Source organism: Erysipelothrix aquatica (assembly GCF_009828775.2).
GTDB classification, from domain to species: Bacteria; Bacillota_I; Bacilli_A; order Erysipelotrichales; family Erysipelotrichaceae; genus Erysipelothrix; species Erysipelothrix aquatica.
The window spans coordinates 1-57,671 of the sequence record NZ_WTSY02000001.1; the positions used below are offsets into that span (position 1 = coordinate 1).

Consider the following 57,671-nt stretch of genomic DNA (forward strand, 5'->3'; position numbering starts at 1 on the left):
GTGTAATACAATAGATAGTGCAGATTTCACTAATAAACAAAGGAAATTATGCATTTTCAAAAACTTGAACACATAATTTATCAATGATATAATTATGCTAGTTTTGCCAAAATAGAGAAAGGGATATAAAGATGACAATCAGTGTAATTGTACCCGTATACAACGTCGAAAAATATCTTGCAAAGTGCCTTGATTCACTTGTGAATCAAACACATAAAGAATTCGAAATCATACTTATTAACGATGGATCAACAGACAGCAGTCAATCAATTATTGAATCGTATCAAGCGCAATACCCACAACGAATAATACTTATTAACCAGGAAAATGCAGGTCAAAGTGCCGCACGTAACCGTGGAATTCAAGAAGCAAAAGGGAAATACATCTACTTCTTGGATAGTGATGACTACATTAAGCCAGATACATTAGCTATTATGTATAAAACAGCAGAAATGAATAAATTGGATTATGTTATTGATGGCTTTGAACAGGTCGACGAAGATGGCATTAAACTTAGTACCTATTCAATACCAACAATTCCGCATAATGTCGTATTTGACCCACGAACTAATGATGAATTGTTCTTGATTCATAATTCTGTATGGAATCGACTATACGTTCGAGATTTAATTATAGATAACGATCTTCATTTCATGTCAGGTGTTTGGTACGAAGATCTTCTCTTTGGACATCAATACCTCATTTATGCAAAAAGAGCTATGGTTATTAACCAACAATTCTACTACTATGTTCAACGTCCTGGTTCAATCATGTCCTCAATGACGTCTGAAAAAAACCTCGATATTAAGATAGTATTTGACGAGCTCATTAAGTACTATAAGGAAAAACGTGTGTACGGACAATATAAAGAGCTTATCGAATTTATGGCAATTAATGAATTCTATATTGCAACCATGGTACGGTTAATTCGAACCAATACGATGGACTTAGCACATCAAGTACGCGATGCTTTCGAAGCATCTTTCCCAAATTACCAAAAGAACCCACGTATCGCAAGTTTCCCTATGAAACGAAAACTTGTGTACAAACTTTTAAACATGAAAATGTATCGAATACTCGCAAAATTATTTAAGTAAGGAACCGTATATGAATATTTATGAAGACAAACCACAGCTAATATCAACACGAACAGTTATGATTTCCTTTGCTGTTGTTATGATTATCCAGCCTTTATTTGACATTATGTCATACTTCACCAACCAAATAGGAATTACGTCAATATCAACACTTGTACGATTTGGTTTGCTTGGACTTGTAACACTCTTTGGATTTATTATTTCTAAGCGCAAAGGTCGATATTTTATTTGTGCAGGTGTGCTTGCCGCATTTTTTGCATTGCACTTTATGGCCAATTATCTGGCCGGTTACTTGTCAATTGGATCAGACATTGCCATGTATGCACGTGTTATCCAATTGCCACTCTTTTTTCTTGCGTTCTTAGATGTCTTTGACGTCATGAAAAGAGAATACTCAACTGAAGAAATCAATCATTATGTCAACAAACTCGTTGTTGGAATTTTGCTCACAATCACAGCATCCATTGCCTTATCATACGCAATCGGTATGCCTGAATACACCTATAACAATGGACTCGCAGGACCACATGGTATCAAAGGATGGTTCTTAAACGGAAATTCACAGAGTGTGATTTTGTGTGTCGTTGTCTCAATTACTTTAATGACCGCTGTTCAATCTAAAAACTGGTTCATTACGATCGGACTCTTTGCAATCGGTTATGGTTCCTTGTTCTTCTTTGGAACAAAATTATCCTTCTATGCAATGTATTTAATTTCAGCAGCATTAATTGTGATCATTCTTCTTTCAAAAGAAAAACAATGGTTGAAAATCTTACTCGTTATCGTTGCAATTGTTTCTGTCTATGCATTTAGAACACAATCGCCAATGTATGTGAATACTTACTACACTGATCAATCATTTGCGGAATGGCAGCATCAAATTGAGGATATCGAAAAAGAAGATCCTACAAAACCAACGAATCCAATTTCAGTAAAAACCGATAAAGCATACTTCGAGCAAAATCGTGAGCTTTATATTAAGACATATAGCTTGAACTCTAAATCTCTCGTCGATGTTTTTGGAATTGATCGTGTTGCTGAAAAATACGATTATACTTTAGATGCTACAATTCTCATCAATAATCGTAATATTAAACTCGTTGCTGCATCCTTAGTTTATGATGATGCATCAACTTTACAACATGTATTTGGATTCGAACAGCAACGTTACTATGTTGGTGGCGAGAATTTTGATTTAGAAAATGACCTTCATGGTATATTCTATTCATATGGTTATGTCGGCTTTGCAATGTACCTCGGATTCATTCTTTATGTGCTACTACGTGGTATTTACAGTTACTTCTTTAGTAAGGAATTCCGATTCAACCAAAATTTAGCAATTTATCTTGTCGCATTAGGTTTAATTATGGGTGCTTCACAGTTCTCTGGACATGTGCTTAAAAGACCGAATGTTGTCTTCTACATTTCGCTTGTAATGGCCCTTGTAACCATTAATTCGGAAACAATTCTAAAACGATTTAGATCAAAAAAATAGATGCTTCGAGGGGTCAGTGGTTTTTCCATTGACCCCATGATATTGAAGCGGTTCATACTAAATGGTAAAATAAGACTATGAAATTAAGAGGGATTCTATGATAAAAATAAGTATCATCATACCAGTATATAATACTGAAGAATATATTGGAGAATGCTTGGATTCATTAATTAACCAAACATATCCCAATATGGAAATAATTGCCATTGATGATGGATCAACGGATGGAACATTAGACATTATGAAATCATATGAGGCGCAGTATCCGGATAAATTAAAAGTGTTAACTCAAGCGAATCAAGGTCAAGCAGTTGCGCGAAACCATGGTTTAGAATTTGCTACTGGTGATTACCTGGGATTTGTCGATAGTGATGATTGGGTGGATAAAGATATGTATGAAAAAATGATCAATCAAGCAATTGCAACATCCGCAGATATTGTCATTGTTGATATGGTAGATCATTTTCCAAATCGAACAATCTACCATCATGCATCCGTATTTGATAATAAATTCAAAGTTACACCATCTGCGTGTAACAAGTTATTTAAACGAGATTTTGTAGGGAATGTCCGTTTTCCAAAAGGGTTATGGTATGAAGATTTTTGTTTTACAACAAAACTACTCTTCACAACAGATGCAATTGCAACGATTCATGAAGGACTTTATCATTGTCATGCCCGAGAAGTTTCAACAATGTTTAACAATAACTCTGAGAAAAATCTAGATATGATTGTAATTTTGGATGAATTAAAAGACTATCTACACAAACAAAATTTATGGGATAGCAATAAATACGTATTCAATTACTTGATTGTTGACCACGTGCTTATTACGACGATCAATCGTGTCTCGACACAAAAAAACGAAGCTAAAAATAGCGTCATTAAGGAACTTCGCCGGTATGCAACTAGCAACGATGTATCCATTTCAGACGCTCAGAATAATTTCAATATACCAAGCAAACGCGCATTGATTGCGAAATTAAATCTAAAGGGAATGCACGCTGTTTCTAGGACAATATTAAACATGACTGCAAAGATTAAGCGAGGATAAATATGAAAAATATACTAATACCAACCGGTTACATGAGTTCCGGATCATCCGCCATAACAAACATAGTTTCTGAGTTTGACGGCTATTTTGCTGACTATGGTACTCATGAGTACGTATTCTTACACTGTCCTAACGGGTTGTTTGATTTAGAAGATAAATTACTTGTAGGTAATAACGCAATTCGTAGTGATGAAGCAATGCATTCATTTCACAATACGATGAAAATGCTCTATAACAAAAAGTATTGGTGGGTCGGCCATTATAACGAAACATTTGGCAAAGACTTTTTGAAATATACTGAAGAATTTATGGAGTCTATAACAACGCTTAAAACAACACAGTATTGGTACTATCAAGAGAATACAAACTTTAGAATGGCGATTCGTTTAACGTGGAACCGTATTCTAAAACTCGTTACAATGAATAAAGTAAAAGGGAAGAAGCCACTTCTTTACCCTGAAATGTGGTTGGCAATACCAACTGCAGAAGAATTTTATGATGCTTCTAAGGTCTACTTGGATAAACTATTCCATATGATTGGTAATGACAAGAGAGCACTCATTTTAGACCAATTTTTATTACCGTTTAACCTCCACAGATATGAAAACTATTTTAACGATCATATTAAAGTAGTGGTAGTCGAACGAGATCCGCGTGATGTCTTCTTATTAAACAAATACGTTCATATTGCATCAGGAGAATCTGTTCCATATCCAACTGATGTCGTTCACTTCTGCAAGTACTACAAACGGATGCGTGAAAGCGAAAAACTTTTCGATAATCCAAATATTCTGCGCATAAATTTCGAATCATTGGTTTATGACTATGATGCATCTATACAAAAAATTATGAACTTACTTGAATTGGATGCGTCTGCTCATGTTCGTAAATTTGAAAGCTTCAATCCGGATATTTCAATCAATAATACCCAAGTCTTTACTAATCGAGTGGAATATGAAGCTGAAGTAAAGGTCATTGAACAAGAATTAAGCGAGTACTTGTTTGATTTTCCATATGAACGCGAAGCAAATCAGAAGGTCACATTCTAATGAATAGCTCGCGAAATATCTATATTACAAGTCTTCATATGCAGCATGGAGGTGTTGAAAAAGTTATAGCGTCTCTAGCAAATATGTTTGTGGAATTTGATTACAATGTCGAAATTTTATGTACTTATAATTTAGGTCCCATGGCATATCCTTTAGATAGTGCAGTTAAAATCACTTATCTGACAGAAAACGCGCCAAATCGTGATGCCTTCAAAGCTGCTCTCAAATCAAAAAATCCATTCAAAGTTTTAAGTGAGGGGTACAAAGCATTTAATACCTTACGCCTCAAAAAGCAATCGATGATTCATGCGATTAAAAACATAGAATCTGGAACGATAATTTCGACCCGCAACGAACATTCTGTTTTACTATCAAAATATGGTCATAAGAATGTCCATAAAATTGCACAACTTCACCACGACCATAACTTTGATGAAGCACTGATCAAAGACTTTAAATATAATTATCAAAATATCGACGATTTCCTACTTCTAACACCTGGACTAACTGAAGAGGTGCAAGAAATAATGATGTCCACGAATAAACATACACATTGTTTAACGATGCCCAACTTTATTGATGTAGCATCGCCAAATCAAATGGCATTGAAACAAAAGCAAGTTATAGCTGCCGGACGTTTGCATACAGATAAAGGCTTTGATCGTCTCCTTGATATTTGGGCACTTTTTGTAGAAAAACATCCAGATTATCAATTGAAAATATATGGAGATGGTCCACTACGTAAAGACCTAACCGATAAAGCATCGAAGCTTCAAATTACATCGACTGTATCGTTTCCAGGGAACATTGATAATACCGATTTAATTACAGAAATGGGATCGTCAGTTGCTTATGCTCTTACTTCCATTTCAGAAGGTTTTGGTTTAGTGCTTATTGAAGCCATGAGCCAATATACCCCAGTTATTGCATATGATGTTCGTGCATCACCCTCAGCAATCATTACTGATGGTGTTGACGGGTATTTGATCAAAGAAAATGATGCTCAAAATTTTGCAGATAAATTGGCATTACTTGCAACAGACGACAAGTTGCGTGACACAATGTCTCACAATGCTCAAAAAACGTCACAAAAATACACTAAGGAATATATACAAAATAGCTGGTTGGATCTTATCGAAAACCATTCAGTCAAAAAGGAGTTAAGATGAAACGTATTACCATTTTAATGATGTTATTGTCCATCCTATCGAAACTGTTTGGTTTCGCTCGAGAAATAACATTATCAACAACCTATGGCGCAGGCGCCATATCAGATTCATTTATATTTGCTTACAACCTTCAATCAACATTGTTTTCAGTCTTCGTTGCGGCCTTCGTAACCGGATTTATTCCAATGTTTACACGGATTGAACGTGAAGATGGTGAAGAACGGGCGATTGAATTTACGAATAATGTACAGAATGTCATGCTCGTCATTGCTATTATCGTCAGTGCTCTTGTATTCATATTTACAGAGCAATTCATATCAATTCTTGTACCATTAGCCACTCCAGAAGCACTTTCTTATATGATTCCATTTACGAAAGTAGCCATCTTTACGGTTATGTTTACCTGTGTTATTCAAATACTAACTGGGTTCTTACAAATCCGTAAAAGTTTCTTATTCCCAGTAGCACTTGCATTCCCAATGAATATCATCCTGATTGGAACAATCATTTTATCTAAATCTACATCGGTTAATATTCTTCCGTATGGAATATTATTCGCATATGGAACCCAAGCGCTTCTCATTATGCTTTATGCTCGAAGAAAAGGATTCAAGTTTAAGTTTCACCTCGATCTGCACGACAAGCACTTACATACTATGCTTATCCTTGCGATTCCACTCATTATCGGTTCAGCAACCTCAACAATCGGAGGATTGGTTAACCAAGGTCTCGCATCGGGGATTAATGGTGGTATATCACATGTCAACTACGCAACAAAAATTGGAGGTATGGTTGAGGGAATCTTCGGTATGGCAATCGTGTCAGTCATGTATCCAACGCTATCCGCAGCTGTTGCCAACCGAGAAATGGATAAAGCTGAACACGAGTTTCAACATTCGCTAAGCTCATTACTCATTTTCATCATTCCATGTGCATTAGGAATGGTACTATTGGCACAACCAATCGTTGAATTTGTATATATGCGTGGTGAATTCAGTATGGATGAGGTACTCGTTCTTGCTCCTGTATTTAAAATGTACAGCTTAGGACTCGTTAGTTATTCAGTTTATGGCTTACTTGCTCGTGTATTTTATTCATTCCAAAACACACGTACACCAATGCTTGTTTCTATTATGAATATTTCAATCCAAATTGGACTAGGCCTCTTATTAGCAAATATGATTGGCTTACACGGAATCACTTTAGCAATGGCTATTGCATCAACTATCGGAATGATTACACTTTTATCGCTAGCTATGCGATTGTTTGATAATTTCAATTATCGTTCATTCTTTAAAGAGTTGGGTAAAGTTGTTGTCGCAGCTATCATAATGGGAGTTGTTGTCAAATTTGGTCATAACATGTTTGTGGGTATGATGTCAGATAAAATTGCTCTAATTGTAACAATTGCGGTCGCAGGTGTATCCTATCTCATAGCTCTACTAATTCTTAAAGTCGATGTCATTAATGATTTAGTAATCTCATTCAAACAACGCTAGTATTTAGAATCCAACCTAAGCACTGATTGAAACACTAATCAGTGCTTTTTATTTGTTTATAAAACTAACATTATCATTTTATTAATCGAAATAGAGCTCAGAGATGGCTTTTGTTCAATGAAGTGTGTAAAATATAAGGAAATGAACGAATGGAGTTTTAACGAATGAATATAGACTTATTAAGAGCACTGAGGCTCATCAGTGAAACTTCTTTGACGAATCAACGTCAATTAAGTATGCAGTTGAACATCTCACTGGGGAAAATAAATCGTATCGTAACGGAACTACAAGATCAAAAATTAATTGAAGCGCAAGTTGTCCCATATCGCATTACTGCTCAAGGAATGGAATTACTCAAAGAATATCGTGTTGATAGCGCGATTATTTTAGCTGCTGGGACCGGAGAACGTATTGTTCCTTTATCATTTGATAAGCCAAAAGCTTTACTTCGCGTTAAAGGAGAACGTCTTATTGAACGTCTCATCGAACAATTGCATGAACGTGAAATTTACGATGTCACAGTTGTTATTGGGTACATGAAAGAAAAAATGGAGTACTTGAGTGATAAGTATGGCGTAAAACTTATTTACAACCCTCAGTTTGATGCAACAAATAGTGTAACTTCGCTTTCATTAGCTTCGAGCCAAATAAGAAATACCTATGTCATTCCTTCAGATGTATATTTTACGGAGAACATTTTTAATAAATATGAATTTCAATCATGGATTGGTGCAGTAAATGATCCCAACAAACCAACGTATTGGTCAATTGAAACTGGAACAAACAAACGTGTTACAGCAATTATAGGTGATTCCGAGGCAACAACTGTTAACACAATTTATGGACCATCCTATATTGCCAAAGAGCAAGCTCGGGCATTATCCCATTATGTGCAAAATGATAGTCGGTTGAGTTTTAAATCAGGTTTCTTCTGGGAGAATTCGATTGCAGATCATTTAAAAGACTTTCCAATCTATGCGAATATTTTCGAAAATTCAATCATTTATGAATTTGACACTTTTGAACAACTTCGAGAATTCGATGCAGCGTACCAAGATGATTCTCAAAGCCGAATCATTAGTATTATTTGTGATGTCTATAATATTACTCCGCTTGAAATAAGCGATATTCAAACACTAAAAAAAGGGATGACAAACGATTCTTTCCTTTTTACAGTTCGAAACAAACGCTTTGTATTCAGAATGCCTGGGCGCGGTACAGACGCCCTCATTAACCGTAAGGAAGAGGGGGATGTCTATACTCAAATCGACACGCTTCGTATCGCAGATAGCCTGTATTACTTCAATCCAGATACTGGGTATAAAATTTCGCGCTTCTATGATGGTGCAAAACCAATAACATACGATGATTACTCAACAGCCTTCGGAATCTTACGCAACTTACATACAAGTAATCTTCATGTTGATCATGAATTTGTATTAAGTGAGCGCATTAAATTCTATAAGTCGCTTTGCGATGATGCTGATGCTACGTACTTTGAAGATTTTGCTGAAGTATCTAGTATTGTCGAAGAGGTCGTTACAATTATTGAAGGCATGAATCGACCTAAAGTTCTTGCACATATCGATCCAGTTATCGATAACTTTATTAAAATCCAAAATGGAACGATTAAACTAATAGACTGGGAATATGCAGCAATGGCGGATCCATATCTTGATCTTGCTATGCATGCAATTTATAGTGGATTCAATCAAACGCAAATTGATGATATAACTGCGATTTATTTAGAGGAACAACCAACCGACACCCAACAACATCTCGTTTATGGTTATGTCGCACTCGGTGGATTTCTGTGGGCGCTCTGGACTTTATTCAAGGAAGCAAAAGGTGAAAACTTTGGAACATACGGCCTTGAACAATATCAGTATGCACGAACTTATGGACGAAAATTCTTAGAATTTAATAGGAGTGAACATGAAGCGTAATGGCACATTAATCGGTCTTGGATCAGGTCTTTTTTGGGGACTTGATACCGTTTTACTTGGAATTGCGACATCGTCCGCATTATTTCTTACAACACTTGTAGAATCATCACCTTTAATTACAACGTTTCTCCATGATGGTGCATCGTTTGCCTTTTTGATGATCATTATTCTGGTTCTTGGGAAGCATAAACAATTTCTATCAACTTTACGTTCTAAAGCGGGGCTCATAATTATTGGGGCAGCACTTCTCGGTGGACCAATAGGAATGACAGGTTATATTTTGTCAATTAGAAATTTAGGACCTTCAATATCAGCAAGTATATCAGCGATTTATCCAGCCTTTGGTCTTATTCTAGGATACATCATTCTAAAAGAAAAATTGAAACCGCGAGCCATTGTAGGGATAATCTTATCCATCGCCGCAATCGTTTTTATGGGATTAAGTACAATTGGAGATATTCCAGATATGATGGCGGGATTGTTCTTTGCCTTAATGTGTGTCATAGGGTGGGGTAGTGAAGCTGTCATCATTGGCGCCGCATTAAAAGATGATGTTCCAGCAGAAATTGCTCTAGCAATTCGACAAATGGTAAGCTTTTTAACATACGGCCTGATCATTATTCCAATAATTGGTTACGATAAAATATCATTAATCGGACTCACAAATCCAAGCCTGTGGTTGATTCTTTTTACAGGTGTTATTGGATCCATTTCATACTTGTTCTACTACAAGGCAATTGCGCTAATTGGGCCTGGAAAAGCAATGGGGTTAAATATCACATATCCGGCTTGGGCATTCTTGTTTAGCTATATATTTATGGGAGATTTCGACTTCAAAACGCTTATATTTGTAATCATAATCTTTATTGGTGCCATCATGAGCATGGATGATCCGACTGAACTCATTCCATTTCTAAAAACTTCACAAGTTGAAGTACAAGAAAACAGTTAAAAAGACACTACGGTGTCTTTTTTATGTTAGAATTATCACAGTGAGGTTACAAAATGCATATTAATAATTACATGACAAACAATGATATTGAAGTAGTCGATTCAGGGATTGATTTCGCAACAACTCGAGTCGAATTTAGTGAAAAATTAACAAACTATTATGGTTATTTTCATGGAGGCTTATACTTTTCAATGGCAGATTCAGCTGCAGGAATTGCGGCTCGTAGCAATGGATCGAATTATGTGACGCTTAATGCAAACATCAACTTTATGGTTGCTGTTAAATCAGGTCATATTTACGCAAAAGCGCGAGTCATTTCGAGAACATCGAAAATATGTCTCGTGGAAGTTAATATCTTTGACGATCACGACCGCTTGGTTAATTCCGGAACATATACGATGTATCGGGTTCAATAATATCTTCGTGATTAAAATCTTGATATAATGAATTATAGGAGGTTTATCGTATGAAAACAGTATTTCACGTAAATGATGCACGGAATTTAGATACTGCAGTGGCTAATATCGAAAACTTACTTGTATTTGAACCCATTGAACAAATTATTCTTGTAATCAATGGTCCAGCTATTAAAGTAGTTAAAGACAGTCCACAGATTGTTAAATTGGTTGCAATGGAAAAAGTTACTGTGTATGCATGTAACAATGCAATGAAGGCACATAGTATTGATTATGTCCTTGAGGGCGTAAAAGTTGTACCAGCGGGTGTTTATTCATTAACTCAATTGCAACTTACAGGTTTTGCATATATTAAACCTTAAACAGTCGGTTAATTCAGACTGTTTTTCTCTTTGATTAGTTACTTCGCATAATGTATATTATGTAACTTACATATATCCAAAGTTGACGCACTCCGAAGCAATACGATCAATTGTTAAGATGAATAATAAAAAACCGCGAGAGCGGCTTTAAATTATTTGAGTAATGAAAGTACAGAGTGGCCATTTGCCGTTGGTTCTGCGCCGAAGTTGTCGGCTACTGTTGCACCAAGATCCGCAAACGTTTCATTTTTTGGAAGCATTCCACTACCCTCAAATGATGGTGAGTAGTAAAGTACTGGAACTTCTTCACGTGTATGATCGGTTCCATGATGAATTGGGTCGTTACCATGATCAGCAGTGATGATGAGTAAATCATCTTCTTTAATCAATGGTAACAATTGACCAAGTTCCTTATCGAACGTTTCGAGTGCTTCACCGTATCCAATTGGATTACGACGGTGTCCGTACAATGCATCGAAATCTACTAAGTTAACAAATAAGAATCCGTTAAAATCAACATCTTTAACAATACGAATGGTTTCTTCCATTCCATGAGAATTGCTCTTAGTGCGGAATGACTCTGTAATACCTTCATTATCGAAAATATCCACAATTTTTCCAACACTGATTACATCTTTTCCAATTGCTTTCAAGGAATCCAGTGCTGTCTTTCCAAATGGTTTTAGCGCATAATCATGGCGGTTGGATGTACGTGCGAATTCACCTTTACGAGGTCCAACAAATGGTCTTGCGATGACACGCCCTACTTTCCATTCGTCTTTCATGGTTAATTCACGAGCAATCTCGCATACACGATACAACTCATCAAGTCCAAAAATTTCTTCGTGAGCAGCAATTTGGAGTACGGAATCTGCTGAAGTATAAACAATCATTTTTTTTGTAGCCATGTGTTCTTCACCGAGTTCATCGAGAATCTCTGTTCCACTTGCTGACTTATTACCAATGATTCCATAACCAGTACGTGCTTCAAGTTCATCCAATAGTTCTTTAGGAAAACCAGTTTCGGTAAATGTAATGAATGGATTTTGAATATTGAGTCCCATCATTTCCCAGTGACCGGTCATTGTATCTTTCCCGTTTGAAGCTTCAATCATTTTTGTATAGTAAGCTGCAGGACGATCAACAGGGTTTACACCTTGAATTTTATGTAAATTTCCTAGGCCTAGTTTTTCCATATTTGGCATGTTAAGGCCATTCATACGCTCAGCGATATGACCAAGTGTATCGGAACCTAAGTCACCAAATTTTTCAGCATCATGAGCAGCACCTGCTCCGACTGAATCCATAACTATGGTAATTATACGATTATATTTCTTCATCTGTATTGCCTCCTTTATTAGCAAATGTACCTACCAAAAACTGATCATACTCTTTCTTGAGTGCATCTTTTGATACGTGCGTATAAATTTGAGTTGTGCGGATATCCTGGTGTCCCAAAAGTTCTTGAATCACCCGTAAATCTACACCAACATCAAGAATGCTTGTAGCAAATGCATGCCTTAAAGTATGGGCGGAAATAGCAGTACTTAAATTCATTTCCTTACTTCTTAATTTTATCATATTGTGAATGTATTGTCGTGTAACTTGGTTACCTTTTGAACCAACAAATATATATTCACTAGAGCTTACAAGCCACACTGGCCTAACTAACTGAATATAAGTATCCAATGCTTCTTGCACATCACGAGTTATCGGAATAACACGTTGCTTGTTCCCCTTACCTACGATTCTTAGAAGTTTTTCTTGTGGATAGTAATTGCTAAAGGTTAAGTTGGTACACTCACTGACTCGAAGACCACAGCGATACATGATTATAAGTAATGCATAGTCAAATGTATCTTTTGGTGTCTTTCGGGCAAAGGATAACAACGTCACAATTGCCTCATTCTCGGCGATGTATGGTAGCCTTTGGCCCTGGTTTTTTAGGTTCATATATTGTGTGGGGTCATGTTGTGTCACATTCGTTTTAACAAGATACTGATGAAATTGGCGAATGCTTACTACTTTGTGCTGAAGCGTTGATGGTGCGTAACGAGACTGGATGGATGCCATATAGGATGTTATATGTCTATATTCAATCATTTCTGGTGTTTGAATGTCTTGGGTCTCAAGAAATTCTATATAATCACGTACATCGGTGAGATACGATTTAACGGTTAATTCGGATTTGGGATCAATAAATTGAATGAAATGATTGAAGTCATTGAGATATTTTTTCATATCATCCCCTCCTCTTTTATTTTTTTATAAGTGTGCTGGTTCGTTTAAATGCATCAATGTTTAGTTCTTTGTTCAAGCGGGAAATAATATCATTAATTGTTGGTTCTTTCAAATCATCAAAGAGATTTAGTTGTTCTATCTTGTCTTCAAGCGTTACGAGGTTTGACATCGATACGGATATGAAAGTAACACCATCCATGCTATCAAACTCTTCATACAGATCCATCACACGTTCATAAATTAAATGCCTGTCATCTGTATAGTTCTCAAGGGTTAAAGATCGTGCAGCAGTCTTGTAATCAGCCATCCGAATTGCAAATGTTAGTGTTTTCCCTACTAAATCATAGCTTTTCATGCGAAGTGTCATTTGTTCAATTTCATGACGAATCGCATGTTGAATTTCATCCAAGTCAACCATTGGTGTTGTAAAGGTTTTTGATTGTCCGACTGACTTTGCAGAGGTATCAGTTTCGATATTCGAATTATCACGACCATTTGCCTTTTCCACGAAGCTTTGAGCATTATTCCCGAGAATGTGGCGAATCGAATTTGGATCTGTTTGCGCCAAATCCTTGATGGTATGAATTCCATAAGCAATTAACTTCGGTACAGTTTTCTTTCCTATTCCATGCATCTCATTGATTGGCAATGGCCACAAGAACTTATCAATTTCACGAATTCGCAGCACTGTAATACCGTTGGGTTTCTGCATATCACTAGCCATTTTCGCTAAAAATTTATTTGGAGCAACCCCAATAGAAATCGGTAGTTTGAGTTCTTTCAAAACACGTTGCTGAATTTCGACCGCAAGATCCAGTGGTTTGGGATAATTCCTAATGACATCCGTAACATCAACGTAACACTCATCAATACTTGCTTGTTGTAATTTTGTTGAATAACTTCGTATTATATCCATAAAACGTCGTGACAGGTCATTATACAAGTCAAAATCAATCTCCACGACCACTAAGTCTTGGCATAAACGCTTTGCGTGACTTAATGGCATTGCAGATTGAATTCCGAATTGTCGTGCTTCATAGGAAGCAGTTGTAATTACGGATCCACGGTGGTTTGAACAAACCACCACAGGTTTTCCAATCAAGGATGGATCGGTAATAACATGTGCACTAGCAAAAAATGCATTGATATCAATATGAAAAATTACATTGGCCATTAAAACGATTGTCCTTCTTTTAATAATTCTTGGGCTGCAAGCAGTGAAGCGTTGGATATGGTTCCACTCATGATTAACGAAAGTTGTTCCACTTGCTCTTCAGGCGTTAGCTGATCAATGGATGTCATAGTAGCCTCATCTTCTTGCGATTTGGATATTTTGTAATGTTGGTGCGCATGCGCAGCCACTGAGCTCAAGTGTGTAATTGTCAAAACTTGTGCGTCTTTTGAAAGGTCCTTCATTTTTTGTCCGATTCGCATTCCAACACGCCCTGAAACTCCAGTATCAATTTCATCAAAAACGATTGTATCAATATGTTGAACACGACTGAAAATGACTTTAAGACCGAGCATCAGGCGTGACAACTCCCCGCCACTCGCGACTTTGTCGAGTGGGGCTAAATCCTCACCTTTATTCATGCTGACATAGAATTGTACACTATCATGGCCACTTTGATTTAATTTTACACTCGAAAATTTAACTTCAAAACGTGCATGTTCGAGCATCAGGTCATGCAATTGAACTTCCACAGCCTTCTCCAACTCAACTGCAGCAGCGCGACGTTTTACACTTAATGACTCGGCCGCTGCAGTCGCTGCTTCGAGTGCAACATCACGAATATTCTGAAAGTCTTCACGTATTTCATCAAAGTGTTTTGCGCGATGAATCAATGCGTCATAGGTTTCCATGATCGCTAAAATACCCTCAACATCGCCAAATTTACGGAAGTATTGTTGATACTGGTACATGCGTGATTGATATGCATCAAATTCATATGCATCGAATTGCATTTCATGACTGAGCGCTTGTACGGTATCTCTGACATCTTCGAGCAAAAAATATGCTTCGCGATATTTTTCACCTAGCGTCTCGTTATTAAGTTTTTCATATAGCGATAGACCATCATAAAAACGCGCAAGTACATCATTTTGTTTGAATATCTCCAGCATATCACTATAAATAGTTTGGTATTGTTCGAAATTTGACATCGTTTCAAGGTTCTCAGACAAACTTGTATAGTCGTCGACACTTGGTTTGAATTGCTCCAGTTCACGTAACATTGCTTCTGCACGCTCAATTTCATCTGGAGAAATATCACTGGATTCAAACGTTTCCAAATCACGTTGAGCTTCTTTATACGTTCGATACAGATGATTATATGTTTCAAGAGACTCTTGCATTGAAGCAAATCGATCAAGTAAGTTTAAGTGTTGTTTACTGTTAAGCAAACTTTGAGTTTCATGTTGAGAGTGAATATCAATGAGATATCCTGCTAATTCACGTAATAGTGAAGCTGTTACAATTCGATGATTGATACGAGCATTACTCTTCCCGTCACGATTCATATCACGGGAAATGATTATTGGATCACTCGGATCGACATCAAATCCTATTTCCTCAAGATAAGGAATTACTGGATGATTATCAGCGACCGCAAAAATCACTTCTACACGAGAAACATTATCATACTTTCCAACAATACTTGCACTGCTTCGCTGCCCAAATGCAAAATTTAAAGCATCGACAAGCATGGATTTCCCTGATCCAGTTTCACCCGTAAACACGTTGAAATTATCAGATAAGTCTACTGAGATATCTTGAATGAGGATATAATTTTTAATAGCAAGATGTTGGAGCATAGTTATTTCCCTTCTATTAGTAATCGAATAGCATCATCAATGTGTAAGTGATGTGCACGTTTGAGTTCTTTAGATCCAGTTGTTAGCTCGAGACCTCTTAAATCAACACACTGAATCTCTAAATCCAGTTTTTGTTCATAGCAATAACGTAAAATATGATGATATAACTCGTTGTGAATATCTTCTATATTATAAATAAGAATTTTGTGATGAAACTCCGCAATCTTTTGAAGCAATTCGGAATCAACACTTGATAAATTTCGTGTATTGACGACACCAATATTTAGCGAGTTTGCTTCTATTTTTTTGATAAAATCTTGGATTGAGGTTCCAAATGTTAAGATGACCCCTTCGCTAGAAGCATCAAATGGGTGTGCTACTTCCCAAATGGCATCCAAATCAAGTAATTGAGGCATGTGTTTTTCTGCATCGTTTTGATATCGAATAGCATTAATTCCAGGTTTTTGTAAGATTTTGTTCAATAAACCACTGGCCTCGTTAAGGTCTTTAGGCATATAAACGTTTGCGAGGTGTTCTAAAGCCCCAATATCGTAAACGCCTTGTTCAAAACGGTTACCTGTAGAATTTAGTCCCGTACCTCGAATAAGGAGAGTCAACGATAATTCAGAAAGTTTGAATTGATTGTTGATGTGACTTTGTACCTCTAACACACGTTGTGAGGATAGTGCCACTACGACACGATATCCCATCCGCACATATCCAGCAGCCAATGTAACCAATGATTCAGTACTACCAGATGTTACAACATAATTATTTGGGTATGCTTCTGCGAACTCACTAAAGTAGTCTCCAAAATTAAGTGCGTCTACAAGTAACATCAATTTAGGATCACGAATCCCTACAAGTGTAGAGTCAAAAATCTCATGATAGGTTTTATAATTGTCAGGTGTTGCATCATCCAGTTTAAAATTGGGGAATTCCAACTTACGACGTTGTTTTTTACGAAGACGCGTTTGAACATGAATTAGATTTGGGCCCTTCATTGTTTTCGCCATCTCAAAAACACGAACTAAATCACTGATGTTTTGGCCATCAATTGGACCCTGATAATCAATCCCAAATTGCGTAAAGATTGTAGGTTCAAGGACTGTCTCTTTCAAAGCATCTCGTACACGTACCAACGTGTTTAAAATAGGACGTGAAATTGGATTAGAATCCAAAACAGTCTTCATATCTTTTTTAAAACCGGTATATGTTTTACTAATTCGAATACTTTTTACAAATGTATTCATTGACGTATAGTGACGCAGTAACGATTGTTGTTCATCAATCATCACAATAATGATATTCGGTTTTTCTTTGCTGATTTGAACCAACGTTTCATAGGTTAGACCATAATTTAGCGCATGGTCATCGATTACAACGATTGTATGGTTTTGCGGAGCATCCAGTGCATACGCAAGTCCGACACCAAGCCCCTCTCCAATATCACCGCCTGTATACGCATCAAAAGGATTGGTAGCGTCCAAAGTTAATGGAATATTGGTACGTAATGCAAGATCCTGTGCACGACCCGTCAAAATTTTGTGGGTCATGACTTGTTGACCGCCATCAAAAACAACACGGTCTTTGGTCAGGTCAAACACCTTATGCAAAGCAAGTGTTGTCTCGAGGACATTAATATTTTTTATGATTGTTTCGACATCAAATCGTGTCTCTTGAGCTAAAAATGTTGCGATTTCATCAGTTAGTGCATCAAGCTCTGCTGGTTTAAGATCACGAATTGCATTCGAATTCTTAAATTGATTAAACAAGACTATCTCCTAAAGATCGCGTGCGATCATTTCTTCAATGAGTTTCTGTAGTTCGGTGCCGTTTAAATCAAGACGATCTAGCAGCACTTTAATTTCTTTAAAGAGTCCTTCAGTTGCATTTTGAGCACGTTTTAAGCCCAATAACGTTACGATAGTACTCTTTTCACGCTCGCCATCACTAAGATGGCTCTTGCCAATTTCATCACTAGTCTTCGTTACTTCTAAAATATCATCTTGATATTGGAATGCAACGCCAAGTTTTAAGCCCAGTGTCCGTGCAGTATCTTGTAAGTCATCTTTTCCTGCAATAACAGCAGCCATTTCTAATGCCGCAGCAAACAAACATCCTGTTTTCATTTCATAGCATTGGATAAGTGCTTCGACTGAATCAATGTTATCAACAATATCGAGCTCTTGTCCTAGTATCATGCCGTGTGCACCCGCATTACGCGCTAAAATTTCAACGGTTTTCATTTGAACCATCGCACTCACCGTGTCAGCTTTCGCAAGCGTGGTGAAAGCTGCAGTAAGTAAGCCATCTCCAGCTAAAATCGCCATCCCCTCACCATACACTTTATGATTCGTGGGTTTGAAACGGCGGAAATCGTCGTTATCCATGGCAGGTAGATCATCATGAACCAACGAATACGTATGAACCATTTCAAGAGCACACGCCTGATTTAATCCGTGATCTAAATCGATACCATAATCAGCAAGTAGACTCAACAGAAGGCGTGGTCGAACGCGCTTACCCCCACTCAACAATGAGTAGGACATTGCATCTTGAACTGTCGTATTCCCATATTCTTGGACTAGCTCTCGTAAACGACTTTCGATCATTAAATTCATGTTATTCTCCTTGATGCTTCTGAACAAGCTCTTTTACTGTTGTTTCATATTGGGTTAAACGGTTTTGGCACTGTTTTGATAATTTTAACCCCTCATCAAACAATGCTATTGCATTGTCTAATGACAAATCGTCCTTTTCAAGCAAAGTTGCGATCTCTGCCAATCGTTTCATTGCTGCTTCAAAATTAAACGTATCACTCATAATGGGTCCTTTCCACTCACTGTAGCCTGAATTATGCCATCTTTTACTGCGATAGTTAACGCATCGCCTTCAGCCACATTTCCTATGGACGTAATGGGCTCAGAATTCATGCTTACACGAGCAAATCCTTTTGCATAAACTGCTTCTAGTTTCGCAACCGGATTATTGTTGCTTATTGTTTTAATTATATCGCCAAACTGACTGGCTTTCAAGTTGATTAATCGGTCAATACGGCGTTTTAAAGCCACATCAGTGTCTTCTATAAATGTGTAAAATTGTGGTATTTTTCGTTGGATTCCGCCAATCGAAAACATTAAACTTTGCTCAAAGTGTTTTCGTTGGACATCTTCTTGACGGATGTGTTGTTCGACGTTGTAGTAGAATTCATTTTCAAAATTCTTGAGTTGCCCTTTGTTTTCTTGAAATTTATGATTCAACGCTTTTTCATAACCGTGAATTTGTTGTTGGAGTGTTTTTTTAATCGTGTCAAACCGATAAATTTGATGTGTCACTTTGTTCTGATGATAATCCAGATATTGTTGTTTCGTTTCAATATAACGTAAAGGATCTTGCAAATAGCGTTGTGACATAATCGTTTGATAAACTTGCTGATTTTGTCTTAGTTTGTTGCGAACTGACTTATAGTATGCATTTTTATAATCTCTTAAATTTTCGAGTAAATCCTTGGTGTTGGGTGTAGCATGAACTGCAGCAGCTGTCGGTGTCGCAGCCCGATAATCTGAAACATAATCTACCAAGGTGACATCACTTTCATGCCCTACTCCTGAAATAATCGGTGTTTTTGAGTTATAAACTGCTTCCACCACTTTAGGTTCATTAAATGACCACAAATCTTCAATTGAACCACCACCACGAGCAAGAATTATAGTGTCAAGATTTAATGTGTTTGCATAATCAATCTGCTTAACGATACTATCCACCGCATATTCCCCTTGAACAAACGCATAGAGTACATGAACCTGAGCAACAGGCCATCGTTCGTGTAGTGTTCGCGCAATATCCGCGGCAGCAGCACTTCCTTCACCAACGATAACCGCAAGATTATGCGGATACTTCGGTATCGGTTTTTTATGCTCCACAGCAAAATATCCCTTCTCTAAGAATTCTTTCTTTAACGCTTCAAATTGAATAAATAAATCACCCAACCCATCCAAGTTCATGCGTTCAACATAGATTTGGACTGATCCTGTCGATTCAAAGACATCAATTGATCCATGAATGACTACTTTATCGCCATCTTTAGGTTTAAATTTAACCATACTAGATTTGCTACGAAACATAACACACGAAACTCTACTTTTGGCGTCCTTCAAAGAAAAATAAAAATGCCCACTGTGGTGAGCTTTAAAGTTTGAAAGCTCTCCTACCAATGCGACATTCTTAAAAGACGGATGTTTCTGAATAACACCTTTGAGTTCATTAACAAATTCTGAAACCGTAATGACCTTCTCTTTTGGCATCATATTGCGTCTAATACTCCGTTTATAAATTTGTATGAGTCTTGGTCCGCAAATTCTTTCGCTAAACGCACAGCCTCATCTAAGACAACAACTTTTGCTTGAATCCCGAGTTCTAACTCAGCTGCAGCAATAAGCATAATCGCTTGTTCGATATAACCAAGACGATCAAACTTCCAGTTATTTAAGTATTGATTTAAAGCTAAGCCATAAATCTCTTTTCGCGCAACAGCACGATGAATGACTTCAAGCATTTCTTCACCAAACTCAAATTTGGGAATAAAGTCACTTACATTTGAAATAAAGGCGTTATCTTCCAATACTTCCTCGATTGCTTGATCACGTACTAAGTGAATATACACTGCACGCATTGCATCTTGTCTCTCAACACTACGACTCTTCGTCATAAAACCTCCACACTAAAAGAAGCAGATATCTGCTTCTTAATTAAACTTAAATCCGACGACATTAACGTTGATTGTAACACTGCTGAAGTCAACCATCATTTCAATGTTACGACGTAATTCATCTTGTAATGCTCGAACTACGCGTTCGACATCTTGACCGTACTGAACTCGGACTTTGACATCAATATTAACGTGTCCATTCGCATTGCTTACAGAAAGTGATTTTTTTCCTGTACCATCTTCAAAGAAGATGTGTTTGTTTTCAGCAACTGTAATTGCAACAATGTGATTAAAAACGTTATTTGATACTGCAATTTGACCAAATCCGTCATTTTTTTCTTGAATTAATACATATTCATTTGCCATATTTATCACCTACTACGGCTATTATAACAGAAATATTAGAGAAACAAAAGACAGTCGATTAATTATTTGGTGTCTCTATCTCTTTATAGAGATTTCGATATTTTCGTAGCGTTCTTAATAAAAAAAGCACATCTGTGCTTTCTCAAAATTTAACTATTAAGCCGAGCTTCTCGTTTAGTTTTTAGTGCTGCATAACGCATAAATGAAGCATCGATTGTTTCTTCTGTTCCCATCGCAAGTGTGAGAAATGTCGAATCTTTCGGAATCTTTATGAAACACTCTGATTCTTCAAATTCTAACAATGTATTCGTGAGCAATTCCAAAAAGCTTTCTGGTTTCTTTGCATAATATGCTTCATAAAGATTGTTGGGCATTGGTTGAATAACTGCAATTGCTTGATAGTTCCAATCTCGAACTGAATATCGTAAATCAACAATCGAGACTGTTTCTTCACTATTTCGTTCATAATAGCGGCGTTTTCGATGAAAATCAAACTCCGTATTCATCGACACTGTAATTTCCAGTGTCTCAAGATTTGCCTCCAATGCAAGTGCGTTAAAAATAATATCGATTTCCGAATCTAACAGTGTTTTGACACTTGTTGTTACAGCATCGATGAGATCTCTCTTAAAATTCGCAACTGCGGTTCGTTTACTTACAGTCATAATCATTCCCCTTTGTTAAAAGCGTAACAGATTTTATTTGAGAATCCATCTTTTTAAGGTAAATGTATGCCATTTATTAAGCAATAACCGGAAACGATTCCAAGTTTTAAGAAAACTCGTGATTGTAACAACAATGTTGCACAATCACGAGTTAGTTTTACAATTTATCGGTTAAAACAGTTCGTGTTTTTCGTTCATCTTTTTTCATCTGCTCGACAAGTGCTTCGATTGAATCAAATTTGACCTGTCCGCGAAGATGTTCAACAAATGTATGTTTAATGAGTTCTCCGTAAATATCACGATCAAAGTCTAAGATGTGTGTTTCGACTGACAAACGTTCGGTACTGTTGAATGTCGGATTGTGACCAATACTGAGCATCGCTTTAAAGACTTCGCCTTGCACTTCAACTAAGCCGGCATATACACCTTCAGCTGGAATGACATATTCATCGACAATATCCATATTAGCTGTTGGGAATCCAATTTTACGACCTTGTTTACGTCCATCCACAACAAACCCACTGATAACATAATCACGGCCCAATAACGCTGATACGGTTTTCACATCACCGCGCAATAACGCTTGCGTTATCATCGTAGTGCCAATCTTTTTTTCGTTGGTTAAATCCAGCTCATGAATCAATGTATCAAAGAAATAATGAGCGTGTTCTTTTAAGAACGCTACATTACCTTGGCCTCGGAATCCAAATTTGAAATCAGCGCCTACAATTAATGCGCGAACATTCATTGACACTAAATAAGCCTCAATAAATTCCATCGGCGACAATTTCGACGTATCTTTCGTAAAATTAATAATAATCAAGTGGTCAATCCCCAATGACTGCGCGACTCTGACTTTTTCTTTCATCGGTGTTATATGATTTACTTTGTGTTTATCATTAACCACAGTCCATGGATCTGGATCAAATGTAATAATCGCTGATTCCAGGTTGCGTTCTTTCGCAATGCGAATTGTCTCGTTAATTAAGCTTTGGTGCCCTAAATGAAGGCCATCAAAATATCCAATTGTAGCTGCGATTTCATTGCCAAATGTATTTAATGTCATATGATCTTTAATTATTGTTTGTTTCATTACCATAATCCTCTCACTGATTTGAATGTCATTTCATCAATCCGTTCATAAACTGCGTAATACTCGCCTGCATCCACAAGGACACGGTCCTCAGGAATATCCAATTTCAGTGTCTTTCCATTCTTAACAAAGTGTATCATGCGTTCATTTTCAATTTTTGGCAACTGAATTGCTTCTTTTGTAGGGATCAATTTATTAGCTAATGTGTCCAGTGCATCCAGTTCAATGCAATCTTCCAATGTAAAACGACCAACTTGTGTCCGTTGTAAGTAAGACATTGCCCCAATCATTCCTAAACCGGTTGCGATGTCTTCACAAAGCGTACGGATATACGTGCCACTCGATACATGCGCTATAAATTCAACGCCTTCAGCATCAAAATGGAGCACATCAATTGCGTAAACTTCGACATCAGCATATAACTGCTTGACCTCTTTGCCCTCTAAAATATAATCGTAGGATCGTTTTCCATCAATTTTCTTTGCGGATACTTTGGGAACGCGTTGATTCTGTTTTCCTATTAATGATGTAACTACCGCCTTAAGTTGTGCCTCATCATAAGGTACAAGGGCACCTTCTTCCTCAGTATCACCCCAAATATCTCCAGTATGAGTTCGTAACCCAAATTTTATCTTTGCATGGTAGGTTTTATCTTCAATTCCAAGGTAGGGCAACGCCTTTGTTCCTTGATTTAATGCTAATACTAAAACACCCGTCGCCATTGGATCAAGTGTGCCACTGTGTCCAACTTTCGCACGTGTGTATCGACGTATTTTTGCAACAACATCAAACGATGTCATCGCTTCTGGTTTATTAATACAAATTATTCCGTTCATAAAAGCCCCGTTTCCTTATAAATTATAGCTTTTTTCAACGATTAGTCAAAACGAAATCATCATTTCATTGACATTTTAACGAACAGTGATACGATTATTGATGTTAAAGACATTTTATAGAGGTAGCGATGCAGATGAGTACATGGTCGAGCCGGCAGGCACTGACACTATGGAAAGGCAACCATCGCCGAACGACTTTTGATTTGCAAGCAAGATTCGTGGGGTTCCAGGTAATACCTGTAACACTCCTTCCAAGAAACCTGGAAGTGGAGCTAGATATCCGAAATTACAAGGACCTCTAGCTATGGGGTCTTTTTCTGTATATATGGAGGAAAATATGTTTCATCGTCGCTTTAAAGTCGCAAGTCTAATACTTGCATGTATGGTAATCCTGTCATTACCAACAACTGCTATTTTTGCAGCAAAGGATAATGTGTTGACAGTTGGTATGGAGTGTAATTACGCCCCATTCAATTGGACACAAACACAAAAAACTGATTTTTCGGAACCGTTGCCAGACGGTCGATCATACTGTGATGGCTATGACGTTCAAATTGCACGTAAAATAGCCAATGACCTTGGCATGGAGCTTAAGGTTAAAAACTATGCGGTATTTTCCAGCTTGGTTGACGGCGTTCGTATTGGTGATGTCGATCTTGTCATTGCAGGCATGAGTAATACTGAAGAACGTCGTCAAGCAATCGCCTTCACTGATGTTTATTACAAGAGTGAAATGGTTCTCGTTGTACCCAAAGCAAGTCCTTTAGCCGGCGCGAAATCACTTAAAGATTTTGCAGGAAAACATGTTGCGGCTCAAATCGGGACCCTTCACGACACGCTTATTCCTCAGATTCCTGACGTGAATCATGGAATGCCAATGGAATCTTTTCCGCTTCTAACAACTGCTGTAAAATCAAAAGCAATCGATGCTTTTGTATCTGAAAAACCTGTTGCACAAGCAATTACCAATAGCAATCCCGACTTAACATATGTTGCGTTTGAAGCAGACCAAGGTTTCACGGTATCTGAAGAAGATGTAACGGTTTCAATCGGAATCGCGAAAGAAAATACAGAATTATTGGAAGACGTCAATCGGGTTCTCAATAGTCTGACAGACGAAGATCGGGATACTATTATGTATGACGCAATTCTACGCCAACCTTCTTCAGATACATCCGGACAAGAGCAAATGCCTTCTGGATTTATAGCTGGCGTTGGCTTCTTAATTCAAAATTACTGGCCCATGTACTTAAGTGGACTTGGCACCACACTTTTAATCGCACTCTGTGGGACTGCATTTGGTCTTACAATTGGCTTAGTTGTTGCCGGTCTTCGTCAAATCAAAATCAACAAACGGGATAAAGCATTTGTACGTTTCATCAAACATATAAACAGCATCGTAACCACGGCCTATGTCCAATACCTTCGTGGTACACCGATGATGGTTCAAGGGATACTCTTCTATTATGGAATCCGTACCCTTGGTATTGAAATATCACCGCTTATTTCAGGGATTGTCGTTATTTCAGTTAATACGTCATCATATATGTCCGAAGTCATTCGTGCCGGAATTCAGTCGATCGATCCTGGACAAAACGAAGCAGCACGGGCTTTAGGGATGACAGAAATCCAAACACTGCGTTTCGTTATCTTACCACAAGCGCTACGTAATGCTTTACCGGCGATTGGGAACGAATTTGTTGTTAATATTAAAGATTCTTCAGTATTAAACGTTATTCTCGTTGCAGAGCTTTTCTTCCAAGGGAACCGAATCTCCGGAATTTACTACCGTCAAATGGAATCATTCTTTATCGTATCCATGATTTACTTATCACTAACACTAATCTCAACTAAGATTTTATCAATTATCGAAACCCACATGGATGCGCCTAAAGGAAACTATCCAAACTCACAAACGCATAAAGCGAACTTCGATACATTGAAAGGAGAAGAATAATGTCATTTCTAAAAATTGAACATCTGAGTAAATCATTTGGTGATTTACTGGTCCTTAAAGACATAAATCTTGAAATTACCAAAGGTGAAGTAGTTACTGTTATTGGATCAAGCGGAAGTGGTAAATCAACACTGCTTCGCTGTATCAACCTCCTTGAAGAATTTGACGAAGGTAAAATTTTCTTTAATGATTTAGAAGTTAATGACCCTCAAATCGATGTTAATAAATACCGTTCTCAAGTGGGGATTATTTTCCAATCATTTAATCTTTTCAGCAACATGACGGTTCTTGAAAATCTCATGGTTGGCCCGATACGTGTATTGAAAGAGAATCCTAAAGATGTCGAACAAGAAGCACTTAAGAATCTTGAACGTGTTGGGATGCTTAGCTTTAAAGATGCCTCTGTTAAACGCCTTTCAGGCGGTCAGAAGCAACGCGTTGCGATTGCTCGTGCATTGACTATGAAACCTGAATTTCTCCTCTTAGACGAGCCCACAAGTGCACTAGATCCAGAAATGGTCGGTGAAGTCTTGCAAGTTGTCAAAGATCTTGCAGATGAAGGCTTCACAATGTTTATTGTCACCCACGAAATGGCTTTCGCAAAAGAAGTGAGCGACCGTATTCTATTTATGGAACAAGGCATCATCTTAGAAGAAGGATCTCCTGATGAACTCTTCAATAACCCGAAACATGAGCGGGTGCGACAATTCTTGAATCGCTTTAATCAACTCTGATCATATAAAAAACCGCCTCTGTCGAAGCGGTTTTTTATATATAGTTTTTAGTAAGCGATTCTGGTGCATCGAAGATATCTTTTGGCGCGCCTTCAAAGACAACGCGACCGCCTTGACTACCACCCTGTGGCCCCATATCAATGATATGATCTGCAACCCGCATCACTTCGAGATTGTGCTCAATTATAATTACAGTACTGCCTGAATCGACTAAACGATCGATAATTCGCATAAAGGTATCAATATCTGACATATGCAATCCGGTTGTAGGCTCATCCAATACATACAAATCACTTTGTTTATGTAATTCACTCGCCAATTTAATCCGTTGCGCCTCTCCACCAGAAATGGTGTCGAGCGGTTGCCCGAGCGATAAGTAATGTACACCTACTTCAGCAAGCGTAATCAATGTCTTTCGAATCGTTTTATCATCAAAGAAATCGACTGCTTCTTCGACGGTTAATGCGCCTACTTCAATAATATTAAGATCTTTGTAGCGGTAATTGATAACTTCTGGGATATACCGATTGCCATCGCATACATGACAAATCGTTTCAACGTCTTCCATAAACGCTAAGTCAGTGACAATAACCCCTCGTCCTTTACATTCGGGGCATGCTCCTTTGGAGTTGAATGAAAAAAGTGCCTTATCGACATTGTTTGCTTTCGCGAAAACCGTTCGAATTTTATCGAAAATGCCTGTGTAAGTCATTAAATTAGAACGAGAACTTGTATGGAGTTGTTTTTGATCGATTACAACCGCCTCTGGGTAATGGCTCATAAATTCTTGATGAATTAAAGATGATTTACCACTTCCGGCAACGCCCGTCACAACAGTCAAAACATTTTTAGGTATCGATACACTTACATTTTTAAGATTGTTAGTGTTGGCATTTTCAATTGTATAGAATCCTGTGCTAGGACGTAGAGTGTCTTTATACGCTGGAAGTGCATGTAAGTGCAAACCTGTAAGTGTTTGAGATGCAAGAAGTCCTTCATAAGACCCTTCAAACATAATTTCACCACCATGAATTCCTGCCAGTGGCCCTACGTCGACGAGATGATCAGCAACTTTGATAACATCCCGATCATGTTCGACAATAATAACCGTGTTCCCTGCATCGCGAAGATCACGAAGCATACCGTTTAGATTTTCGACATCACGAGGGTGCAACCCTACACTCGGTTCGTCAAAAATATAGATAAGACCATTCAAACTGCTGCTCAAATGCTTCATCATCTTAACCCTTTGCGACTCACCTCCAGATAAGGTACTCGTTTCACGGGTTAATGTTAAGTATTCTAAACTCATCTGTATGAGTTGGTTTACTCGTTTCAGTGCTTCTTCAACGATTGGTTTTATTGGCTCGACATTTTGTATATCTTCCAAGAAACCCTTTAACTCCGTTAATTCCATATCCGTAACATCAAAAATATTTAAATCTCCAATTTTGCAATCAAGAATTGCCGGTGCATAACGTGTTCCATGACATTTCGCACACGTTTGTAATGTGGTATACGTTTGAACGATATCTTGTGTACGTTTGGAGTGTCCACTTAGATCTCGGGTAATAAACATTGAACGAAACTTCGCTAAAATCCCTTCATATTCAAGATTTGTTGCTTTTGAACCTCCAAGTCCCATAATTTGCACTTTGCGTTTACTTCCATATAGGAGTAATTCCAAAGTTTCATCATCATATTGATTTAATGGCAAATCAAGATCAAACCATCCAGAAGCTTCGTAAATTTGGAAATACCACGATTCGCGGTCGAACACAGGAAATGTGATAGCACCATCATTCAAAGAACGTGTCATGTCCAATATTAGGTCAACACGAGGTTCAATTCGTTTTCCAATGCCTTGGCATGATTCGCACATACCAGCTGGATCATTGAAAGAAAACATGGATGCTGTACCTGCAGAAGGCAACCCAATTCTTGAAAATATAGTTCGTAAGAACGCATTAATATCCGTTATTGTACCTAAAGTTGAACGGGCGTTTCCACCGATTCGTTTTTGATCAATAATAATCGCTGGATTTAGATTTGTAATGCTATCAACAGATGGTTTATCGACTTTCGGAAGAAAGTTTTGAATAAATGTTGAATAAGTTTGATTCAATTGTCGTGTTGCCTCATTTGCAATTGTATCGAAAACGATAGAGGATTTTCCAGATCCCGATACACCTGTAAAGACAGTTATTTTATTCTTTGGAATATCTAAATCAATATTCCTAAGGTTGTTTGTGGTCATACCACGTAATTTTAGTTGTTGTTCCATAGGCTATCTCCATTTCTATAAAAACTATAGCACATTAATGCAAGAAACAAACTTTAGTGTCAATTTCGTGCGATTCGATTGTATAAGTTTGTCTAAAGACTTTAAGGTTTAATTACAGGTTTTGAAAGAAACTATAGTCCTGTTGATAATGTTGTGCAACCAATCCTTGGGATAAACACAGTGTATACAGTGCATGAATCCCTTGATGCTGATAGAGATTCATCTTGTATAAATAATTTAAAGCATCTAAAGCTACTTTATATGCTTCTTCTGGTTGCTTGTTGTCAAAGTCTTGTAATACTTCCCGAACGTGTTCTAAAGACCACACTGCCGCCTTTATAGTTTTAATAATCAATAGCCGTGCAATTTGATTCGCATCATACATTCGATAGTTGTTGTCTTTATTTCGTGACGGAACCACCAATCCCTCTTTTTCCCAGTGTCGTAATGTCGTATCAGGTACATCAATCAACCGAGAAACCTCTTGAATCGATAACTTACGTTTTAACTTCAATTCTCGAAAGATATCACCTGATGTAAACATATTGACCGTCTTTTGTGCATGTGATAATTCGCGAATTAACTCGGCTTGATGTCTTGAACAGATCAAGAGGGCTTCATTTGCTTTGCCGTCCATCATACACGCCATGACTTGAATAATTTGGCTACGACTAAAGCCAGCTTGCATCGCTAATACGCACGCCATATATTCTATATGTTTTGGCTCATACTTCCGATATCCATTTGTAGTTCGAATGGACGGAGGAATCAATCCTTCATCCTCATACTTACGTACAGTCGACGTACTGATATTAAATTGTTTTGCTACATCAATGGGTCTCACAATATTCTCCTAAGGCACCAAAATACCATCCGACTTCGCCATTATGTTTGCCATAATAACCTGTCGAAGTTTTCAAAAGTGGGTGAAATAGATCATGCTTTGAAAGTTGAAGTACTGTATCTGTGACATCATCAATAACTTCACTTTTAACTTCATCAACAAATGATTCATGAATCCATGCTTCATCGCCAGTACTACGTTGTTTCACCCGTATAAATTCTGGCTTTTTATCCAGTATCTCAACTTCACGATCCATCCACGATATATGTGTTCCTTTAATTCCATCTTGCTGATTTAAGATGGAATAATAGTCAAATCCGTCAACATAGTCTACTGTAAAATGACCCTGCTCATAGATGAGAACGTTTAGTTGACCATCATCTTTGATAACATTTCCACCATCTATAGAATAGATGTTCTTTATGACATCCAAGATTGGCTTATGATCGATTGTTTGATTGTGATACAAACACACAGGATAATGACCTACAATAACTGGCTTATCAAATTCTGCATCGACTAAGCCGAAGTATGGCATTGTTTGAATTAAATCAACATCCTGATCTGCAAGTGACTTTTGCTCAAGACCTGCGTGGACAAGTGTAAATACATCTGTTTCGATAATATTGGGCAATGCACCCAAGAAGTCGATATATTCTGGATAGTGTAATTTTAGTAAGGTACGCGCTTCGTGCATGTTCATGTCTGGGGTAATGGTAACACCAATGGCTACTAACATTTCATGAATTAGCGATTGTGGTCGATTATTTATATAATTACGCAACATTTCAAAGTGCTCCGAATTATCTAGATATTGCAATGTCTCACAATTCCCTTGAATAATATGAATTTCATGGGTCTTCGAAAGTTCATACGTGTAACGTACAGTTTCTAGAGATGCAGTCCCCTTTTCGGTTAAGTCTCCATTAATAATCAAGACATCATCAGTATTAAATTGAACACGTTGGAGCATCTGCTTAAACCGTTCTAAATTTCCGTGAATATCTGAAGTAATGAGAACACGTCGATTCTTTTTAATCTCAAGTTGTTTAATAATTGGCATTGTGATACTCCTTTACAAAATATACTATGATTGTATCATTAAGATACTAAAAAAAGGAACCCATCATTTGATAGGTTCCAATTTCTTATTCTTCGTCTTTACGAAGTGATTCTAAGATTGTATCAATTCGTGTTCCATGCTCACTTGATTCATCTAGTTTAAAGAGTAACTCAGGTGTGCGACGGATTGACAATGATTTTGCAACTTCAGAACGAAGGATTCCCTTCGCACGACGTAATGCTTCCATTCCCTTTTTCTTATCTTTATCTTGTAAGAAACTGACGTAGATGGTTGCAAATGAGAAATCATTTGTTACTTCAACATCTGTAATACTTACAAATGATAAGCTTGGATCGTTTAAACGATTTACAATTAAAGGTGCAAGTTCACGTTTAATAATTGATTCAATACGTTCTTTTTTAACTGACATTGTAATTACCTCTGTTCTACTTCAACTTCACCGTAGGATTCGATAACGTCTCCCATTTTGATATCATTAAAGTTCTCGATTGTGATACCACACTCGTAACCAGCAGCAACTTCTTTTGCTTCATTTTGGAATCGTTTTAGTGTTGCCATACGTCCTTCATAGACAACAACTCCATCACGCATGAGACGAATTCCAGATTCTTTAACCATTTTACCGTCTGTAACCATACATCCAGCAATAGTACCGACTTTAGATACGTGGTATAACTCACGAACTTCCGCTTGACCATGAATAACTTCTTTAAAGACAGGTGCAAGCATACCTTTCATGGCATGTTCCATATCTTCTACAGCTTTATAGATAATGTTGTAAAGCCGAATTTCAATACCTTCATCCTCTGCTTTTTTACGGATTGCTGCAGTTGGACGAATATTAAACCCAATAATAATAGCATTTGATGCCGAAGCGAGCATAATATCACTTTCGGTAATTCCACCAACAGTGGAACGAATAACTTTAACAGCAACTTCTTTTCCATCACCAACTTCTACACGTTCTAATGCAGCTTTAACTGCTTCAGCAGAACCTTGTACATCGGCTTTAAGGATTACGTTGATGTCTTTGATATCACCGGATTCTATTTGATCGGATAAATCATCAAGGCTTAGTGCACTTGATTGGTTACGATCTTTTTCAATACGTGCATTATTACGTTTTTGAGCAACAGCACGTGATTCTTTCTCTTCTTTAAATGCTCGGAATAAATCGCCAGCAATTGGCACTTCATTCAATCCAATAATTTCGACTGGCATTGATGGAACTGCTTCTTGAAGCTCGCGTCCACGGCTATCAACCATTTTACGGACACGTCCATATGTTGTACCAACGACGACAGGATCTCCTTGACGAAGTGTTCCTTTTTGAATTAATAATGTTGCGACTGGTCCACGACTCTTATCAAGTTTCGCCTCAATGACGCTACCGAATGCAAGACGGTTAGGATTCGCTTTTAATTCTTCAAGCTCAGTTGCTACTAAAATTGTTTCCAGGAGCTCATCGATTCCTTCTCCAGTTTTCGCAGAAATTTTGGCAAAGACTGTTTCACCACCCCACTCTTCAGGTGTAACACCCAAATCAGTGAACTCAGAATAAATACGATCAATATTTTGCTCTGGTTTATCAATTTTGTTGATTGCTACAATAAGTGGCGCTCCTGCCGCTTTAGCATGGTCGACTGCTTCACGTGTTTGAGGCATGACCCCATCATCTGCAGCAACGACAACAACAACGATATCCGTTACACTCGCACCACGAGCACGCATTGCTGTAAAAGCCTCGTGTCCTGGTGTATCTAAGAATGTAATTTTACGACCGTTATGTTCGATTTGGTAAGCACCAATATGTTGCGTGATACCACCAAACTCACCGTCAACAACTTTAGCATTACGAATTGTGTCGAGTGTCGTCGTTTTTCCATGGTCAACGTGACCCATGATAGTTACAATTGGTGGACGCTCTTGCAACATTGCAGGATCATCTTCGATTGTATCTTCAAGTGTTAAAGCATCGACTGCTTCAACTTTAGTTGGAGTCATGTCATACTCCATTGCAATAAGTTCAACAGTATCATCATCAAGAGATGTATTAATGGTTACCATTGTACCCATCATGAAAAGCAATTTGATAATATCAGCAGGACTCTTATTGATAAGTTCTGATAAATCTTTAACAGAAATTCCTTCTGTATAGTCAAACTCTTTTACTACGATATCTTTTGGTTTAAATGTGTCCTGGCTTTGTTTTTTGCCACGACCTTTATTGTTACGATTGTTTCTCGTTGGTTTTCTCTTACTCACTTATACAGTCACCTCTATTTTCTATAAGTTCGTTTTTAATACCTTCACCAAACCTGTGTCTGATATACCGATTGCAACACGGTTATCCATGCCAATTGCCCATGAAAGTTCTTCTTTCGAAATACCCGTGACAACATCAACATTGGCCGTTTTACTTTTATCGGTAATTTGTTTCTTCGTACGTTCAGATGCATTGTCAGCAAGAACAACTAGCTTAACACTGCGTTTTTGAATTGCAGGTAACAATTCGTCACCAGCTACGATTTTCCCGGCACGTCGGCATAGACCGAGACCGTTTAGAAATTTTTCTTTATTTAACATATTCACCCAACATTTCGTAAATAGCATCGTCGACCTTGGTTTTTAAAGCCCGGTCGAGCGTTCTATTTTTCATTGCAAGTGATACAGTTTCAGGTTTACGTGAAATGTACGCCCCTCGGCCATTTTTACGGCCTGTTTCATCAATTTCTACGGTTCCTTCTGGGGTCAAAACGATTCGCAGAAGGTCCTTTTTTGGAAATTGCTCTTGTGTTACAACACATTTACGCATTGGAATTTTTTTCATAATAATTCCTATTCTTGATCGTAATAGTTGTCAAATTCATCGAAGTCGATTTCATCCTCATACCATGAGTTGTCTTCAACTTCTTTTTGACGGTTGATTTCTTCAAGTTCTTCTTTTGTATACTCCGGAACAATTTCATATTCCATTTCTTTGAGAAGTTCAGCGGTATTAACAGGTTTTTCTTCTTCTTTATCACGACGTGGTTTACGACGACGAACTTGTTGCTCTTCTTGGCGTGAAGTATTTGCCAATTCTTCAAACTTGGAGACATATTCTGTACGTGGACGGAAAATATCTTTACGTTCAATTTTTGTTGTTTCTTCTGATTCAGCTTCCTTAGCAACTTCAGGAGCCGCTTCAACTTCCACAGTCTCTTCAATCACTTCATCAACTGGTACTTCTGTTGCTACTGCTTCAGCAACAACTTCTTCAGTACTTGCTTCAGTTTGATCCACTGTATCCATTTCAACAACAGCTTCGACTGTTTCTTCAACTTTCGGAGCCATTTTTTCATTAATTTCTGCTTGGTAAGCTGCCATTAATGACACGTAGTCAACACCTTCATTTTGTGCTTCAGATACTGATTTAATATCAATTCGTTGTTTTGTTAAGCGAACTGCAAGACGGGCATTTTTACCACGCTTACCAATTGCTAATGATAATTGTGAATCATCGACAATAACGACAAGACCTTTGTTTTCTTCATTTGGGAACACTGCAATAATTTCCGCAGGTGCCAATGCATTTTTAACAAGTTCAATCATGTCTTCGCTCCACTCAAAGATATCAATTTTTTCACCTTTGAGCTCTTCGATAATTGCTTGTACACGTTGGCCACGTGGACCGATACATGCTCCAATTGGATCAATATCTGGATCGTGTGAGTATACAGCAACCTTCGTGCGTTCGCCCGCTTCGCGCGCAATCGCTTTAATTTCGACCTGACCATCAAAGATTTCAGGAACTTCATTTTCAAACAGACGACGTACAAGCATTGCATCTGCACGTGATACTAAGATTTGAGCACCTTTAGTATCTTTGTTTACATCTGTAATAACAACTTTTAGGGTATGTCCTTCACGGTACATTTCCCCTTCGATTTGTGCTGCGCGTGGCATCACTGCCAATGATTTTCCAAGGTTGACGACAACAAACTTCTCTTCAACACTTTCAACCATTGCCATTACCATTTCACCAAGTTGATCAATGTACTCGTCGTACACAGCTTGTTTCTCAGCTTCACGAATTTTTTGTTTAATAACGTTTTTAGCTTGAGTTGCTGCTGCACGACCTAATTCAACGATTGGTTGTTCTTCTTTATACCAATCTCCAACTTTTAAACCTTGACTATTGTCTTCGAGTTCATGGATTCCTTTTTCCAATTCATCGTCTTCAACTTCTTCAACCACAAGGAAATTGTGGAATAGACGCATCTCTTCTGAATTGGGATCAATTATTACTTCGACAATCGCATCAGGAACGCCTATTTGACGGCGATAAGCTTTCACTAATGAGTCTTGTAACGCTTCAATAATTACTTCTTTTGAAATATTGCGATTGTTTTCAATTTCTTGCATCGCTAATATGACATTTTTAACGTTCATCTAAAAATTTCTCCTTATACTTTAACTGCAAGGCGCAGGTATTTAATGTTTAAACGTTCAATTGTTACTTCTTTAAGTGCTGTTTTAACGCGATAGGATACAACGACAGCATCATCACTAACACTGACGACAGTACCTTCAACATTTTCAGCATCTTTAAATGTGTTCTTGAATTGAATGAACACATACTGACCTTCTACATCTTTGTAATCATCAGGTTCAATCATTCGTTCAGCTCCAGCTGAACCAACATCCAAACTGATTTCAAAATCTATTGCTTCACCAAATGCCTGTGCAGCCGCCGCGCACATATTTAAATCAACGGATTCAAAGTCTTGACGTGCAATGCTAATGTCAAGAATGTCCTTACCGACATACTCAATATCGATAATATTTAAGCCCATCTCATTCGCAACTGGTTGTAATTTTTCCAAATACTTTTCCATAATCGCTCCTTAAGACAATATATAAGGAGTGGCGTGACCACTCCTTGTTTCAAAGTATACTAATATTATAGACTATTATTTCGTTGTTTGCAAATATATTGACATGGGTCTCAATTGACCTTTGAAGCCCTCATTAATGCGTATTACGTAGAATATCATGCATCTAACGTAACTTAGGGATATCACATTGTATTTCGCATTTTTACTCAGTATGATAAGTGTAAGAGGTGACCTTATGAAAATTCAACTTGGACGTGGCATCGCTTCCGACAATATTGTTGAATCGTTGAAGCATGCCGAAATTGTAACCGAAAATGGTGAGTATGTTTTATACGAGAACAATCAACGTTTTTTAGTGACCAATGGTCATACAACACAGTATTTGAATAGCGACGAAATCAGAACCGTCACGACTCAAGAATCTAGTTTGTTGGTTGAGACTGATGCGGATTCTTTTTATACTCATGATCCGCTCAAAACATTTGAAGTCTTACCCCTTCTGCGAATCAATAAATTCACGATTATCAATTTACATTATATCACCGATATTCGTGTCAAACTGAATATGAAATATGCTGTGAAGGTTTCGGGTTCATGGCATGACGTGAATCGAACTTACTATCATACATTCAAAGAACACATTGGTATCTAGGAGGACCTATATGAACCTTACGAATCTTTACTTAAAAGTGCTTGGTGTAATCGGACTTATTTTAATCTTTTGGCAATATCAACGATCGGCGCTGACCTACAACGCCCGATCCGCTTTAAAACAATCACCCAAACGCCGTTTCGCCTTATCTCATGGAGGCTTCACAGTTACAATAATTGCAACATTTGTCTTCGGTGCATTTTTAATTGTTTATACAAATACAGTTAATACTGCTCAAACTCTCGCACAACAATGTGTCAGTGATCCATACCCTTCAATTTTGGAAGATACTGAGGTATGTGTAAACAGATTTGGTTATGAAATTTTTTCCGATCAAGAACGGGCATTCCGATCATTTGAGAATCACTATCGTAATGAGTTACCTGCGAGTTTTAGTAGCATCACCATCAACAATATCAAATCACTATCATTTAACGCAAATAGCTATTTAACCCCCAATACAAAATATTTTACAACAACTGCACTTAACGCCTACAACTTTCATACCAACGTCAGTACTGTCCCAAATACACATTTGTATCTTGTTGATAATACTTGGCTCGTTGATATCAAGCCAGTAATTCAAAAACCAGATAGCACAGACGTTACATTCGTAATAACCAATATGACATCAACACCCCAAAAGTTTTCAGCCTTTAATCCGATACTCCTCACCGATGGATCAACCATGGTTTCGCGTGATACTTTAGAACCTTTGAATGTGACCATTCCAGCTCACCAAGAAGAAAACATCACACTAACAATTCCTATTAAGGATCAACTTACGATTCGTATCAATGCTGCCAACCAAAGCTGGATTCATCAAGGAGGCCAATCATGAAACAAAAACATCTCGATCTCATTATTATTGTTCTCACCCTCTTCATTTTTCCGCTGTACATGTTAGGGATATGGGGTGTTGGGTTTGACGCTGCTGATGAATCTTGGACATACCTTCATCACAGTATAGCTTCAATGCCCTATGTTATCGTCTATTTCTTGTACTTATTCATAATATTGCTGCTCTCAGCCATTCGCATTCAACGAAATACCCGAACATCACAACTTTTGATGTACACGTACATCACAACCCTTGTCATTCATGCATTATCTCACATGTCTCAGCACTTGCTAGAGCTCCATGCTTTATCCCGTGGTAGGTTCGCAATCTCTTACTATACAACCGGCGGAATCGTACCCTTCATCGGATTCGTGCTATTTATTGGACTACCAATCATTCTAATAATCTTAAGCATCCTTGTGACTGTAACCAATAAACCTAAGCCAATTCGCACATAATATCGAAATAGCCACCGATTAGGTGGCTATTTAACAGTCTACAATCATTGGATGTTTTGATTCTGCTTGGCTGTATTTCCGTCTCCAGGAGTGAAAAGTGCTTCAACAGCGAAACCATCTTCAAGCAGGATTGAAATCACCACAATCGTAATAATAATATAAATACCAAAACTGTAGAAAGACGCGAGACGGTATACTTCTGCGCTTTTCAGTAAGAAGTGTAGAAACGCAATGTATGCAAGAAGGTAAATTCCAGCAAAGATAATCATCAACGCGACATCAATATTGGATCCCTCCATCCACAATCCGACGGCTGATACCATCCCTATACCAATCAAAACCACCCATAGATTTCGAATCGACGTATTTGCTTTTCCAATACGTTGTTGGAACATTAGAGTATAAAGATAAGCGATTAGCAAGCTTCCTGCAACAACGAACGGAATTAAATAGCCACGAAATACAACAGATTCTACATTAAAAAATGTTCCAAAAGACAATCCGGTCCCAATCATATTAACTACAAAACATACAACATAGAGTGTTTTATAGTGACTATTTGTATATGCAGCACTATGAATAAATATGGTTAAGATTACAAGGCCCATACCAAACCACAGCATCCCCCACTCAAAACTCAGCTTAGTAGCCAGCAATGTGGTCACAAAGAATATTATTATCGAAACAAGAAACATCATCAATACTTGCATCATTAAAGACTCGAGTTTTAGCCTCTTCAAGAACATCACCCTCTCTTTATTTTATTATAGCGTGTCTCTATCGTTCCAGATAAAAAAGAGTGCAAGTCGCACTCTTTTTTGCTTAAGTTGTCATAAAATCTTGAGAGATTCTAGAATAAACTCATTTGATTGGTTTCCTGTAAGTGATCAGTGACACCAAGTTCATCAAGTTTTTTGACTGTTGTCGCAGATATTCCACCGCGAGACATCAGATCTTTTTTAGATATAAACTCTCGGTCTTCACGAGCACGCACAATCTGATTTGCAACGTTATTTCCAAGTCCATCAACAACGTTGAATGGCGGGATAATCGCCGTCTCATCACGCGGATCCAGTTTATACTCAGTAGCGTCAGAATAATACAAGTCTAATGGACTAATTTTAAATCCACGACTCATTAACTCTAAGGTAACTTCTAACGTATCAATCAAGTTTTTCTCTTTAATCGTGACTTGATTTTTAGTTTCAAAATTTTTCAAACGCGTGTTGATATTGTTAATGCGGCTTTGAACGGTTTCAATGTTCGTGGTTTGTGTTTCAATCTCATGCGCGTTCACACGCAGCGTAAAGTATGAGCAATAGTAAGCTCTTGGGTGGTGAACTTTAAACCATGCAACACGATTCGCCATCATAACATATGCCACAGCATGGGCTTTCGGGAACATGTACTTAATTTTCAAACATGAATCAATATACCATTCTGGAACATTATTCTTGCGCATGGATTCAATCCAGTTCTCACGCAACCCTTTTCCTTTACGAACACTTTCCATAATATCAAAAGCTTCTTTTGCTGGTAATCCAGCATGCATAAGATACACCATAATATCATCCCGACATCCAATAACTTCATCAAGTGTCATGCCCTTATCTTTGATTAAGTCTTCCGCATTTGTGCGCCACACATCTGTACCATGAGAAAGTCCAGATATACGAACTAAATCTGAAAACTTATCCGGTTTAGTCGCTTCAAGCATCCCACGAACAAACGGTGTTCCAAACTCAGGTAGTCCAAGACCACCCGTAATCTCGTGATAATTTCGTTCATCAACATGGAGTGCCTCCGTACTATTAAAGAGTGATAACGTCGGTACGTCATTCATTGGCACTGTTTTTACGTCAATTCCAGTAATGCGTTCGAGCATTTTCATAGCCGTAGGATCAACATGTCCAAGAATATCCAGTTTGAGGACATTGTCGTCAATATCGTGGAACTCAAAATGAGTTGTATACCACGATGACTCAGGGTTATTCGCTGGATATTGAATCGGAGTAAAGTCGTGAACATCCATATAATCTGGAACAACGATGATTCCACCTGGATGTTGTCCAGTCGTTCGTTTGACACCCTCTGCACCGTATGCGAGATAAGTATTCCATGCATTTGTTGAATCAGTAATATTCATACTCTCATTGTAGCCAAGTACATACCCAAAAGCGGTTTTCTGCGCAACAGTGGAAATGGTTCCTGCACGATAAACATAGGCTTCCCCAAATATCTCTTTTGTATAGTTATGAGCATGTTCTTGATATTCACCAGAAAAGTTTAGGTCAATATCAGGAACCTTATCTCCCTCAAACCCAAGGAACGTTTCAAATGGGATATCTTGTCCATCACCAACTAACGGTTCACCACAACTTGGGCACACTTTCGCTGGTAAATCGTAGCCACTTGAGACACTACCATCCGTAAAAAACTCTTGGTGGTGACAGTTCAAGCAAATATAGTGAGGCGGTAATGGGTTAACTTCCGTAATTTCCGCCAGTGTCGCTACGAGCGACGATCCAACCGAACCCCGTGACCCAACCAAATAACCATCATCTAAAGATTTTTTTACGAGAAGATGGGAAATATAGTAAATAACTCCAAATCCATTCCCGAAAATAGACTTTAGCTCACGTTCGATACGTGAACTTACGACTTCAGGCAATTGTTCGCCATAAATACGATGTGCATTTTCATAAACGATATCTTCTAAGAGTTTATCGGAATTATCCAATTTTGGTGTGAACAGCTCACCTTTTTTAGGTGCCACATCGTCTATGGACTCCAAAAGTTTTACTGGATTTTTAATAACGAAATCATAGGCTTTTTGATCTCCCAACCAAGCAAACGCGGCGAGCATTTCATCGGTTGATTTAAAATGCATATCGGGTGCTACAAAATTCATTCGTTTTTGTTCATTAAACATGAACAACGGGTGTCTTGACCCACCAATTCCTTGAGAATGAATGTAAACATCACGAATAACTTTCTCTTTAGGATGGTTATAGTGCGCATTCCCTACCGCAATTATCGGTTTGTTAAGACGCGTTGCGGTCTCGATTATGCGATTGAGAATTGCTTCTAAACGCTCTTTATTTTCAATCTGTCCCATGTAAATTTGTGGCCCGTAGTAATCCAAGGGCATAATCTCAATATAGTCATAGAAGTCGATCGTTTTATCCAACGCTTCTTGGCTCTTGTTCATTGCGACTTCAAACACTTCCGATGAGGTACATCCTGCACCAATCAGTAAGTTTTCACGACGTGCAACCAGTTCTTCTCTGATAATCCGTGGTTCTGCCATGACAGCATCCCCTTTAGATGTATTCCCAAAGAACGCAAGATTTTTGGTATGTGAGATGGAAATCAACTCATAAAGGCTTTTAATACCGGCTTCATTTTTCGCAATAACATTCGCATGATGTTTACGAACTTTTGAATAACCGTTTTCGTCACTCAAGGTTTGTAGGTCATCAATGACTTGGAAGCCAGACAAGCGAGGATCACGAATCATTTCTAAGAAGACAAGACTTAACACTTCCGCATCATAATCAGCACGGTGAGCGACACTCTCATCGTAGGAAATTCTGAGTAAACGTGCAATCGCACCCAAACGATACGAACGGCGGTTATCATACATCGCACGCGCTAAATCAAGCGTGTCAATGACAGCATTTTGAAGCGGTTTGCGGCCAAGTTTTCGTAACGTTTCCTGTAGAAAATCAATATCAAACTGCGCATTGTGGGCAATTAAAGGATCATCACCCATGAAATTTAAAATATCATCAATTGCTGTTTCAATCGGCTTTGCATTTTTGACATCATCATTAGAAATACTCGTAAGTTCTGTTATAAATGGTCGAATCGGAATCGGTGGTTTCACAAACGTTTGGAAATTCTCGACTACTTTCCCATTTCGAATTCGAACAGCACCAAATTCAATGATATGATCAAAGAAGTTGGATAGCCCGGTTGTCTCCAAGTCAAAAGCAACATAATCACCACTATGAAGTGGCTGACCTTGAGCATGACTCACAATCTTTAGGTCCTGATCAACAAGATTCATTTCCACACCATAACCCAATTTGAAATCATGATCCGGATAGTCTTTACGCATTCGTTTTAAAGCACCATATGCCTTAGGAAAAGACTGAACAGCTGTGTGGTCAGTAATAATCATTCCAGGATGACCCCATTCAAAAGCCTGTTTCATATATTCCGATGCATCACTGATTCCATCCATCTCGGAAAACTTCGTATGGAGATGGAATTCAACGCGCTTTTCTTGAGCTGTATCAAAGCGCTTAAAGATATCGCCAACCTCTTCATAACGATCCATTTTGAAAACATAATCTTTTTCAAATCGTGGTTCAAAAATGTAATTTCCGTAAACCTTGATACATTTTCCTTTTTTGATAATTTCCTCTTCAGTTTTTGCAAAGTCTGTAATCACAATTGCAGCTTTACCATCTGAAATGTAATACTTAACAATAAAGTTTCCAGTACGGGTTTCGCGAACTTCTACTTCGAAGATTTCCCCTGTAACAGCCACATTATGTGCTTCATCCGTCAAGACTTCCATCGCAACGGTATTATAATCTTTACCTCCACGACGCGGCTGACGCGATACGGTCTTGCGCTCTTGATAATCATCTGGACGTTTCATTTGTGGCATCACTACGATTTCTTTTTCAAGATTATCTACACGAACTTGCGTTAAAACATCACAATGAATTCCAAAAGCTTTCAGACCTTCAATAAGTGCGTCCAATTGACGGTCAGCATCTAAACGATGTGATTCATTATCGCAAATAATTGTGAGATTGGTATCATCAAGTGTATAGTGAGCATCTTTTATGGCACGTAATGCCAAACGTGATGCGACAAGATTCACATAACGATTCATATCTAAAGCTGTTATCGTCATTGATTGCGCAATCACCGTCACATTTGCCTTAGATTTGGTGTTAAGTTGTAATTTACGTACGAAGTCCTCAAAGACAGAAAAAGGTAACACACTGTTTACCTTGAGGATTAACTCGAGTACCTTTTCTGATTGATTATAACGGACTGACTCGACGCTTGCATCTTCATAAAATGGAAGATAGTCTTTATTAATTTTGATCGTATTTAATAATTGTTGCACGTACCGTCACTCCTTTATTATTTTACAAGTTTTTGAAATGCATCTTTAGCAGCTTGTTGTTCTGCTTTTTTCTTACTCGTTCCTTTACCAAGACCAAAGATAAGGTCATCCAATTTTACGACAACTTCGAACTCAGGAGCATTGGAAGGCCCCGTAATATTAATGACATCATAGCTTACTGACTTACGAGAATCCGCTTGAATAAATTCTTGCAGTTTCGTTTTGTAATCCGTAATGCTTAACGACTGGAGATCTTCAAAGACTTCTTTAAGGACAACATCCAGTATTTTATTAACACTGTTAATCCCACTATCGAGATAGACAGCACCGATAAAACTCTCAAACAAATCAGCAATTATAGACTGGCGTTGACGGCCACCATTACGCTCTTCACCTGTTCCCAGTAAAAGATAGTCATTTAATTTTAAAAGTCGACTGTAATCAGCTAACGCTTCTTCACAAACAAGCTTGGCACGATAAAGTGTCATATCACCTTCACTGAAATAGTCCGGATGTTTGAAAAGACGTTCTGAAACGGTAATCTGTAGAACAGCATCACCCATAAATTCAAGACGTTCGTTATCTTCAAGAGCAACCGGTGCTTCATTCACATATGATGAATGCACGAAAGCATGCTCTATTAATTTTTTATTGTTATAAGGGATTCCTAACGAATCCAATAAATCCCATTGTGTCATGTTTATCACCTGCGTTTATTATACACGATTAAGTTGTCTTAAAATAGTCTTGTGATAAGACCGAATTTATGATTGCTTTATACTCTGGGTTCTCTTTGTCCTCGGAGATATGCTTTGCATCAATTTTTGCCTGATATAATATTTTTTCATCTTTTTCGATGTCACCAAGAATGAAGTTAGGAACTCCCGACTGTCGAAAGCCCAATGCATCACCAATTCCACGCATTCGCATATCCATCATCGATAATTCGAATCCGTCATGCGATGATGCCAAGGCATTCAATCGTGCTTCCGCAATATCAGTATCAGAGCTGCTAAGCAAGAAACAACAGCCTTGAATACGACCACGACCTACACGACCGCGCAGTTGATGTAATGTAGCCAATCCAAACTGTTCTGCGTTATAAATTACCATCGTATTCGCATTATGGACATCCACACCCACTTCAATGACAGTAGTTGTAACAAGAATATCAATGTTCCCTGCATTGAAAGTTGCCATCACAATATCTTTTTCAAAACTGGTCATTTTACCATGAAGCATCCCAACATGACGCCCCTTAAAGACTTGACTCAAATTCTTGTAGATGTCGTGAACATTTTTTACATTTGGACGTTCCCCTTCTTCAATCGCAGCACATACCACATAAATTTGTTCACCTTCATTTAAAACATGATTCAAATCGTCAATGATGCTTCTCAGAGAGTTTTCTTTAATCACAAATGTTTCAGTCAACTTTCGATGACTTGGATAACCTGAAATTGTAGATACACTTAAATCGAAATACAAACTATTTGCTAATGTTCGAGGAATTGGCGTCGCTGACATCATCAAAACATCGACCATCTTCCCTTTGTCAATAAGAGTTTGTCGTTGGCGCACACCAAAACGATGTTGCTCGTCAATAATCACGTATCCAAGATTGTTAAAGATGACATCTTCAGTGAGCACTGCGTGTGTCCCAATTACAAAAGACACCGACCCAGTCCTTATTCCTTCTAAACAAATTTTTCGTTCTTCAGTGTTTTGAGAGAGTCCCACTACCGTAATGTCAGGAAACAGTGATTTAAAAGCCGCAAGATGTTGGTTCATTAGAATTTCCGTAGGCACCATAAAAACAACTTGATAACCTGCCTTAATAGCTGAAATCGCACTTAAAAATGCAACGACTGTTTTTCCAGACCCAACATCGCCTTGCAATAATCGGTGCATTTGTTGGTCACTTCGAATATCATTCAAGATCTCAGACAGCGCATCATTTTGACTTTTTGTTAAGTCATATGGCAGTTGGTTTAAGTACGACTTCAACACATCGTTTGAGATTGGCTTAGCGATACCGAATGAAAAACCCGATTGATTCAGCGCGACTGATAAATGGTAACGTAAAAACTCTTCATACTTTAGTGTACGAAGTGCAGCCATAAGTTGCTCTTTGGTTTGAGGTCTATGAATCCACTGCAGTGCCTGTTGCTTCGATTGAAGTCGGTAGGCGTCTTTATAAACTGCCGGAACCGTTTCTTCAATTCGTATTGATTCCAAAATTTTCTTAATCAATCTTTCAACTTCGTAATTTTTTATTCCAGCTTTTAATGGATAGCTCGGTTTTAATCCCAAAGTCTCCTCAAGGGGCTTATTGGTCACGGTCTTTGCCATCACCTTATGATCACTTTGTACCGTTCCTATAACGACAATTCCTTCTTTATAGTGGTAATCACGCAAAAAAGGACGATTAAAAATTGACACTTTAATTAACGTATCGTCTGAGAATACCTGGAAGTTTGTGACACTTTGATTTCCTTTGAAGCGCACTGTTCTAAAACCAGATGCTAGTTTTCCTTCAAATACAACAGTTTCACCTTCGACCCACTCATCAATTGACTTTGCTTCATACGAATCGTAACGGTAAGGATAATGATTTAGAAACTGCTCAGGTGAAGAATAATCAAAAGTTTCGATGATTCGATTTTGCTTATCAGTTAATTTCATATAAGAGAAAAGAGCGAAAATCGCTCTTATTCAACTCCAATAATGTATGAGTAGACCGGTTGTTGTCCGTCAATGACTTCAACTTCGACATCATAATTTGATTCAATATGTGCTACAACAGTTTCTACTTCTTCTTCAGCAACACCTTCACCTGTGATTAATGTTACCAATTCGTTTTCTTCTGTAATAAGTTTATCGATTAATGATTGTGTTACATCGATACGTTCTGTACCTGTAACCACGATATCTTTTTCGAGAATTCCCATGAAATCATTTGCTTTAATTTCAAGAGATTCAAACATTGTATCTTTAATCGCATAGGTTACTTGACCTGTTTTAGTATTTGAAATTGCTTCAAGCATTTCTTCTAGGTTTTCTTGTACATCAACATCTGGATTAAACATCACACATGCTGCAAGACCTTGCGGAATTGTTTTTGTTTCAAGTACATGAATGTCTTTATCTTCAAGAATATCTTGAGCTTGTTTAGCTGCCATTATAATATTTGAGTTATTTGGCAAGATGAAAATGTGATCTGCATTAATACTTTCAATTTTTGCAATGAAGTCTTCCGTCGATGGATTCATTGTTTGACCACCGCTGATGATGTGATCAGCACGTAACTCTTTAAACATCGCTTCAACACCAGATCCTGCAGCTACAGAAACGATTGCATATTTGCTATGTGCAATTTCTTTTGCTTTTGATTCAGCATCTAAAATTGTGTTGTGTTGCTCAGTCATGTTTTCAATTTTTAGCTTAACGAATTCACCGTATTTTTGTCCGATATTTAACGCGTTACCAGGCGTTAATGTATGGACGTGAACTTTAACGATGTCTTCATCCGTCACAACAACGAGTGAATTTCCAATTGCTTCCAATTGTGAACGTAACTTGTCTTCGTTGTAACGATCGGTCGATGTTTCGTCAACTTTAATAATGAATTCTGTACAGTAACCAAATTCATCGTGTTCAAAATCAGTTTGAGCTGCTTCGACATCGTTCGCACCTTCAATAAGGTCAATTGAAACACCTTTTAATTCTGAAAGGAATCCTTCTAATACAGTTGTATAACCTTTACCACCACTGTCAACAACACCAACCTCTTTGAGTACTGGTAATAGTTCTGGTGTATTATCAAGCGAAATATTTGCTTCACGCACTAACACTTCGAAAAATTCGATAACATCGATTTCTGGATTTTCATCAACAAATTTACGAGTAGCATCAGCACTTTCACGAAGCACAGTTAAAATTGTACCCTCAACAGGACGCATAACAGCTTTATACGCAACAACTTTTCCGTTAACAAAGGCATCTGCCAATTCATTGACATTAACTTCCATTTTTCCTTCAACAGCTTGTGCAAACCCACGGAAAATTTGAGAAAGGATAACTCCTGAGTTTCCACGAGCTCCCATTAAAAGTCCACGAGATAATGTTTTTGAAAGTTCACCAATGTTTGATGTCATCACTTTCTTTGCATCATTCAATCCGCTTGTAAATGTCAAGTTCATGTTTGTACCTGTATCACCATCTGGAACAGGGAAAACATTCAGTGCATTGATTTCGTTGTATTTATTTGTTAGATTGTTTGCTCCACTTTGAAGCATCTTTAAAAAGATATCACCATTTATTGTTTTCATTATTTCACTACCTTGATCCCTTGAACAAAGACATTAATTGAGTTGAACTCTTGTTGTAATGACTTTTCAAGCATATACTTCGCTTTCTTTTGAACTTCTAAAACTACTTCTGAGATTTTTACATTATAACTAACAATAATGTAAACATCCAAATCGTAACCTGCATCTGTTTTACGTACGATTACACCTTTTGAGTAATTTTCCCCTTTGAGTAACTCAGCAAGTCCATCTTTAAATACTTGTTGAGAAGCCATACCTACGACACCATAACTTTCTGTTATGACACCTCCGGCTAGCATCGCAATTGCATCATTCGAAACTGAAATCTTTCCAAACTCATTTGTTTTTTCGATTGCCATATTCTTCTCCTCCTCTGTGTTTATATAGGTTTGTTTTTTGTTTTATGGTGTACACGGTACAATACTTGCTATCGCCGAGTCCGATGTCGGCCCGTGTTCATTTATGATGATACAGCGATCATCAGTTTGATTAGCACTTACTATACTAGCATAACTCTTCATTTGAGGTAAAGTTTCTGTCTTAATAAAAACAGTATAATTGTTATTCATAACCAGTGTCATCACACTTGGATCATACTGAACTTGTCCAATGTGTACTTCAGATATTGCGTTGAGAATCCCAGGATCCAATGCTCCAAAAGCGTTTAATAACTGCTTTGAAAGCGTATTCTCATCAAAACCAACGAAAACCGGAAGTCCTAATATTGCGGATAGTGAATCCTTTGATATTTCTTTCACTGCTCCATTTGAAAATAAAATTCTAAAATTGCTATTTCCAGTCGGTTCATACCCTATCGCTGCATCTTCTGTAACATTTATGGTTAAGATTCCTTGTGTATAATACATCTTACTCGATGTATTATCAACTCCCGGTATCGATGATGTCTTACGATCTACCAGAAAAGGAAGCTTGAGAATCATTCGATCCCCTTCGTTAATTCCCATTGCTTCGCGAATTTCCATTTCCGAAACAACATGGTTTCCTTCAATCCGAATCTCGCGAATTCGCGAATACTGACTTTGATCAAACACATAAATGCCAGCAACAATTGCCAAAACTATGCAGAGTCTAAAGAATCGCGACATAAATCGCTTTCGTTTTCGTTTCTTCTCGACACGTTTTTTATGTTCAAGATCCGCTTTGATTTTTTTTAGTGAATCATCACCGCTATTCTCTTCAATTGGTTCAAATTTGTTTTTTCTCACGTTGTTGGTCCACCACCCTTGTCACCAGTTCTGTGATATCACGCACCGCATTTGGCATCGCCATCTTATGTGCATTGTTTCCTAACGATTCGCGTCGTACTGAATCAGATAAAAGCGATTCAACGCGTTCGTTAAGATTTGTATCAGTAATTTCATTTTCCTGCATCATATCACAAGCATCTTGATCAAATAATGATTTTGCATTGTAATACTGATGATTATTCGCAACATGTGGACTGGGAATCAGTAACGATGCCAAACCGAACGATTGAATTTCTGCAATCGTTGATGCACCACTGCGACATACAATTAAATCTACAATTGGAAGTAAGGCCTTTTGGTCCACAAATCCTTCAATTCGAATATTTTCATGAACGTCTCCAACCGCCTCTTTAAATGAAGCGATATGTAGTGGCCCAGTCGTTACAATGACTTGATATGCGTCATTATCAAAATTTTTGACAAAGGTTTTGAGTTTCTCATTCATTGATGTCGAACCTTGAGATCCCATAACAATCAGCACCGTCGGTAACGATGTTTTCAAATTCAAACGCGTCTGTTCAGGTATTGAATCAATCGTTTCATGCACTAATGACGCGCGAGGATTTCCAAGATAATGAACTTGTGGCATGTCCGAAAATGCTTCAGGATAGCATGTAATAATTGCTTGCGCCTTATCCGCAACCATCTTATTCGCTTTACCTGGAAATGCATTTTGTTCATGCAATACTAAAGGTATTTTAAGTTTGCTTGCAGCAAACGCGACCGGTGCACTTACATAACCACCAAACGCGATCACAACATCAGGTTTAAGTGCTTTTAGATGTTTCTTTGCTGCTTTGTACGCACCATATTGTGAGAAAACTGCCTTGATACGATCGATTTTACTTCCTTGAAGTCCTAAATTGTGAATTGAGTAGAACGGATAACCCGAATCTGGTACTATCCACGACTCCATTTTATGATCATTTCCAATAAAGAATATTTCATTATCGGTTGTCTTTTTTACATAATCGGCAAAGGTTATCGCAGGGTAAATATGTCCGCCACTACCGCCAGTTACAATACAAATTTTCATATGTTACTCCTGTTCAAAAAGGCTAGATTGTGTCGTGATTTTTAGATGCTCATAGGCTTTGGGTGTCGCGACACGGCCTCGTGGTGTTCGATTAATAAATCCAAGTTGTAATAAATAAGGTTCATAAACGTCCTCTAGCGTCATTGTTTCTTCTGAGATTGATGCTGCTAATGCCTCAATTCCAACAGGGCCACCATCAAACCGTTCAATAATTCCTCTAAGATAACGTAAGTCAACATCATCAAGACCCAAACTATCTACTTTTAGTTTATCAAGAGCATGTTGTGTAATTTCTAAATCGATAAGATTATCATTTAGAACTTGGGCAAAGTCACGAACTCGACGGAATAAACGGTTTGCAATTCGTGGAGTTCCACGGGAACGTTTGGCTACTTCAGAGACTGCTAGACCTTTAATTTCTGTTTCCATTACACGACCTGTACGTGTCACGATATCCTCAAGTTCTTCTTGCGAATAGTATTCCAATTTTGAGATAATACCAAATCGATCTCGTAATGGACTCGAAAGGTCTCCTGCACGCGTCGTGGCACCCACAAGTGTAAATGGTGGTAAATCAATTTGAATACTTCGGGTTGAAGAATCTTTTCCAACGACAAGGTCTATGGAGAAATCTTCCATTGCAGAATAGAGCACTTCTTCAACAACTTTAGGGAGACGGTGAATTTCATCAATAAAGAGGACATCTCCTGGGTCTAAACTTGATAATATTGCAGCAAGATCACCACTTCGTTCAATACTGGGTCCACTCGCTACCTTAATGCCTGTCTCCATCTCATGAGCAATGATATAAGCAAGTGTGGTTTTTCCAAGACCTGGAGGTCCATAAAAAAGCAAATGATCAATTGTTTCATTTCGATTGCGTGCTGCTTCAATAAATATTCTAAGATTTTCTTTTAAGGCATGTTGTCCAATGTATTCTTCCAAGGAATGTGGACGTAACGCTTCTTCGAAGTCTTGGTTAGTTTCTATCGGTTCTCCCGAAACAACTCGTGTCATCACTATCCTCGCCTTCTAGCATTCATTAACTGTAATCCGTACTTAATGAGCGCATTCACATCTTGTTGCTCATGCAACGTGAGCTCGTTTTTAATGGAACCAACTTCAGCACGCTTGAACCCTAAGGTCATGAGTGCATCCATTGCTTCTTCTATGTTTGTTGATATTTTTTCTGTTTTTGGTACATCGCTACCTGTAGAAACAAACTTACCTTTAAGATCTAGTAAGATTTGTGATGCCATCTTTGGCCCTACACCTGGTAGGGTTTTTAAGAACTTTAAATCTTCTTGATCGACCGCAAGAATAAGATCCTGAGGCGATACTTTCGATAAGATAGCCAGACCTGTTTTGGGTCCAACTCCTTTAACACTAATGAGTTGTGTAAACACAGCAAGATCTTGTCTACTCTCAAAGCCAAAAAGAATGATTGCATCCTCGCGTACATGCTGGTACGTATGAACAATCATTTGTGTATCTAGTGCGACTGTTTCGGGTCTACCATAATAGATATAGTACCCAATTCCTTGATTATCAATAATTATTGCATCTTCGGTCCGATTTACGACCGTTCCTGATATATATGCGATCATTTTATCACCGAATATATTTTACCATATTTAGCCTTCATTGAGTACTGATTACGATATGGAATTATAATGAAAAAACCCCGAGTGTCTCGGGGTTTGCTTTTAGTAGGCTTCGCCTTCTTCAAATATGAACTGTACATCGGATAGAATAATAACATCACCATCACGTGCGCCAGCATCACGAAGTGCTTGGTCAACACCTAAACGTTTCATGGACAGACCAAATTGAACTGCCGATTCTTCTGAATCAAAATCAAATTGACGGAACATACGGTCGATACTATCGCCGCTAACACGCCATTTTGTTTCATTAATACGTTCGATTTCAAAGCTTCTACGGGGTGCTTCATATTTATAAACAACCGCTTTACTTTGCTCAACAACAGCTTCTTCAACATGCTCATCAAGAATATCTGCAACACGATAAAGAAGTGATTCAATTCCATCACCAACCATTGTAATTAGTTCAAAGACTTCAACCTCTGGATATGCGGCTTTGAAACGTTCAAGATTACCAGAAGCAACCTCTAAGTCCATTTTATTCGCTACAACCACCATTGGTTTATTCATAAGCGTTGCATCATATTTTTCGAGTTCTTCATTGATGACACGATAATCCTCAACAGGATCACGCCCATCTTCTGCACCCATATCCACAACATGTACTAAAACACGTGTTCGCTCGATATGTTTCAAAAAGACATGACCCAAACCTTTTCCAAGGTGGGCATCTTCAATTAATCCTGGCATATCCGCAACCGCAAAAGAACGGCCGTCAGGACTGGAAGCAATTCCTAAGTTGGGAACGATTGTTGTAAAGTGGTAATCTGCAACTTCAGGTTTTGCACGTGTTATAACAGATAAGAGTGTTGATTTTCCAACTGAAGGAAAACCAATAATTCCGACATCCGCTAAGAGTTTTAATTCAATTGTAATTTCTAGTTCTTCACCTAACTCACCTTTTTCAGCATAGTGAGGTGCAGGATTATTGGCAGTTGCAAAGCGGGTGTTTCCACGGCCACCACGTCCACCATGAGCGATAATCTCACGTTGTCCATGTTCCGTTAAATCCGCAATAACAACACCTTTTGCGTCATCGTAAACGACTGTTCCTACCGGAACTTTTAAGATGACAGGTTCCGCAGCACGTCCATGCATTTTTTTATTTTTACCTGCTTGGCCATGTTTCCCTTTGATGACACGATTAAAACGAAGGTCTAATAATGTAGACTTATTGGAATCAGCAACAAATACAATATCTGCCCCTTTTCCACCATCGCCACCGTATGGTCCGCCAAGCGGCACAAATGCCTCACGACGAAATGATGCCATACCATCGCCACCATCTCCTGCGATTACTTTTATATTAACGCGATCGACAAACATAATATCATCCTCTCAATTAAAAATCCCCAGTTTAGAGGGGATTTGGTTTAAAATTTAAGCAACTGGGTAAACTGAAACGCATTTACGGCCTTTGCCGATACGCTCAAATCTAACAACGCCTTCAACTTTAGCGAATAATGTATCATCGCCACCACGTCCAACGTTTGAACCTGGATGAATCTTAGTACCACGTTGACGGTAAAGAATTGTACCAGCAGTTACGGTTTGTCCATCAGCAGCCTTTGAACCAAGACGTTTTGAATGTGAATCACGACCGTTTTTTGTTGAACCTACTCCCTTTTTAGAAGCAAATAATTGGATATCTAATAAGAATTTCATGAAATAACCTCCTTTTCGTTGATTTCAATATATTCTGGGTGTGCAAATTCAATCGTTTTTAATTGAATCAACACAAACTCAAAGAGTTTTTGATTAAGATCAGATTGATTTAATATTTCAATTTTAACAAGTGGTTCTTGTGTCATAGTCAAGTCAACAGTGTTATCCAAAGTATCAAAACCATTAAGTGCGCCAGTCATAATACTACTTACTCCAGCACAGACCAAGTCAAAGCCCGGTTCACCGGAACCCGCATGGCCACTCACTTCCATTGACTGGAACTGATTGTCCTTTGTTAAAACGGATACTTTAATCATTGATTATCCTGAGATAATGTCTTCGACAACTAAACGTGTGTATGGTTGACGGTGACCTTGTTTTTTACGAGTTGAACCTTTTTTGGATTTGTATTTGAAGACAATAATCTTCTTAGCTTTTCCTTGTTTTTCAACTTTAGCTGTAACTGAAGCACCTTTAACATAAGGAGCACCAACTTTTAATGTGCGGTTTTTAACAGCAACAACTGTTTCAAAAACAACTTCTTCTCCTTCTTGAACATCTAACTTTTCAACAAAGATAGTTTGTCCCTTCTCAACGAGGATTTGTTTTCCACCTGTTTCAATAATTGCGTACATAGTACACCTCCTTCAATTTGCCATAAGACTCGCCACCTAAGGTGGATTTCTCGCTTAAACCTTAGCTATGTGCGGTTGTACGCCTTTCGGACATGCAACTTACGCCTTTTTATGCCTTAACATTATAGCCTATGAATTATCATATGTCTAGTATCCATCGACTTTTTAAGCATTTTTTTCGTTTTCTTACAACAACGACTATTTTAGCATATTTTATGTCGTAATTGTAGCTGAGATTTCTCTAATCTTTAAATTTACGTTGTTTGAGGATATCAGAGAATTTCATCCGGTTTCCATAGTTTAACGACCCTTTACGGTAGATGTAAATGGAAAGATTCGCAATCGCCACCGTAACACCAATCATTAGCACTAACGATGCCACTAATTCATAAACGGGAACTGTCGTCATCATATAACGAATCGGTGTTGTAAAGAGTGATACAAACGGAATATATGATGCAAACTTAATCACTGTGGCATCTGGCATTCCCATCGCAAATGATGCGAGTAGATAAGCAATTACAAATACAAATGTTATTGGTGTGACAGCCGAGGAAACATCTTCGACTTTTGTTACGAGTGATCCAAGTGATGCAAAGATAAATAGATATAAGAAATAACCTGAAATTGAGAAAATTGCATAAATGAGTGCAGCATCCCAGGTAATTGATGCTTGAATCATTGCGGTAATAAATTCTGGATAATTCCCTTTGTTAATCATGTATCCCAAAGTCAATCCAAGAATCATGACAACAACTTGTAAGATTCCAATAAGGCCGACCGCCAGTACTTTCCCAAGAATTAACACTTTAGGTTTTGTACTTGTGATTAATAATTCCATCGTACGGCTATCTTTTTCACGTGCAACGGATGTCGCAACCGATTGACCGTACAAGAGAATCAACATATATAAGACGAATAATACACCAAACGCTACAAATGTGCTTTGGGATGCATCTTTTCCAAGTATTTGTACACTATTGCTTAGTGACACTGTAGATGCTTCGCGCACTTGGTTAGGATCGATGCCTTTTTGAGCCAAGTTAGTATCGATGACATTTTGTGTCATGATTGCTTCAACAATTTGTTGATTTTGATTAAACATTGAGCTCTTCAAAGTTAACATTGAGTAGCTTGTATCACTTTTTATAATTATTCCATCTGTCACCGTTTCATCTTCAACTGCTTCTTTTAGTGCTGTTTCGGATGAATAAACGTGAATTCCCGGTAACGCTTTGAAGACTGGTGCATGGATTGACGTGTCGTCTACGACAACTCCAAGTGTCTCATACGTCTCAGGTTCGGTCGTAGTGCTTGTATTATCACTTGAACCTTTATTGAGAAAAAGACTTGGCACAAACGTCATTGCCACAAGAATCATCGTAATAACAAGCGTGGATATAATTGTTGATCGTTTCTTTGCCATTTCTAGGAATTCAAATCGAAATACTGTGCTTAGATTTTTCATGCATTAGTTCCTCCCGCAACATCAACAAAAATATCGTGTAGACTTGGTGTATAGTCACTGAACAATGTAATCGCCATACCTTCTTTAATGGTAAATTCAAGAAGTTCTTGATGGGTCATTGTTTCTGGCAATGTTAGAATCATTGTTTTATTGTCATGCTCAACAGTAACACCCTTTGTATTTAGGAGCTGTTCAAAAGCTTCATTCGGTGTATTCAAGACGAGTTTCACTTTATTCATCCCGCGCTCTTGTTTGATTGCTTCTAGTGATCCTTTTAGAATAATCTGCCCAAAATTTATGATTGCAATGTCATCACAAAATGTTTCAACATATGACATCTGATGACTTGAGAATATAATAATCCGATCATCTGAAATATATTCAGTCAAGGCATCTTGGAATACTTGTGAGTTGACGGGATCAAGCCCACTAAATGGTTCATCAAGAATCAGAATATCCGGTTCATTGAGAAATGCTTGTGTGATTTGAACTTTTTGTTGATTTCCTTTTGATAAGGTTTCAAGTTTACTATTTAGATAAATGTCTACGCCAAATTTCTTGGACCAATATTCAATTGATTCTTGAGCATGTTGACGTGTTGCTCCCCGAAGCATCGCAAAATACAATAATTGATCTTTTACGAGTGTCTTTGAATACATACCGCGTTCTTCTGGTAAATAACCTATTTTATAATCGCCAGGTTTAAATGGCTTATCATCTATCGTGATGGTTCCATCACTTGCTGCAAAAACATCCATTAAAATTCTTAATGAAGTTGTTTTCCCTGCTCCGTTTCGACCAAGATAGCCAAAAATTTGACCTGACTTGACTGTGAATGAAATATCTTTAAGTACATGTTTTTCCCCAAAGTACTTATTTACTTTATGAAAAGTTAGTTTCATTGTTTCCCCTCGTTTCTTGTGGCACTATGTTAGTAATGTAACACACTATATAAGAAATGCAAGGATTTTATAAAAAAGAGCCCGTTTTGACTTGGACTCTTGTACTTATTTTTTTGAGCGTGTCTGTTTCTTTTGTTTCTTTAGATGTGTTTGGGGACTTGAAGACTGCACCGGTTTTAACGTATAGAAAAACGTTGAACCTTCCCCAACCTCAGACGTTACCCAATATTTAGAACCTGTTGCTTCACAAATTGCGCGTACAATTGATAAACCAAGACCTGAACTACCTCCGGTACGTTGATAATTTTTATCAATCTTATAGTACCGATCCCAGACATGATTAATGATATCTGCATCAATTCCTGGTCCATGATCGCTCACTGAAACGGTGACTTCTTTTGGATCAACATGGGCGTGAATTTCAATAATTCGATCATCACCAACATATTTGGTTGCATTATTGATGTAATTATAAAGCACTTGCCCCATTTTGATTTCATCCGCAATCACTTCCAACATCGGATCCACGTCAATCACAAAATCAATATCTAACCCTTGGAATAAATTGACACTTCCGAGAACTTGATCATATAACTTAAACGTTGTTTCTTTAATATCGAATACTTGTGATTCATATTTAGATAGTGTGAGCATATCATTAACTAAACGTTCTAAGTGATTTACCTCATCCACGATAACGCCCAGATGTTTTTCACGCATTTCAGGATCGTCTCCCGAAATATCTTGAATCATCTCAGCATATGCTTTAATCATTGTCAGTGGTGTCTTAATATCGTGACTCACATTCGCAACAAGATCACGACGAAGTTCATCTGTCTTGCGGAATTCATGCGTCGCGAAGTTTAATGTTTTGGAAAGTTCTTTTACTTCACTGTATTCATCTTCATTAAATTTAACACTGAGATCTCCATGCGCCAATTTACGCGCATTTTCAGTTATTTGAACGAGCGGTCGGGATAACCGTCGCGACAAGATAAACGTTACGATCGTAGCAAATGAAAAGACCATGAGCGCAACCAATCCAAATTGGCGTTTAAGAACAAATATCGTCGAATCTAACAACTCGATCGGCGTATTGATGAAAATATAGAAATCATTATCTTGAATCTTGGCATTTTTACCATAAAAGTACATGCCTTGTTCAAAAATTTCACTATCGAAGCGAATTGAAAAGTCATGAGATTGTGAATTTTGAGTCATCTTCATATATTCTTGGACTGCATCAGACGAGAGATTTGAGATATGACAGTTTGTCCCAACTGCATCCGCATTGATAATTCGTATTCCGCGCTCATTATAAACGACAGCACACATGTTTTCTTTCGCTAACATCTGCGTCATTGCTTTTTCGGAATTATAGAAATCTTCACGCATTAAAAGACGTTCAATTTCAAGAACGTTCTTCTGAATGGTCTGCGCACGGTTTCGTTCATAATAGGGTCCAATAAATGAAATCTGGAGCATCCACAAAAATAAAAGCATGAGTCCAGTTAGTACTAAGAAGTACAACCAGACTCGAAATGCCATATTTTTAGTTGATGACTTCAAATTTATAACCTGTTCCGCGTACTGTCACAATATAATCTCTGTAAGCACCGAGGTTCTGGCGCAACATCTTAATGTGGGTATCAACGGTACGATAATCACCATAATAATTATAATTCCATACTTTATCTAATAGTACATCTCTAGATAAGGCTTGATCCTTGTGTTGAATGAGAAACACAAGTAAGTCGAATTCCTTAGGTGTAACATTGATACGTTCACCATCCACCGTCAAATTACGGCCCGTAATATCAACTTCAAGTCCGCCAAAAGTATAGACAGAATGTTTCATTCCTTTTGATCGTTCTGCTACGGCTTTAATGCGTGCCATGAGCTCACGAGGTGAGAATGGTTTCGTTACATAGTCGTCAATTCCAAGCTCAAATCCAAGAAGTTTATCAAACTCTTCTTGGCGTGCTGAAAGCATGATAATTGGTACATCTTTGATTTTTTTAATTTCTCGGCATGCTGTAAACCCATCAAGA

55 protein-coding genes and 1 other annotated feature (1 of these 56 running past the window's edge) are annotated in these 57,671 nt (G+C 37.9%); of the genes, 15 read left to right on the forward strand and 40 right to left on the reverse strand.

The window, feature by feature from the left end:
* The first annotated feature begins 131 nt into the window (after positions 1 to 131).
* The 10 genes from GVV20_RS00005 (at position 132) to GVV20_RS00050 (ending at position 11,039) form a co-directional block, all read left to right on the forward strand.
* Positions 132 to 1,097 carry a glycosyltransferase family 2 protein gene (locus tag GVV20_RS00005; protein WP_159740445.1) on the forward strand — a complete coding sequence of 322 codons (966 nt, stop codon included), beginning with the start codon at positions 132 to 134 and terminating at the stop codon, positions 1,095 to 1,097.
* A gap of 10 nt (positions 1,098 to 1,107) precedes the next feature.
* Positions 1,108 to 2,592 carry an O-antigen ligase family protein gene (locus GVV20_RS00010; RefSeq protein WP_159740446.1) on the forward strand — a complete coding sequence of 495 codons (1,485 nt, stop codon included), beginning with the start codon at positions 1,108 to 1,110 and terminating at the stop codon, positions 2,590 to 2,592.
* A gap of 97 nt (positions 2,593 to 2,689) precedes the next feature.
* Entirely contained in the window at positions 2,690 to 3,646 is a 957-nt protein-coding gene (locus tag GVV20_RS00015; RefSeq protein WP_159740447.1) for a glycosyltransferase family 2 protein, read from the forward strand.
* Positions 3,647 to 3,648: 2 nt separating this feature from the next.
* Positions 3,649 to 4,695 carry a sulfotransferase gene (locus tag GVV20_RS00020; protein ID WP_159740448.1) on the forward strand — a complete coding sequence of 349 codons (1,047 nt, stop codon included), beginning with the start codon at positions 3,649 to 3,651 and terminating at the stop codon, positions 4,693 to 4,695.
* Positions 4,695 to 5,864 (forward strand): glycosyltransferase, encoded by a 1,170-nt coding sequence (locus GVV20_RS00025; RefSeq protein ID WP_159740449.1) that lies wholly within the window; start codon positions 4,695 to 4,697, stop codon positions 5,862 to 5,864. Before GVV20_RS00020 ends, GVV20_RS00025 begins: the two co-directional genes overlap by 1 nt.
* Positions 5,861 to 7,363, forward strand: coding sequence for a murein biosynthesis integral membrane protein MurJ (gene murJ / locus GVV20_RS00030; RefSeq protein WP_159740450.1), 1,503 nt, complete (start codon positions 5,861 to 5,863; stop codon positions 7,361 to 7,363). Before GVV20_RS00025 ends, murJ begins: the two co-directional genes overlap by 4 nt.
* A gap of 164 nt (positions 7,364 to 7,527) precedes the next feature.
* Positions 7,528 to 9,309, forward strand: coding sequence for an NTP transferase domain-containing protein (locus tag GVV20_RS00035; RefSeq protein ID WP_159740451.1), 1,782 nt, complete (start codon positions 7,528 to 7,530; stop codon positions 9,307 to 9,309).
* Positions 9,299 to 10,261, forward strand: coding sequence for a DMT family transporter (locus GVV20_RS00040; RefSeq protein ID WP_159740452.1), 963 nt, complete (start codon positions 9,299 to 9,301; stop codon positions 10,259 to 10,261). The genes GVV20_RS00035 and GVV20_RS00040 overlap by 11 nt, the downstream gene beginning before the upstream one ends.
* A gap of 53 nt (positions 10,262 to 10,314) precedes the next feature.
* Positions 10,315 to 10,677: a PaaI family thioesterase gene (locus GVV20_RS00045; protein WP_159641274.1), complete on the forward strand. Its 363-nt coding sequence runs from the start codon at positions 10,315 to 10,317 to the stop codon at positions 10,675 to 10,677.
* A 50-nt stretch (positions 10,678 to 10,727) separates the two neighbouring features.
* Positions 10,728 to 11,039, forward strand: coding sequence for a DsrE family protein (locus GVV20_RS00050; RefSeq protein WP_159740453.1), 312 nt, complete (start codon positions 10,728 to 10,730; stop codon positions 11,037 to 11,039).
* Positions 11,040 to 11,191: 152 nt separating this feature from the next.
* On the opposite strand, the gene deoB is transcribed toward GVV20_RS00050, so the two are convergent.
* The 13 genes from deoB to truB form a co-directional block, all read right to left on the reverse strand.
* Positions 11,192 to 12,379 (reverse strand): phosphopentomutase, encoded by a 1,188-nt coding sequence (gene deoB / locus GVV20_RS00055; RefSeq protein WP_159740462.1) that lies wholly within the window; start codon positions 12,377 to 12,379, stop codon positions 11,192 to 11,194.
* Positions 12,366 to 13,280, reverse strand: coding sequence for a tyrosine-type recombinase/integrase (locus tag GVV20_RS00060; RefSeq protein WP_159740463.1), 915 nt, complete (start codon positions 13,278 to 13,280; stop codon positions 12,366 to 12,368). Before GVV20_RS00060 ends, deoB begins: the two co-directional genes overlap by 14 nt.
* A gap of 16 nt (positions 13,281 to 13,296) precedes the next feature.
* The gene (dinB, locus tag GVV20_RS00065) at positions 13,297 to 14,454 is read right to left on the reverse strand and encodes a DNA polymerase IV (protein WP_159740464.1); all 1,158 of its coding nucleotides are present in this window, start codon (positions 14,452 to 14,454) and stop codon (positions 13,297 to 13,299) included.
* Complete coding sequence (gene recN, locus GVV20_RS00070; RefSeq protein ID WP_159740465.1) at positions 14,454 to 16,094, reverse strand: DNA repair protein RecN; 1,641 nt, start codon at positions 16,092 to 16,094, stop codon at positions 14,454 to 14,456. The genes dinB and recN overlap by 1 nt, the downstream gene beginning before the upstream one ends.
* Before the next feature lie 2 nt (positions 16,095 to 16,096).
* On the reverse strand, positions 16,097 to 17,869 hold the full coding sequence (locus GVV20_RS00075; protein WP_159740466.1) for a 1-deoxy-D-xylulose-5-phosphate synthase N-terminal domain-containing protein: 1,773 nt from the start codon (positions 17,867 to 17,869) through the stop codon (positions 16,097 to 16,099).
* A 9-nt stretch (positions 17,870 to 17,878) separates the two neighbouring features.
* Positions 17,879 to 18,718, reverse strand: a complete 840-nt coding sequence (locus GVV20_RS00080; RefSeq protein WP_159740467.1) for a polyprenyl synthetase family protein — start codon at positions 18,716 to 18,718, stop codon at positions 17,879 to 17,881.
* A gap of 1 nt (position 18,719) precedes the next feature.
* Positions 18,720 to 18,920 (reverse strand): exodeoxyribonuclease VII small subunit, encoded by a 201-nt coding sequence (xseB, locus tag GVV20_RS00085; RefSeq protein ID WP_159740468.1) that lies wholly within the window; start codon positions 18,918 to 18,920, stop codon positions 18,720 to 18,722.
* Positions 18,917 to 20,404 (reverse strand): exodeoxyribonuclease VII large subunit, encoded by a 1,488-nt coding sequence (xseA, locus tag GVV20_RS00090; protein ID WP_349252232.1) that lies wholly within the window; start codon positions 20,402 to 20,404, stop codon positions 18,917 to 18,919. The genes xseB and xseA overlap by 4 nt, the downstream gene beginning before the upstream one ends.
* Positions 20,401 to 20,805, reverse strand: a complete 405-nt coding sequence (locus tag GVV20_RS00095; RefSeq protein ID WP_159636285.1) for a transcription antitermination protein NusB — start codon at positions 20,803 to 20,805, stop codon at positions 20,401 to 20,403. The genes xseA and GVV20_RS00095 overlap by 4 nt, the downstream gene beginning before the upstream one ends.
* 36 nt (positions 20,806 to 20,841) lie before the next feature.
* Positions 20,842 to 21,171: an Asp23/Gls24 family envelope stress response protein gene (locus GVV20_RS00100; RefSeq protein ID WP_159636287.1), complete on the reverse strand. Its 330-nt coding sequence runs from the start codon at positions 21,169 to 21,171 to the stop codon at positions 20,842 to 20,844.
* Between the two features lie 149 nt (positions 21,172 to 21,320).
* Positions 21,321 to 21,836, reverse strand: a complete 516-nt coding sequence (locus tag GVV20_RS00105; RefSeq protein WP_159741202.1) for a DUF4303 domain-containing protein — start codon at positions 21,834 to 21,836, stop codon at positions 21,321 to 21,323.
* A 157-nt stretch (positions 21,837 to 21,993) separates the two neighbouring features.
* Complete coding sequence (locus GVV20_RS00110; protein WP_159741203.1) at positions 21,994 to 22,929, reverse strand: bifunctional riboflavin kinase/FAD synthetase; 936 nt, start codon at positions 22,927 to 22,929, stop codon at positions 21,994 to 21,996.
* Positions 22,929 to 23,765, reverse strand: coding sequence for a tRNA pseudouridine(55) synthase TruB (gene truB / locus GVV20_RS00115; protein WP_159741204.1), 837 nt, complete (start codon positions 23,763 to 23,765; stop codon positions 22,929 to 22,931). Before truB ends, GVV20_RS00110 begins: the two co-directional genes overlap by 1 nt.
* Positions 23,766 to 24,102: 337 nt before the next feature.
* Here truB and GVV20_RS00120 point away from each other — a divergent pair, with 337 nt between their 5' ends.
* Entirely contained in the window at positions 24,103 to 25,722 is a 1,620-nt protein-coding gene (locus tag GVV20_RS00120) for an ABC transporter substrate-binding protein/permease (protein ID WP_236261744.1), read from the forward strand.
* Positions 25,722 to 26,456, forward strand: coding sequence for an amino acid ABC transporter ATP-binding protein (locus GVV20_RS00125; RefSeq protein WP_159741205.1), 735 nt, complete (start codon positions 25,722 to 25,724; stop codon positions 26,454 to 26,456). Before GVV20_RS00120 ends, GVV20_RS00125 begins: the two co-directional genes overlap by 1 nt.
* A gap of 34 nt (positions 26,457 to 26,490) precedes the next feature.
* Here GVV20_RS00125 and GVV20_RS00130 read toward each other — a convergent pair whose 3' ends face one another.
* From GVV20_RS00130 to GVV20_RS00170, 9 genes are all read right to left on the reverse strand, one after another.
* Positions 26,491 to 28,740 carry an ATP-binding cassette domain-containing protein gene (locus GVV20_RS00130; protein WP_159741206.1) on the reverse strand — a complete coding sequence of 750 codons (2,250 nt, stop codon included), beginning with the start codon at positions 28,738 to 28,740 and terminating at the stop codon, positions 26,491 to 26,493.
* 112 nt (positions 28,741 to 28,852) lie between these two features.
* Positions 28,853 to 29,584, reverse strand: coding sequence for a MerR family transcriptional regulator (locus GVV20_RS00135; protein ID WP_159741207.1), 732 nt, complete (start codon positions 29,582 to 29,584; stop codon positions 28,853 to 28,855).
* Positions 29,571 to 30,647 (reverse strand): metallophosphoesterase, encoded by a 1,077-nt coding sequence (locus GVV20_RS00140; protein WP_159741208.1) that lies wholly within the window; start codon positions 30,645 to 30,647, stop codon positions 29,571 to 29,573. Before GVV20_RS00140 ends, GVV20_RS00135 begins: the two co-directional genes overlap by 14 nt.
* 85 nt (positions 30,648 to 30,732) lie before the next feature.
* Positions 30,733 to 31,077 (reverse strand): 30S ribosome-binding factor RbfA, encoded by a 345-nt coding sequence (rbfA, locus tag GVV20_RS00145; RefSeq protein WP_159636303.1) that lies wholly within the window; start codon positions 31,075 to 31,077, stop codon positions 30,733 to 30,735.
* 5 nt (positions 31,078 to 31,082) lie between these two features.
* Positions 31,083 to 32,933: a translation initiation factor IF-2 gene (infB, locus tag GVV20_RS00150; protein ID WP_159741209.1), complete on the reverse strand. Its 1,851-nt coding sequence runs from the start codon at positions 32,931 to 32,933 to the stop codon at positions 31,083 to 31,085.
* 21 nt (positions 32,934 to 32,954) lie between these two features.
* Positions 32,955 to 33,254 carry a L7Ae/L30e/S12e/Gadd45 family ribosomal protein gene (locus GVV20_RS00155; protein ID WP_236261743.1) on the reverse strand — a complete coding sequence of 100 codons (300 nt, stop codon included), beginning with the start codon at positions 33,252 to 33,254 and terminating at the stop codon, positions 32,955 to 32,957.
* Positions 33,244 to 33,498: an RNase P modulator RnpM gene (rnpM, locus tag GVV20_RS00160; RefSeq protein WP_159741210.1), complete on the reverse strand. Its 255-nt coding sequence runs from the start codon at positions 33,496 to 33,498 to the stop codon at positions 33,244 to 33,246. The genes GVV20_RS00155 and rnpM overlap by 11 nt, the downstream gene beginning before the upstream one ends.
* 8 nt (positions 33,499 to 33,506) lie before the next feature.
* The gene (gene nusA / locus GVV20_RS00165) at positions 33,507 to 35,102 is read right to left on the reverse strand and encodes a transcription termination factor NusA (RefSeq protein WP_159812619.1); all 1,596 of its coding nucleotides are present in this window, start codon (positions 35,100 to 35,102) and stop codon (positions 33,507 to 33,509) included.
* A 14-nt stretch (positions 35,103 to 35,116) separates the two neighbouring features.
* On the reverse strand, positions 35,117 to 35,548 hold the full coding sequence (locus tag GVV20_RS00170; RefSeq protein ID WP_159741764.1) for a ribosome assembly cofactor RimP: 432 nt from the start codon (positions 35,546 to 35,548) through the stop codon (positions 35,117 to 35,119).
* Between the two features lie 235 nt (positions 35,549 to 35,783).
* On the opposite strand from GVV20_RS00170, the gene GVV20_RS00175 reads away from it, so the two are divergent.
* The 3 genes from GVV20_RS00175 to GVV20_RS00185 are packed head-to-tail and all read left to right on the forward strand — an operon-like array spanning position 35,784 to position 37,499.
* Positions 35,784 to 36,200, forward strand: a complete 417-nt coding sequence (locus GVV20_RS00175) for a LytTR family transcriptional regulator DNA-binding domain-containing protein (RefSeq protein ID WP_159741314.1) — start codon at positions 35,784 to 35,786, stop codon at positions 36,198 to 36,200.
* A gap of 10 nt (positions 36,201 to 36,210) precedes the next feature.
* Positions 36,211 to 37,041: a hypothetical protein gene (locus GVV20_RS00180; RefSeq protein WP_159741315.1), complete on the forward strand. Its 831-nt coding sequence runs from the start codon at positions 36,211 to 36,213 to the stop codon at positions 37,039 to 37,041.
* Positions 37,038 to 37,499 (forward strand): hypothetical protein, encoded by a 462-nt coding sequence (locus tag GVV20_RS00185; RefSeq protein ID WP_159741316.1) that lies wholly within the window; start codon positions 37,038 to 37,040, stop codon positions 37,497 to 37,499. Before GVV20_RS00180 ends, GVV20_RS00185 begins: the two co-directional genes overlap by 4 nt.
* Before the next feature lie 44 nt (positions 37,500 to 37,543).
* Here the strand turns inward: GVV20_RS00185 and GVV20_RS00190 are convergent, their stop codons facing one another.
* The 18 genes from GVV20_RS00190 to GVV20_RS00275 form a co-directional block, all read right to left on the reverse strand.
* Entirely contained in the window at positions 37,544 to 38,239 is a 696-nt protein-coding gene (locus tag GVV20_RS00190; RefSeq protein WP_250690164.1) for a hypothetical protein, read from the reverse strand.
* Between the two features lie 110 nt (positions 38,240 to 38,349).
* Positions 38,350 to 42,651: a PolC-type DNA polymerase III gene (locus tag GVV20_RS00195; protein WP_159741318.1), complete on the reverse strand. Its 4,302-nt coding sequence runs from the start codon at positions 42,649 to 42,651 to the stop codon at positions 38,350 to 38,352.
* A gap of 17 nt (positions 42,652 to 42,668) precedes the next feature.
* A complete protein-coding gene (gene rnc, locus GVV20_RS00200) occupies positions 42,669 to 43,349 on the reverse strand; it encodes a ribonuclease III (protein ID WP_159741319.1) in 681 nt (226 codons plus the stop codon).
* Positions 43,350 to 43,377: 28 nt separating this feature from the next.
* On the reverse strand, positions 43,378 to 45,336 hold the full coding sequence (locus GVV20_RS00205; RefSeq protein WP_159741320.1) for an ATP-dependent DNA helicase RecG: 1,959 nt from the start codon (positions 45,334 to 45,336) through the stop codon (positions 43,378 to 43,380).
* Between the two features lie 26 nt (positions 45,337 to 45,362).
* Positions 45,363 to 46,982, reverse strand: a complete 1,620-nt coding sequence (locus GVV20_RS00210) for a DAK2 domain-containing protein (RefSeq protein WP_159741321.1) — start codon at positions 46,980 to 46,982, stop codon at positions 45,363 to 45,365.
* Complete coding sequence (locus tag GVV20_RS00215) at positions 46,982 to 47,341, reverse strand: Asp23/Gls24 family envelope stress response protein (protein WP_159636329.1); 360 nt, start codon at positions 47,339 to 47,341, stop codon at positions 46,982 to 46,984. Before GVV20_RS00215 ends, GVV20_RS00210 begins: the two co-directional genes overlap by 1 nt.
* Positions 47,342 to 47,383: 42 nt before the next feature.
* A complete protein-coding gene (locus tag GVV20_RS00220) occupies positions 47,384 to 48,208 on the reverse strand; it encodes a cell division protein FtsQ/DivIB (protein WP_159812617.1) in 825 nt (274 codons plus the stop codon).
* Complete coding sequence (gene murG, locus GVV20_RS00225) at positions 48,189 to 49,286, reverse strand: undecaprenyldiphospho-muramoylpentapeptide beta-N-acetylglucosaminyltransferase (RefSeq protein ID WP_159741504.1); 1,098 nt, start codon at positions 49,284 to 49,286, stop codon at positions 48,189 to 48,191. Before murG ends, GVV20_RS00220 begins: the two co-directional genes overlap by 20 nt.
* Before the next feature lie 3 nt (positions 49,287 to 49,289).
* Complete coding sequence (ruvB, locus tag GVV20_RS00230) at positions 49,290 to 50,303, reverse strand: Holliday junction branch migration DNA helicase RuvB (protein ID WP_159741503.1); 1,014 nt, start codon at positions 50,301 to 50,303, stop codon at positions 49,290 to 49,292.
* A 2-nt stretch (positions 50,304 to 50,305) separates the two neighbouring features.
* The gene (gene ruvA, locus GVV20_RS00235; RefSeq protein WP_159741502.1) at positions 50,306 to 50,893 is read right to left on the reverse strand and encodes a Holliday junction branch migration protein RuvA; all 588 of its coding nucleotides are present in this window, start codon (positions 50,891 to 50,893) and stop codon (positions 50,306 to 50,308) included.
* Between the two features lie 99 nt (positions 50,894 to 50,992).
* The gene (gene obgE, locus GVV20_RS00240) at positions 50,993 to 52,276 is read right to left on the reverse strand and encodes a GTPase ObgE (protein ID WP_159648485.1); all 1,284 of its coding nucleotides are present in this window, start codon (positions 52,274 to 52,276) and stop codon (positions 50,993 to 50,995) included.
* 54 nt (positions 52,277 to 52,330) lie between these two features.
* Complete coding sequence (gene rpmA, locus GVV20_RS00245) at positions 52,331 to 52,615, reverse strand: 50S ribosomal protein L27 (protein WP_159636341.1); 285 nt, start codon at positions 52,613 to 52,615, stop codon at positions 52,331 to 52,333.
* On the reverse strand, positions 52,612 to 52,932 hold the full coding sequence (locus GVV20_RS00250) for a ribosomal-processing cysteine protease Prp (RefSeq protein WP_159648486.1): 321 nt from the start codon (positions 52,930 to 52,932) through the stop codon (positions 52,612 to 52,614). The genes rpmA and GVV20_RS00250 overlap by 4 nt, the downstream gene beginning before the upstream one ends.
* A gap of 3 nt (positions 52,933 to 52,935) precedes the next feature.
* Positions 52,936 to 53,250, reverse strand: a complete 315-nt coding sequence (rplU, locus tag GVV20_RS00255) for a 50S ribosomal protein L21 (protein WP_159636345.1) — start codon at positions 53,248 to 53,250, stop codon at positions 52,936 to 52,938.
* A gap of 15 nt (positions 53,251 to 53,265) precedes the next feature.
* Positions 53,266 to 53,337, reverse strand: a sequence feature (ribosomal protein L21 leader region).
* A 154-nt stretch (positions 53,338 to 53,491) separates the two neighbouring features.
* Positions 53,492 to 54,718 (reverse strand): ABC transporter permease, encoded by a 1,227-nt coding sequence (locus tag GVV20_RS00260; protein ID WP_159741501.1) that lies wholly within the window; start codon positions 54,716 to 54,718, stop codon positions 53,492 to 53,494.
* A complete protein-coding gene (locus tag GVV20_RS00265; protein ID WP_159812615.1) occupies positions 54,715 to 55,620 on the reverse strand; it encodes an ABC transporter ATP-binding protein in 906 nt (301 codons plus the stop codon). The genes GVV20_RS00260 and GVV20_RS00265 overlap by 4 nt, the downstream gene beginning before the upstream one ends.
* Positions 55,621 to 55,725: 105 nt before the next feature.
* Positions 55,726 to 57,189 carry a sensor histidine kinase gene (locus GVV20_RS00270; protein ID WP_236261742.1) on the reverse strand — a complete coding sequence of 488 codons (1,464 nt, stop codon included), beginning with the start codon at positions 57,187 to 57,189 and terminating at the stop codon, positions 55,726 to 55,728.
* Positions 57,173 to 57,671 carry the 3' portion of a response regulator transcription factor gene (locus GVV20_RS00275; RefSeq protein WP_159636351.1) on the reverse strand. 170 nt of this gene lie beyond the right edge of the window, so 499 of the gene's 669 nt are visible here — the last part of the coding sequence; its start codon lies off the right edge, out of view; the stop codon is at positions 57,173 to 57,175. The genes GVV20_RS00270 and GVV20_RS00275 overlap by 17 nt, the downstream gene beginning before the upstream one ends.

What these genes read in the sequence shown, in the direction of transcription:
- recN (WP_159740465.1), bottom strand. Translation starts at nt 16,094, where the DNA reads ATGCTCCAACATCTTGCTATTAAAAATTATATCCTCATTCAAGATATC.
- GVV20_RS00050 (WP_159740453.1), top strand. Translation starts at nt 10,728, where the DNA reads ATGAAAACAGTATTTCACGTAAATGATGCACGGAATTTAGATACTGCA.
- GVV20_RS00045 (WP_159641274.1), top strand. Translation starts at nt 10,315, where the DNA reads ATGCATATTAATAATTACATGACAAACAATGATATTGAAGTAGTCGAT.
- GVV20_RS00080 (WP_159740467.1), bottom strand. Translation starts at nt 18,718, where the DNA reads ATGAATTTAATGATCGAAAGTCGTTTACGAGAGCTAGTCCAAGAATAT.
- GVV20_RS00025 (WP_159740449.1), top strand. Translation starts at nt 4,695, where the DNA reads ATGAATAGCTCGCGAAATATCTATATTACAAGTCTTCATATGCAGCAT.
- GVV20_RS00035 (WP_159740451.1), top strand. Translation starts at nt 7,528, where the DNA reads ATGAATATAGACTTATTAAGAGCACTGAGGCTCATCAGTGAAACTTCT.
- rnpM (WP_159741210.1), bottom strand. Translation starts at nt 33,498, where the DNA reads ATGAAAAAAATTCCAATGCGTAAATGTGTTGTAACACAAGAGCAATTT.
- GVV20_RS00130 (WP_159741206.1), bottom strand. Translation starts at nt 28,740, where the DNA reads ATGGAACAACAACTAAAATTACGTGGTATGACCACAAACAACCTTAGG.
- GVV20_RS00140 (WP_159741208.1), bottom strand. Translation starts at nt 30,647, where the DNA reads ATGCCAATTATTAAACAACTTGAGATTAAAAAGAATCGACGTGTTCTC.
- GVV20_RS00100 (WP_159636287.1), bottom strand. Translation starts at nt 21,171, where the DNA reads ATGGCAAATGAATATGTATTAATTCAAGAAAAAAATGACGGATTTGGT.
- nusA (WP_159812619.1), bottom strand. Translation starts at nt 35,102, where the DNA reads ATGAACGTTAAAAATGTCATATTAGCGATGCAAGAAATTGAAAACAAT.
- GVV20_RS00250 (WP_159648486.1), bottom strand. Translation starts at nt 52,932, where the DNA reads ATGATTAAAGTATCCGTTTTAACAAAGGACAATCAGTTCCAGTCAATG.
- GVV20_RS00260 (WP_159741501.1), bottom strand. Translation starts at nt 54,718, where the DNA reads ATGAAAAATCTAAGCACAGTATTTCGATTTGAATTCCTAGAAATGGCA.
- GVV20_RS00060 (WP_159740463.1), bottom strand. Translation starts at nt 13,280, where the DNA reads ATGAAAAAATATCTCAATGACTTCAATCATTTCATTCAATTTATTGAT.
- GVV20_RS00175 (WP_159741314.1), top strand. Translation starts at nt 35,784, where the DNA reads ATGAAAATTCAACTTGGACGTGGCATCGCTTCCGACAATATTGTTGAA.
- ruvB (WP_159741503.1), bottom strand. Translation starts at nt 50,303, where the DNA reads ATGACACGAGTTGTTTCGGGAGAACCGATAGAAACTAACCAAGACTTC.
- truB (WP_159741204.1), bottom strand. Translation starts at nt 23,765, where the DNA reads ATGAACGGAATAATTTGTATTAATAAACCAGAAGCGATGACATCGTTT.
- GVV20_RS00185 (WP_159741316.1), top strand. Translation starts at nt 37,038, where the DNA reads ATGAAACAAAAACATCTCGATCTCATTATTATTGTTCTCACCCTCTTC.
- rplU (WP_159636345.1), bottom strand. Translation starts at nt 53,250, where the DNA reads ATGTACGCAATTATTGAAACAGGTGGAAAACAAATCCTCGTTGAGAAG.
- rpmA (WP_159636341.1), bottom strand. Translation starts at nt 52,615, where the DNA reads ATGAAATTCTTATTAGATATCCAATTATTTGCTTCTAAAAAGGGAGTA.
- GVV20_RS00215 (WP_159636329.1), bottom strand. Translation starts at nt 47,341, where the DNA reads ATGGCAATCGAAAAAACAAATGAGTTTGGAAAGATTTCAGTTTCGAAT.
- GVV20_RS00120 (WP_236261744.1), top strand. Translation starts at nt 24,103, where the DNA reads ATGTTTCATCGTCGCTTTAAAGTCGCAAGTCTAATACTTGCATGTATG.
- murJ (WP_159740450.1), top strand. Translation starts at nt 5,861, where the DNA reads ATGAAACGTATTACCATTTTAATGATGTTATTGTCCATCCTATCGAAA.
- rnc (WP_159741319.1), bottom strand. Translation starts at nt 43,349, where the DNA reads ATGACACAATGGGATTTATTGGATTCGTTAGGAATCCCTTATAACAAT.
- ruvA (WP_159741502.1), bottom strand. Translation starts at nt 50,893, where the DNA reads ATGATCGCATATATATCAGGAACGGTCGTAAATCGGACCGAAGATGCA.
- GVV20_RS00210 (WP_159741321.1), bottom strand. Translation starts at nt 46,982, where the DNA reads ATGAAAACAATAAATGGTGATATCTTTTTAAAGATGCTTCAAAGTGGA.
- xseA (WP_349252232.1), bottom strand. Translation starts at nt 20,404, where the DNA reads ATGATGCCAAAAGAGAAGGTCATTACGGTTTCAGAATTTGTTAATGAA.
- GVV20_RS00010 (WP_159740446.1), top strand. Translation starts at nt 1,108, where the DNA reads ATGAATATTTATGAAGACAAACCACAGCTAATATCAACACGAACAGTT.
- GVV20_RS00155 (WP_236261743.1), bottom strand. Translation starts at nt 33,254, where the DNA reads ATGTTAAATAAAGAAAAATTTCTAAACGGTCTCGGTCTATGCCGACGT.
- GVV20_RS00105 (WP_159741202.1), bottom strand. Translation starts at nt 21,836, where the DNA reads ATGACTGTAAGTAAACGAACCGCAGTTGCGAATTTTAAGAGAGATCTC.
- GVV20_RS00015 (WP_159740447.1), top strand. Translation starts at nt 2,690, where the DNA reads ATGATAAAAATAAGTATCATCATACCAGTATATAATACTGAAGAATAT.
- GVV20_RS00020 (WP_159740448.1), top strand. Translation starts at nt 3,649, where the DNA reads ATGAAAAATATACTAATACCAACCGGTTACATGAGTTCCGGATCATCC.
- GVV20_RS00180 (WP_159741315.1), top strand. Translation starts at nt 36,211, where the DNA reads ATGAACCTTACGAATCTTTACTTAAAAGTGCTTGGTGTAATCGGACTT.
- GVV20_RS00125 (WP_159741205.1), top strand. Translation starts at nt 25,722, where the DNA reads ATGTCATTTCTAAAAATTGAACATCTGAGTAAATCATTTGGTGATTTA.
- dinB (WP_159740464.1), bottom strand. Translation starts at nt 14,454, where the DNA reads ATGGCCAATGTAATTTTTCATATTGATATCAATGCATTTTTTGCTAGT.
- GVV20_RS00040 (WP_159740452.1), top strand. Translation starts at nt 9,299, where the DNA reads ATGAAGCGTAATGGCACATTAATCGGTCTTGGATCAGGTCTTTTTTGG.
- GVV20_RS00095 (WP_159636285.1), bottom strand. Translation starts at nt 20,805, where the DNA reads ATGACGAAGAGTCGTAGTGTTGAGAGACAAGATGCAATGCGTGCAGTG.
- GVV20_RS00110 (WP_159741203.1), bottom strand. Translation starts at nt 22,929, where the DNA reads ATGAAACAAACAATAATTAAAGATCATATGACATTAAATACATTTGGC.
- rbfA (WP_159636303.1), bottom strand. Translation starts at nt 31,077, where the DNA reads ATGTCAGTTAAAAAAGAACGTATTGAATCAATTATTAAACGTGAACTT.
- deoB (WP_159740462.1), bottom strand. Translation starts at nt 12,379, where the DNA reads ATGAAGAAATATAATCGTATAATTACCATAGTTATGGATTCAGTCGGA.
- murG (WP_159741504.1), bottom strand. Translation starts at nt 49,286, where the DNA reads ATGAAAATTTGTATTGTAACTGGCGGTAGTGGCGGACATATTTACCCT.
- GVV20_RS00205 (WP_159741320.1), bottom strand. Translation starts at nt 45,336, where the DNA reads ATGAAATTAACTGATAAGCAAAATCGAATCATCGAAACTTTTGATTAT.
- xseB (WP_159740468.1), bottom strand. Translation starts at nt 18,920, where the DNA reads ATGAGTGATACGTTTAATTTTGAAGCAGCAATGAAACGATTGGCAGAG.
- GVV20_RS00005 (WP_159740445.1), top strand. Translation starts at nt 132, where the DNA reads ATGACAATCAGTGTAATTGTACCCGTATACAACGTCGAAAAATATCTT.
- obgE (WP_159648485.1), bottom strand. Translation starts at nt 52,276, where the DNA reads ATGTTTGTCGATCGCGTTAATATAAAAGTAATCGCAGGAGATGGTGGC.
- GVV20_RS00265 (WP_159812615.1), bottom strand. Translation starts at nt 55,620, where the DNA reads ATGAAACTAACTTTTCATAAAGTAAATAAGTACTTTGGGGAAAAACAT.
- GVV20_RS00170 (WP_159741764.1), bottom strand. Translation starts at nt 35,548, where the DNA reads ATGGAAAAGTATTTGGAAAAATTACAACCAGTTGCGAATGAGATGGGC.